The sequence below is a fragment of the Monashia sp. NPDC004114 genome (assembly GCF_053603855.1).
Window position 1 is genome coordinate 377952 of record NZ_JBSGGK010000003.1, and the last position, 57671, is coordinate 435622.

At 68.0% G+C, this 57671-nt stretch carries 48 protein-coding genes, 1 tRNA gene and 1 pseudogene (1 of these 50 only partly in view); 34 read left to right on the forward strand and 16 right to left on the reverse strand.

Translation table 11 applies throughout. The features are described from left to right. From ACWEOW_RS06625 to ACWEOW_RS06640, 4 genes are all read left to right on the forward strand, one after another. Window positions 1–307 carry the 3' portion of an ArsR/SmtB family transcription factor gene (locus tag ACWEOW_RS06625; RefSeq protein ID WP_452268380.1) on the forward strand. 11 nt of this gene lie to the left of the window's left edge, so only the last 307 of its 318 coding nucleotides appear in the window; its start codon lies off the left edge, out of view; the stop codon is at window positions 305–307. Then, a complete protein-coding gene (locus ACWEOW_RS06630) occupies window positions 304–1299 on the forward strand; it encodes a TIGR03086 family metal-binding protein (protein WP_452268381.1) in 996 nt (331 codons plus the stop codon). Before ACWEOW_RS06625 ends, ACWEOW_RS06630 begins: the two co-directional genes overlap by 4 nt. A 156-nt stretch (window positions 1300–1455) precedes the next feature. After that, window positions 1456–1764, forward strand: a complete 309-nt coding sequence (locus ACWEOW_RS06635) for a hypothetical protein (protein WP_452268382.1) — start codon at window positions 1456–1458, stop codon at window positions 1762–1764. A gap of 241 nt (window positions 1765–2005) precedes the next feature. Further along, entirely contained in the window at window positions 2006–3400 is a 1395-nt protein-coding gene (locus ACWEOW_RS06640; RefSeq protein ID WP_452268383.1) for an FAD-binding oxidoreductase, read from the forward strand. A 32-nt stretch (window positions 3401–3432) separates the two neighbouring features. Here the strand turns inward: ACWEOW_RS06640 and ACWEOW_RS06645 are convergent, their stop codons facing one another. Both ACWEOW_RS06645 and ACWEOW_RS06650 read right to left on the reverse strand, forming a co-directional pair. Further along, on the reverse strand, window positions 3433–4827 hold the full coding sequence (locus tag ACWEOW_RS06645; RefSeq protein WP_452268384.1) for an adenylate/guanylate cyclase domain-containing protein: 1395 nt from the start codon (window positions 4825–4827) through the stop codon (window positions 3433–3435). Window positions 4828–4830: 3 nt separating this feature from the next. Continuing rightward, window positions 4831–6567: an FAD-dependent oxidoreductase gene (locus tag ACWEOW_RS06650; RefSeq protein WP_452268385.1), complete on the reverse strand. Its 1737-nt coding sequence runs from the start codon at window positions 6565–6567 to the stop codon at window positions 4831–4833. 146 nt (window positions 6568–6713) lie between these two features. On the opposite strand from ACWEOW_RS06650, the gene ACWEOW_RS06655 reads away from it, so the two are divergent. From ACWEOW_RS06655 to ACWEOW_RS06670, 4 genes are all read left to right on the forward strand, one after another. Then, the gene (locus ACWEOW_RS06655) at window positions 6714–7934 is read left to right on the forward strand and encodes a cysteine desulfurase-like protein (protein ID WP_452268386.1); all 1221 of its coding nucleotides are present in this window, start codon (window positions 6714–6716) and stop codon (window positions 7932–7934) included. A 27-nt stretch (window positions 7935–7961) separates the two neighbouring features. Next, a complete protein-coding gene (locus ACWEOW_RS06660) occupies window positions 7962–8900 on the forward strand; it encodes a 2-dehydropantoate 2-reductase (RefSeq protein WP_452268387.1) in 939 nt (312 codons plus the stop codon). Between the two features lie 51 nt (window positions 8901–8951). Continuing rightward, window positions 8952–9659 carry a M50 family metallopeptidase gene (locus tag ACWEOW_RS06665; protein ID WP_452268388.1) on the forward strand — a complete coding sequence of 236 codons (708 nt, stop codon included), beginning with the start codon at window positions 8952–8954 and terminating at the stop codon, window positions 9657–9659. A 100-nt stretch (window positions 9660–9759) separates the two neighbouring features. Further along, window positions 9760–11265 (forward strand): hypothetical protein, encoded by a 1506-nt coding sequence (locus ACWEOW_RS06670; protein WP_452268389.1) that lies wholly within the window; start codon window positions 9760–9762, stop codon window positions 11263–11265. Between the two features lie 732 nt (window positions 11266–11997). On the opposite strand, the gene ACWEOW_RS06675 is transcribed toward ACWEOW_RS06670, so the two are convergent. The 3 genes from ACWEOW_RS06675 to ACWEOW_RS06685 form a co-directional block, all read right to left on the reverse strand. Beyond that, entirely contained in the window at window positions 11998–12648 is a 651-nt protein-coding gene (locus tag ACWEOW_RS06675) for an LON peptidase substrate-binding domain-containing protein (RefSeq protein WP_452268390.1), read from the reverse strand. A gap of 101 nt (window positions 12649–12749) precedes the next feature. After that, a complete protein-coding gene (locus ACWEOW_RS06680) occupies window positions 12750–13709 on the reverse strand; it encodes a serine/threonine-protein kinase (RefSeq protein ID WP_452268391.1) in 960 nt (319 codons plus the stop codon). A gap of 197 nt (window positions 13710–13906) precedes the next feature. Beyond that, window positions 13907–14188 carry a helix-turn-helix transcriptional regulator gene (locus ACWEOW_RS06685; RefSeq protein WP_452268392.1) on the reverse strand — a complete coding sequence of 94 codons (282 nt, stop codon included), beginning with the start codon at window positions 14186–14188 and terminating at the stop codon, window positions 13907–13909. Between the two features lie 202 nt (window positions 14189–14390). Between ACWEOW_RS06685 and ACWEOW_RS06690 the strand changes: the two genes are divergently transcribed. The 4 genes from ACWEOW_RS06690 (at window position 14391) to ACWEOW_RS06705 (ending at window position 16906) form a co-directional block, all read left to right on the forward strand. Beyond that, a complete protein-coding gene (locus ACWEOW_RS06690) occupies window positions 14391–14834 on the forward strand; it encodes a hypothetical protein (RefSeq protein WP_452268393.1) in 444 nt (147 codons plus the stop codon). Between the two features lie 216 nt (window positions 14835–15050). Beyond that, window positions 15051–15419, forward strand: coding sequence for a helix-turn-helix domain-containing protein (locus ACWEOW_RS06695; RefSeq protein ID WP_452268394.1), 369 nt, complete (start codon window positions 15051–15053; stop codon window positions 15417–15419). A 10-nt stretch (window positions 15420–15429) separates the two neighbouring features. Then, a complete protein-coding gene (locus ACWEOW_RS06700; protein ID WP_452268395.1) occupies window positions 15430–16185 on the forward strand; it encodes an ImmA/IrrE family metallo-endopeptidase in 756 nt (251 codons plus the stop codon). Between the two features lie 181 nt (window positions 16186–16366). Further along, complete coding sequence (locus ACWEOW_RS06705) at window positions 16367–16906, forward strand: hypothetical protein (RefSeq protein WP_452268396.1); 540 nt, start codon at window positions 16367–16369, stop codon at window positions 16904–16906. A 182-nt stretch (window positions 16907–17088) separates the two neighbouring features. On the opposite strand, the gene ACWEOW_RS06710 is transcribed toward ACWEOW_RS06705, so the two are convergent. The 3 genes from ACWEOW_RS06710 to ACWEOW_RS06720 form a co-directional block, all read right to left on the reverse strand. Continuing rightward, window positions 17089–17171: transfer RNA gene (locus ACWEOW_RS06710), tRNA-Leu, on the reverse strand. 65 nt (window positions 17172–17236) lie between these two features. After that, window positions 17237–18046 (reverse strand): NAD-dependent epimerase/dehydratase family protein, encoded by an 810-nt coding sequence (locus ACWEOW_RS06715; RefSeq protein ID WP_452268397.1) that lies wholly within the window; start codon window positions 18044–18046, stop codon window positions 17237–17239. Between the two features lie 21 nt (window positions 18047–18067). Continuing rightward, the gene (locus ACWEOW_RS06720) at window positions 18068–19771 is read right to left on the reverse strand and encodes a MinD/ParA family ATP-binding protein (protein ID WP_452268398.1); all 1704 of its coding nucleotides are present in this window, start codon (window positions 19769–19771) and stop codon (window positions 18068–18070) included. Between the two features lie 228 nt (window positions 19772–19999). On the opposite strand from ACWEOW_RS06720, the gene ACWEOW_RS06725 reads away from it, so the two are divergent. From ACWEOW_RS06725 to pknB, 7 genes are read left to right on the forward strand one after another with little or no spacing between them, the layout of a single operon-like run. Beyond that, window positions 20000–20770, forward strand: a complete 771-nt coding sequence (locus tag ACWEOW_RS06725; RefSeq protein WP_452268399.1) for an FhaA domain-containing protein — start codon at window positions 20000–20002, stop codon at window positions 20768–20770. 4 nt (window positions 20771–20774) lie between these two features. Then, complete coding sequence (locus tag ACWEOW_RS06730; RefSeq protein ID WP_452268400.1) at window positions 20775–21347, forward strand: FHA domain-containing protein FhaB/FipA; 573 nt, start codon at window positions 20775–20777, stop codon at window positions 21345–21347. A 4-nt stretch (window positions 21348–21351) separates the two neighbouring features. Continuing rightward, the gene (locus ACWEOW_RS06735; RefSeq protein WP_452268401.1) at window positions 21352–22743 is read left to right on the forward strand and encodes a PP2C family protein-serine/threonine phosphatase; all 1392 of its coding nucleotides are present in this window, start codon (window positions 21352–21354) and stop codon (window positions 22741–22743) included. Further along, complete coding sequence (locus tag ACWEOW_RS06740; protein ID WP_452268402.1) at window positions 22740–24137, forward strand: FtsW/RodA/SpoVE family cell cycle protein; 1398 nt, start codon at window positions 22740–22742, stop codon at window positions 24135–24137. The genes ACWEOW_RS06735 and ACWEOW_RS06740 overlap by 4 nt, the downstream gene beginning before the upstream one ends. Then, window positions 24134–25597: a peptidoglycan D,D-transpeptidase FtsI family protein gene (locus ACWEOW_RS06745; protein WP_452268403.1), complete on the forward strand. Its 1464-nt coding sequence runs from the start codon at window positions 24134–24136 to the stop codon at window positions 25595–25597. The genes ACWEOW_RS06740 and ACWEOW_RS06745 overlap by 4 nt, the downstream gene beginning before the upstream one ends. Then, entirely contained in the window at window positions 25594–26853 is a 1260-nt protein-coding gene (locus ACWEOW_RS06750) for a serine/threonine-protein kinase (protein WP_452268404.1), read from the forward strand. The genes ACWEOW_RS06745 and ACWEOW_RS06750 overlap by 4 nt, the downstream gene beginning before the upstream one ends. Window position 26854: 1 nt before the next feature. Beyond that, a complete protein-coding gene (pknB, locus tag ACWEOW_RS06755; protein ID WP_452268405.1) occupies window positions 26855–28798 on the forward strand; it encodes a Stk1 family PASTA domain-containing Ser/Thr kinase in 1944 nt (647 codons plus the stop codon). A 53-nt stretch (window positions 28799–28851) separates the two neighbouring features. Here pknB and ACWEOW_RS06760 read toward each other — a convergent pair whose 3' ends face one another. Together ACWEOW_RS06760 and ACWEOW_RS06765 are read right to left on the reverse strand one after the other, a co-directional pair. Continuing rightward, the gene (locus ACWEOW_RS06760; RefSeq protein WP_452268406.1) at window positions 28852–29484 is read right to left on the reverse strand and encodes an aminodeoxychorismate/anthranilate synthase component II; all 633 of its coding nucleotides are present in this window, start codon (window positions 29482–29484) and stop codon (window positions 28852–28854) included. Between the two features lie 57 nt (window positions 29485–29541). Further along, window positions 29542–30423: a DUF881 domain-containing protein gene (locus ACWEOW_RS06765; RefSeq protein WP_452268407.1), complete on the reverse strand. Its 882-nt coding sequence runs from the start codon at window positions 30421–30423 to the stop codon at window positions 29542–29544. A 168-nt stretch (window positions 30424–30591) separates the two neighbouring features. On the opposite strand from ACWEOW_RS06765, the gene ACWEOW_RS06770 reads away from it, so the two are divergent. Then, the gene (locus ACWEOW_RS06770) at window positions 30592–30843 is read left to right on the forward strand and encodes a cell division protein CrgA (protein ID WP_452268408.1); all 252 of its coding nucleotides are present in this window, start codon (window positions 30592–30594) and stop codon (window positions 30841–30843) included. 220 nt (window positions 30844–31063) lie between these two features. Here ACWEOW_RS06770 and ACWEOW_RS06775 read toward each other — a convergent pair whose 3' ends face one another. The 3 genes from ACWEOW_RS06775 to ACWEOW_RS06785 form a co-directional block, all read right to left on the reverse strand. Then, complete coding sequence (locus tag ACWEOW_RS06775; protein ID WP_452268409.1) at window positions 31064–31651, reverse strand: AAA family ATPase; 588 nt, start codon at window positions 31649–31651, stop codon at window positions 31064–31066. Between the two features lie 51 nt (window positions 31652–31702). Beyond that, the gene (locus tag ACWEOW_RS06780; RefSeq protein WP_452268410.1) at window positions 31703–32623 is read right to left on the reverse strand and encodes a rhomboid family intramembrane serine protease; all 921 of its coding nucleotides are present in this window, start codon (window positions 32621–32623) and stop codon (window positions 31703–31705) included. 73 nt (window positions 32624–32696) lie between these two features. Continuing rightward, on the reverse strand, window positions 32697–33215 hold the full coding sequence (locus ACWEOW_RS06785; protein WP_452268411.1) for a peptidylprolyl isomerase: 519 nt from the start codon (window positions 33213–33215) through the stop codon (window positions 32697–32699). A 140-nt stretch (window positions 33216–33355) separates the two neighbouring features. Between ACWEOW_RS06785 and ACWEOW_RS06790 the strand changes: the two genes are divergently transcribed. The 9 genes from ACWEOW_RS06790 (at window position 33356) to ACWEOW_RS06830 (ending at window position 45836) form a co-directional block, all read left to right on the forward strand. Beyond that, window positions 33356–33910 (forward strand): antitoxin, encoded by a 555-nt coding sequence (locus ACWEOW_RS06790; protein ID WP_452268412.1) that lies wholly within the window; start codon window positions 33356–33358, stop codon window positions 33908–33910. Window positions 33911–34046: 136 nt separating this feature from the next. Further along, window positions 34047–35255 carry a hypothetical protein gene (locus tag ACWEOW_RS06795; RefSeq protein ID WP_452268413.1) on the forward strand — a complete coding sequence of 403 codons (1209 nt, stop codon included), beginning with the start codon at window positions 34047–34049 and terminating at the stop codon, window positions 35253–35255. 637 nt (window positions 35256–35892) lie between these two features. After that, on the forward strand, window positions 35893–39468 hold the full coding sequence (locus tag ACWEOW_RS06800; RefSeq protein ID WP_452268414.1) for a TIM-barrel domain-containing protein: 3576 nt from the start codon (window positions 35893–35895) through the stop codon (window positions 39466–39468). A gap of 114 nt (window positions 39469–39582) precedes the next feature. Next, window positions 39583–40179 carry a sulfite oxidase-like oxidoreductase gene (locus ACWEOW_RS06805; RefSeq protein WP_452268415.1) on the forward strand — a complete coding sequence of 199 codons (597 nt, stop codon included), beginning with the start codon at window positions 39583–39585 and terminating at the stop codon, window positions 40177–40179. Window positions 40180–40240: 61 nt separating this feature from the next. Beyond that, window positions 40241–40966 carry a ferredoxin reductase gene (locus ACWEOW_RS06810; protein ID WP_452268416.1) on the forward strand — a complete coding sequence of 242 codons (726 nt, stop codon included), beginning with the start codon at window positions 40241–40243 and terminating at the stop codon, window positions 40964–40966. Between the two features lies 1 nt (window position 40967). Beyond that, on the forward strand, window positions 40968–41285 hold the full coding sequence (locus ACWEOW_RS06815; RefSeq protein ID WP_452268417.1) for a DUF6510 family protein: 318 nt from the start codon (window positions 40968–40970) through the stop codon (window positions 41283–41285). Between the two features lie 847 nt (window positions 41286–42132). Further along, complete coding sequence (locus ACWEOW_RS06820) at window positions 42133–43164, forward strand: hypothetical protein (RefSeq protein WP_452268418.1); 1032 nt, start codon at window positions 42133–42135, stop codon at window positions 43162–43164. 98 nt (window positions 43165–43262) lie between these two features. Then, on the forward strand, window positions 43263–44258 hold the full coding sequence (locus ACWEOW_RS06825) for a class I SAM-dependent methyltransferase (protein ID WP_452268419.1): 996 nt from the start codon (window positions 43263–43265) through the stop codon (window positions 44256–44258). A gap of 360 nt (window positions 44259–44618) precedes the next feature. After that, on the forward strand, window positions 44619–45836 hold the full coding sequence (locus ACWEOW_RS06830) for a DNA cytosine methyltransferase (protein ID WP_452268420.1): 1218 nt from the start codon (window positions 44619–44621) through the stop codon (window positions 45834–45836). On the opposite strand, the gene ACWEOW_RS06835 is transcribed toward ACWEOW_RS06830, so the two are convergent. Further along, window positions 45820–46746, reverse strand: coding sequence for a hypothetical protein (locus tag ACWEOW_RS06835; RefSeq protein WP_452268433.1), 927 nt, complete (start codon window positions 46744–46746; stop codon window positions 45820–45822). The two genes, ACWEOW_RS06830 and ACWEOW_RS06835, sit on opposite strands and share 17 nt — an antisense overlap. On the opposite strand from ACWEOW_RS06835, the gene ACWEOW_RS06840 reads away from it, so the two are divergent. Next, complete coding sequence (locus ACWEOW_RS06840) at window positions 46662–47261, forward strand: very short patch repair endonuclease (protein WP_452268421.1); 600 nt, start codon at window positions 46662–46664, stop codon at window positions 47259–47261. The genes ACWEOW_RS06835 and ACWEOW_RS06840 overlap by 85 nt on opposite strands. A 739-nt stretch (window positions 47262–48000) precedes the next feature. On the opposite strand, the gene ACWEOW_RS06845 is transcribed toward ACWEOW_RS06840, so the two are convergent. Together ACWEOW_RS06845 and ACWEOW_RS06850 are read right to left on the reverse strand one after the other, a co-directional pair. Beyond that, window positions 48001–48462, reverse strand: a complete 462-nt coding sequence (locus ACWEOW_RS06845; protein WP_452268422.1) for a hypothetical protein — start codon at window positions 48460–48462, stop codon at window positions 48001–48003. Between the two features lie 197 nt (window positions 48463–48659). Next, window positions 48660–49175: a hypothetical protein gene (locus ACWEOW_RS06850; RefSeq protein ID WP_452268423.1), complete on the reverse strand. Its 516-nt coding sequence runs from the start codon at window positions 49173–49175 to the stop codon at window positions 48660–48662. Between the two features lie 186 nt (window positions 49176–49361). Between ACWEOW_RS06850 and ACWEOW_RS06855 the strand changes: the two are divergent. The 4 genes and pseudogenes from ACWEOW_RS06855 to ACWEOW_RS06870 all read left to right on the forward strand — a co-directional run bounded on the left by ACWEOW_RS06855 (window position 49362) and on the right by ACWEOW_RS06870 (window position 56287). Continuing rightward, window positions 49362–50629: pseudogene (locus tag ACWEOW_RS06855) on the forward strand (IS256 family transposase). A gap of 934 nt (window positions 50630–51563) precedes the next feature. Further along, window positions 51564–54341, forward strand: a complete 2778-nt coding sequence (locus ACWEOW_RS06860) for a COR domain-containing protein (RefSeq protein ID WP_452268424.1) — start codon at window positions 51564–51566, stop codon at window positions 54339–54341. A 1065-nt stretch (window positions 54342–55406) separates the two neighbouring features. Continuing rightward, the gene (locus ACWEOW_RS06865) at window positions 55407–55685 is read left to right on the forward strand and encodes a hypothetical protein (protein ID WP_452268425.1); all 279 of its coding nucleotides are present in this window, start codon (window positions 55407–55409) and stop codon (window positions 55683–55685) included. A 266-nt stretch (window positions 55686–55951) separates the two neighbouring features. Further along, window positions 55952–56287: a hypothetical protein gene (locus ACWEOW_RS06870; protein WP_452268426.1), complete on the forward strand. Its 336-nt coding sequence runs from the start codon at window positions 55952–55954 to the stop codon at window positions 56285–56287. Window positions 56288–57671 lie beyond the last annotated feature (1384 nt).

The following is a 57671-nucleotide window of genomic DNA, read 5'->3' on the forward strand; positions in this document are numbered from 1 at the left end:
CTTGTCCGCTGCCGCCGAGCCGAACCGCCGGAGGATCCTGCAGATGCTCGCGTCGCAGCCACGCACCGTGAGCGAGATCGCCGCGGAGTTCACCTCGACCCGGTCGGCCATCTCGCAGCACCTGCTGCTGCTGGCCTCGGTCGGCCTGGTCGAGGCGGACAAGGTCGGCCGGACGCGCGTCTACCACGTCGTACCGGCCGGGCTCCGCCGCCTCCAGGCTGAGATCGACCGGTTCTGGACCACCGAGCTCGACCGACTCGTCGGCGACGCCCATTCCCTCAATGCCCGAAAGGCTGCTGCACCATGAACGACCACCCAGAGACAGTGACCAAGACCGTGCTGCTGCCGGTCACCCCAGACGAGGCGTTCGCCCTGGTCACCGAGCCCGAGCGGCTGCGTCGCTGGCAGACCATCTCCGCGCGCGTCGACCTGCGTGTCGGTGGCGACTATCGGTGGACGATCGTCCCCGGGCACACCGCGGTGGGGACCTTCCAGGAGATCGAGCCGGGCCGCCGAGTCGTCTTCGGCTGGGGTTGGGAGGGCGAGGAAGGCTTCGACGCGGACACGTCCACAGTGACCGTCACGCTCACGCCGGTCGAGGGCGGCACCGAGCTCACCCTGACCCACACCGGATTCCTCAACGCGGACCAGGCCGCCTCGCACGGCGACGGCTGGACGCACTACCTCGGCAGGCTCGAGACGGTGGCCGCCGGTGCCGTCGACGCCGGAGCCGACGAGTGGGCCGCGAGGCCGGACGGGTTCGACGAGCTGTCGGCGGCGGAGGCGTCGCTGGCGGTGCTGCAGTCCGTGGCCCGCCGTCTCACCACCGAAGACCAGCAGAAGCAGACCCCGTGCGCGGAGTACACCTGCCATGACGTCGCGGAGCACCTCTTCGGGTCACTGACGCAGCTCGGTGGGATGGCCGGCGGCACCGTGACCAGACCGGCCTCCGGCTCCCTCGAGGCCAAGCTCGCGGCCATGGGCATGGAGGCGATCGACGCGTGGAAGGCCCGCGGGACCGACGGCACGGTCGAGTACGGCGAGGGCGAGATGCCAGCGGCCTTCTTCGCAGCCGTCCTGAACGTCGAGCTGCTCCTGCATGCCTGGGACCTCGCCCAGGGCTCAGGCAAGCCGATCGTCGCCTCCGACGAGCTCGTCGCCTACGTCGCCACGCTCGCCGAGCAGGTCGTGCCCGGAGGCCGAGGAACCGCCTTCGGCGACGAGGTCTTCCCGGCCGCGGACGCGAACGCGCTCGACCGCCTCGCCGCCTTCGCCGGCCGGACCACGGCCGCGGCCTGACGGCGCGTCACGACCGTGCCGGCCCAGCGGCATACGGGACGGGACGGTCAAACGGGCCCATGGCCCGCCACAGTCGGTCCTTCGGACATCGAGGGGCCACCGGGGGGATCACCGAGCCGGCACCGAGGCGCCGGCGACAGCACATGAGGAGATGTCATGGCCAAGTACATGGTCTTTTACAACACGACCGCCGCGATGCGTGAGCAGATGAGCCAGATCCCGCCGGAGCAGGCGGGCGCGGGCATGCAGGAGTGGATGACCTGGGGCGAGCGGGTCGGCGACCGTCTCGTCGACATGGGCTCGCCGTTGGAGAGCGAGGGTGACGCGGACGTGCAGGTGTCCGGCTACTCGGTGATCGACGCGGACTCGGCCGAGCAGCTGGCCGGGTTCCTGGACGGGCATCCGCACACGGCGGCCGGCGGGACGATCTCGACGCAGAAGTTCCTGGAGATCCCGGGCATGTGAGGCGGCGCCCGGCCCGTCCACCCCGAGTCGAGTGGTCGTTTCGATGCAGCCCAGCGCGTGTGTCGAAACGACCACTCGACCGGAGCGGGCCGAGAACGTAAGCGTCCTGCCGGCCACTCCTGACGCTGTCACATTCGGGTCGCCATCCGTGTCGAATCGTGCGTGGGCCGTTCGACGGGCAGGTGAAGGGCTCGCAAAAGCCCTTGACCTCATGCCCACTAGAGATTTCAGGATGGACGCCATGCCCTCGACAACTCACACCTCGTTGGCCGCCGACGCACTACGCGGTGCAGTACGCGGCACTGTCATCGGCCCGGACGACGCGTCCTGGTCCGACACCACCTCGATCTTCTACTCCTACACCGGCGCCACCCCGCGGCTCGTCGTGCGTCCCTGCGACGCAGCCGATGTCGCAGCAGCCATCGGTGTCGCGCGCGACCTCGGGCTCGAGGTCGCCGTGCGCAGCGGCGGACACAGCGTCGCCGGCCACAGCTCGGTCGCGGACGGCCTCGTCATCGACCTGCGTGACCTCGACTCGCTCGAGATCGACCCCGACGCGCTCCTCGCGACGGTCGGCGCGGGCGTCACCGCCGGCCGCTACACGACAGAGGCCGGAAAGCACAGCCTGGCAACGGGATTCGGCGACACTGGCTCTGTCGGCATCGGCGGCATCACGACCGGGGGCGGCGTCGGCTTCCTCAGCCGCAAGCATGGCCTCACCGTCGACAACCTGGTCGCTGCACAGGTGGTGACCGCCGACGGCAGCGTGCACGACGTCGACGACGGCCACGAGCCCGATCTCTTCTGGGCCATCCGCGGCGGCGGCGGGAACGTCGGCATCGTCACGCGGTTCACGTTCCGTCTCCACGAGGTGCGGCAGATCGTCGGTGGGATGCTTCTGCTGCCGGCGACGGCCGAGACGGTCGCCGAGTTCATGCGGCTGGCCGTCGAGGCTCCGGACGACCTGGGCGCGATCGCTGCGGTCATGCCCGCGCCGCCGATGCCGTTCATCCCGCAGGAGGCGCGCGGCCAGGTCATCATCCTCGCGCAGCTGGCGTATGCCGGACCCGCCGAGGACGCCGACGAGGTGCTGGCGCCGTTCCGGAAGATCGCGACCCCGATCGCCGACCTGCTCGCTCCGATGCCGTATGCCGGCCTGTTCCCACCGGACGAGGCGGGCTTCCGTCCGATCGCGACCTCGGTGACCGGCTTCGCCAGCGGCATCGACACCGACCTCGCACAGACCGTGCTCGACAGCCTGTGCGCGGCGACCTCGCGACCGGGGCTCCAGATGGCTGCCGTCCAGCTGCGTCCGCTGGGCGGCGCGATCGCCCGGGTGCCGGCAGACGCCACCGCCTATGCGCACCGCGAACAGCCGATCATGTTCAACGTCGCCGCCATGGTCGGGGACGTCGCCGACCTCGACGCGCAGCACGACTGGGTGACCGAGCTGGCGTCGACGATCGCCGACGGCACCCTGGGCGCCTACGTCGGGTTCTCCATCGCCGACGACCCCGAGCAGGTGCGCGCGATCTACCCGGGAGCGACCTATGACCGCCTGGCCGCCGTGAAGCGCACCTACGACCCGGACAACGTCTTCCACCGCAACCACAACGTGCCTCCCGCCACCGGCTGAGAAGCGGCAGCGGCATACGAGCCTGCTTGGGGCTAGGGCGAGTCGACCGAGGTGAGCACGAACGCCTCGATCGGCTCGTCCTTGCCCTTGAGCTCGAGCGGGCCGAGCGGCTCGGTCCTCGCTCCCGGGAGCAGCGCGAGCGTGTCGGCCGTGACGGCGACCCCTCCGACGGGTGCCTGCCCCTCGATCCGCGAGGCCACGTTGACGGCATCGCCGATGACCGTGCTGGTCCGGCCGCCCTCGCTGCCGAGCACGCTGACGAGCACCTCGCCGCTGTTGATCCCGACGCGGAACCGGGGCCAGCCCGGGTGTTCCGCGGCGATCCGGCCGGTCTCGGCCTGAAGGTCGAGCCCGGCCTTCGCCGCCCGCACTGCATGGTCCGGCTGGTCGCCGAGCCGGTTGAAGGTGGCCATGAGCGCGTCGCCGATGATGCGGTCGATCGTGCCGCCATGGCGCTTGACCACCGCCGGGATGGCGACGGTGAAGAACGCGTTGAGCATCTCCGTGACCTCTGCGGGCTCGTGCGCCTCGGAGAAGCTGGTGAACCCGTGGAGGTCGGCGAACAGGATGGTCATGTCGCGGTAGCCCGCGAGGGTGTCGGCCGTGTAGATGTCGGCGTAGCGCTCCTCGTGCCACGACCTCTGAGCGCCCCAGGCGACGAGGACGAACGCCGCAAGCATGAGCAGGTGCCACTCCCACCAGGAGTAGAACCAGTTCGGCGCCACCGTGATCGCAACCATCGCCTCGGCGAGCAGGACGAACGCGGAAGCCATCGCCGCCGCCAGCACGCCTCCGCGGCGCACCCACAGGCGCACGTAGGCGACGGCCGAGATGGCGAACAGCACGACGGCGAGCACCGCTGAGGCGACCATCGGCCACGACGTGTGGTCGAGCCCCACCCCCGCGAAGGGACCGATGCGCAGCAGGGACGCGACACCCCACAGGACCATGAGCAGGATCAGTGCGACGCGAAGCGCCTTGGCGCGCCGCATCTCCGCGGCGGCGTTCGACGCGTCGACGTCACGGATGGAGGCGACCGCGAAGAGCGAGCCGATCGCGATCCCGACCGGTGTCGAGATGTTGAAGCCGGCGGCTGCAGCCGGGAGCAGCATGTGCGGCGTCGCGAGGGCGTGCAGCCCGAGGAAGCCTGCCGACGACAGGAACGCCAGCGACACATACATGACGCGAACGTCGCCGCGACGCACGGCCGCCGTGCCGGTGCCGTATGCCGTGATCGCGCTGAGCAGGGCCGCGAGGAACACGATCCAGAAGTGGGTCGTGTCGTGCTGCCACTTCTGGTCGTACTGCGAGCCGAACCGGAGCAGAGCCAGGCCCCCCAGAGGGATCGCGAGGACCACCGCGCCGACGAGCAGCTGTGTGCGAGAACGTGTCCCGGGCTGCGTGGTCGGCGCGGTCTGCTGCGACATGGCCTACCTCCGGGGAGTCGGCGCGAGCGCGAGGTACTGGTGCACCTCGGACACGACGACGGAACCCTCGCCCACAGCGGAGGCGACACGCTTGACCGACCCGGCGCGGACGTCGCCCACGGCGAACAGCCCGGGCACGGACGTCTCATGCGCTGTGGCGGGCCGGTCCAGCGGCCAGGTCGTGACGGCTCGCATGTCCTCGCCGGTCAGCACGAAGCCCCACCGGTCCCGCGCGACCTCGTCCGGCAGCCAGTCGGTGTGCGGCTCCGCGCCGATCATGACGAACAGCCCGTCGGTCGGGAGGGACCGCTGCTCGCCGGTCGTGCGGTCCGCGACGACGACGTCCTTGAGCCAGCCGTCGCCTCCGCCCCCCACGACCTCGGCGTTGGGCACGACGGTGATCGTCGGGGCGGCGTCGATCTCGTCGATGAGGTACTGCGACATGCTCGAGGAGAGGTCGGGGGTGCGGATCACGATCGCCACGTCCGCGGCATACCGGTGCAGGTGCAGGGCCGCCTGGCCCGCCGAGTTGCCGCCTCCGATGATGACGGCGTGCGCGCCCGTGAGCCCGTGGGCCTCTGACACGTTGGCGCCGTAGTAGACGCCTGAGCCGGTGAGCGCCTCGAGGCTCGGCACCCCCAGGCGCCGGTAGGCCACACCGGTGGACAGCACGACGGCGCGCGCACGCACCTGACCCACGTCCGACACGGTCGCGAGGAAGCCTTCCCCGTCCGCCTCCGGCACCAGCTCGGTGACGCGGCGGGTCAGCACGAAGCGGGCGCCGAAGACCCAGGCCTGCTGGAACCCGCGCTGCGCGAGCTCGGCGCCGCTGAGCCCGCGGGAGAAGCCGAGGTAGTTGCGGATCAGCGAGCTCGTGCCCGCCTGCCCACCGAGCGCCTGCTCCTCGACGATGAGGACGGACAGACCCTCGGACGACGCATAGACCGCGGACGCCAGACCGGCCGGGCCGGCGCCCACGATGAGCAGGTCCACCTCACGTATGCCGTCATGCGGGTTCGGCGTGCCGTCGAAACCGCTCAGGTCGGTGCGGATGCCCCAGGCCTCGCAGATCTCCGCGTCGGTCGGGTCGACCAGCACGCGGCCGCCGATCGCCGCCAGCCACAGGACGAGCGGACCGTCCGCGTCCTCGGGGCGGTCGGCTCCGATGGAGGTCAGCACCTCAGTCGCAGCCGGTGTCCCGCGGTCGAGGTAGGCGTGTGGGATCCCGTTGCGCGCCAACAGGCTTCGCACGGAGTGGCCCCGGGGATCGCGGACGGCGCCGACCACGACGACCTCGCGCGCCGCGCTGGCAACGGTTCGAGACCACGCCTGGACGAACTCGGAGACCGTGCGGCAGAAGAGCTCGTCGGGGGACGTCCACGGCTTGAGGACGTAGTAGTCGATATCGCCCAGGGACATCGCGCGCAGTATCGCGTCGGCCGTCTCACGTTCGGCCCAGGATCCCCAGGGCACGAGCAGAGCCCGGCCGGCATCCGGGTGGAGCGAGCGCACCGACCGGAGCAGATCGGCTCCGCCGACACCGGGCAGCCACGGGTCGGCGAGGACGAGCGCCACCGGGTCCCCGCGCTCGGCGGCCACCTCGAGCTGGCCCATCGCGGCGGCGCTGTCGGACTCGCCCCTGACCCGGAAGTCGGCGCCGAAGCGACGAGCCAGCTCACCCTCGGTCCGGGCGAGGCTGTCGAGGTCGGGATCCACAACGAGCAACAGAGGTCGGGTCACGGCAGGGCTCCGTCGGCGAGCAGGGATAGTGGGTTGGCGACCACCCCACGCCAAGAACGTACGCCGGACAGGGCCGCTCCCGCTGCGGAATCGAGATCGTCGCGCCGCCCCCTCGGGGCTCGCTCCAGTCGGCGAGGATGGGGCGCATGGCTTACGACGTCGAACGCATCCGATCGCACTTTCCCGCGCTGGGCGAGGGCGCCGCGCACTTCGATGGCCCCGGCGGCTCGCAGACGCCGGACGTCGTCGGCGAGGCGGTCGCGGCCACCCTGACGTCGGCGATCGCGAACCGCGGCACGGTGACGCCCGCCGAACGGCGCGCCGAGTCGGTCGTCGCCGAGGCCCGCGTCGCCATGGCCGACCTTCTCGCGCTCGACGCCGGAGGCATCGTCTTCGGGCGCTCCGCCACGGAGCTGACCTTCCACCTGTCCCGCACGATCTCGGGGAGCTGGGGGCCCGGAGACGAGGTCGTGGTCTCGCGGCTCGACCACGACGCGAACGTCCGCCCGTGGGTGATCGCCGCGGAGTCTGCCGGGGCAACCGTCCGCTGGGCCGAGTTCGACCCGGCCACAGGCGAGCTCACGCCTGACGACTTCGAGCGGGTCATCTCCGACCGCACCCGGCTCGTGGCGGTGACCGCAGCGTCGAACCTCATCGGCACCCGTCCAGACCTGCCGGCCATCGCCGAGGTCGCTCACCGGGCGGGTGCCCTGCTCTACGTCGACGGCGTGCACGCCACGGCACACGTGTCGAGCGACGTCCCGGCGAGCGGGGCCGACTTCTGGGTCTGCTCGCCCTACAAGTTCCTCGGCCCCCACCTCGGCGTCCTCGGAGCCAGGCCCGACCTGCTCGAGACCCTCCGGCCGGCCAAGCTCGTGCCGTCGACCGACGACGTGCCGGAACGCTTCGAGCTCGGCACGCTGCCCTACGAGCTGCTCGCGGGCACGACCGCAGCGGTCGACTTCCTCGCCGACCTCGTCCCGGCAGACGGGTCGCGCCGAGACCGGCTCGTCGCCTCGTTCGCGGCGCTCGAGGACCACGAGGACGGGCTCCTCGCCACGCTGGAACCGCGGCTACGCGCGATCCCGGGGCTGACGGCATACAGCAACGCGAAGCGTCGGACGCCCACGCTGCTCGTCAACGTCGCCGGCAGAGACGCCCAGGAGCTTCGGGTCGGCCTTGCCGAGCGTGGCATCAACGCCCCAGCGGGCAGCTTCTACGCATGGGAGTGCAGCCACCACCTCGGTCTCGGGGCAGCCGGTGGCCTGAGGACGGGCCTCGCGCCGTACACGAACGCCGACGACATCGATCGTCTTGCCCGAGGTCTCGAGGAGATCTGCGGTACGGCGCCCGGCGCGCGACGATAGACCCAGGACCTACGGGAGGAGCGACAGATGCGGATTGCGGTCATCGGCGCCGGTGGGATCGGCGGCTACTTCGGCGGGCGGCTCGCTGCGTCCGGCCACGACGTGACGTTCGTGGCCCGTGGTGACCACCTGAGAGCCCTTCGGGAGAACGGCCTGCGGGTAGCAAGCGTCGCCGGCGACTTCACGGTCGCTCCCGCCTCCGTCACCGACGACGCAGCGTCGATCGGCGCTGTCGATGTGGTGCTGGTCGCGGTCAAGACGTGGCAGCTCGACCCGGTGCTCGCCGCCCTCCCGTCGCTGGTGGGCAACGACACCGCCGTGGTGACCACGCAGAACGGTGTCGAGGCTCCCGGACAGGTGGCGGCAGTCGTCGGGCAGCGTGCGGTGCTGCCCGGCATCGCGAAGATCTTCGCGTTCATCGAGGAGGCGGGCGTCATCCGGCACGCGGGCGGGCCGGCATCCCTGGCCTTCGCGGAGTGGGACAACACCTCGTCCGAGCGGGTCCGCCAGCTCCGTGAAGCCATCACCGACGCAGGCGCCGTGGCTCCCGTGCCGGAGGACATCTGGGCCGAGCTGTGGTCCAAGATGCTCTTCGTCGTGCCTTTCGGCGGCCTGGGCGCGGCCCTCGACGCGACGGTCGGCGAGCTGCGGAGCAGGCCCTCGTGGCGTGCTCTGCTCGAGGACGCGATGCGCGAGGTGGAGGCGCTGGCGAAGGCTCGCGGTGTGCGGCTACCGGCATCCGTCGTGAGCGGGACGATGGCCTTCGTCGATGACCAGCCAGACGGAGCGACGACATCTCTGCAGCGCGATGTGCTCGCGGACAAGCCCTCCGAGCTCGACGCGTGGACCGGCGCCGTCGTGCGGCTCGCCGCCGAGTCGGGGGTTCCGGTGCCTGTCCACCGGCTGCTGCTCGAGGTCCTCGTCCGACAGCACCCCGGGGCGCTCCCGGGGCGCAGCGACACCTGAGCCGGACCGGCGGCCCTACCGCACATGATCGTCGGCTAGGTTCTGCTGTCCGTGGAATGGTTCGAGGCGGTTCGTGACCGGTCGGTGCCGGCGGCCGGCGAGGTGGCGCTGACGACGCCGAGTCTGGTCGTGGTCCTGACGATCGCGGGCGCACTCGTCGTCGTCGGGCCGATCTGGAGGGTCGTGCGGCTCGCCGTCACCCTCGTGCATGAGCTCGGCCATGCCGTGGTCGGGGTGCTCGTCGGTCGGCAGTTCACCGGGTTCGTCCTGCGCGGCGACATGTCGGGGCACGCCGTCACGCGGGGCCCGGTGCGCGGCGCCGGACGGGTCGCGTCGACCTGGGCCGGCTATCCCGTCCCCGCGCTCCTGGGCGCCACGATGGTCTGGGCTGCGGTCCGCGGCTGGGCCGCCCCGGTACTCACGGTGGTGCTCGCGGTGCTGCTCTTCGCTCTGATCCGGGTGCGGTCGATGCTGACCGTCGTCGTCATGGTGGTTGCGATCGCCGGCGCGGCAGCCCTGTGGTGGTGGCGCGATGACGTCCTGCAGGCACAGGTCCTCGTCGGCCTGGGTGTCGTGCTCGTGGTCGGTGCCTGGCGGCACCTGTCGGCCGTGCTGCGCGACCGCACGAGCGGCAGCGACCCGGGCGTCCTCGCGTGGCTCACCCCGCTGCCCAAGATCGTCTGGAACCTGACCTTCGTCGTCGTGTGCGCGGCGTCGACGTGGCTCGTCGGCACCGAGCTGTGGGCGACGCTGCGCTGACCCGTTCGCCCCGTATGCCGTATGCCGCCAACCCGATCGAGCGAATGTTCACCTCGGGCGGGTGACGACACCCCCGGCGGCGCACAGCGACGCTGAGCCCATGTCCGAGCAAGGGTCCACGCCGGCGTCCGAGGCGAAGGAGCCCGCGCCGGAGCCGAACGACGCTGCTCCCGCAGCCACTGCTACGCCCGCGGCCACCGCGCCCGCGGCCAGTGCTGCGCCGGCGGCCACGCCTGTCGCCGTCACCACACCGGATGCCGAGCCAGCCGAGCTGGTGGCCGCGCCTCCCGCACCGCCTGACGAGAAGGCGACCCAGCCGGTGCCCGTCGCGGCACCGGCCGCGCCCACCCCGCCTGCACCCGTTGCCGTGGCGCCGCATCCCAGCCGGTGGAGGGCCGCCGCTGCGGCGGCGCTGATCGTGCTCGGGATCATCCTGGTGCCGCTCACGGCAGTCTCCTGGTGGGTGCGCGGCACGGTGACCGACACCGACAAGTGGGTCGCCGCCGTGGGTCCTCTCGCCTCGGATCCCAAGGTGCAGGCGGCCGTCACCGACCAGGTCACGGACCGGGTCATGGCACGGATCCAGAGCCTGAACCTGTCCCAGCAGGCCACCGACGCGCTCATCGCCCGCGGCATCCCGCCACAGATAGCCTCGGCCCTGAGCCTCATCGCCTCACCGATCCAGGACCGCACGCAGGCGCTCGTCCACCGGGTCGTCGGTGACGTGGTCGCGAGCGAGGCTTTCGCACAGGTGTGGACCGGTGCGAACGAGACCGTGCACGAGCAGCTGATCAAGCTGCTGAACGGCGACCCCGGCGCCCTGACCCAGGCCGACAACGGCCAGCTCATGCTCAACCTTTCTGCCATCTCCGGACCACTGCGCACCGCGCTGGTCAACGCGGGAGTGCCCTTCGCCGACAAGATCCCCGACATCAACACGCAGGTCGTGGTCGGGGACGGCACCCGGATCACCCAGGCCAAAGACGTCTACCGCTTGGTCAAGGGCATCCCGGTGCTCCTGCTGATCCTCACCATCCTTCTGCTGGCAGCAGGAATCTTCTTCTCGCACAGGCGAATGCGAGCCACGCTCTTCACCTTCGCCGGCATCGTCGTCGCCATCCTCATCACCCTCGCGGCCGTGAAGGTCGGGCGGGAGTATGCCGTCGACAACCTCCGGGCGGACGTGCGCGATGCCGCACAGTCCATGATCGAGATCGTCACCGACCGGCTCCGAACGGTCCTGCGGGTCGTCGGGTGGGTCGCGCTCATCGCCCTTGCCGTCGCGCTCGTCTCGGGCAACGGCCCCCGCGCCACGGCACTGCGGCGCACCGTCCGGAGCTCCAGCGAGAGCATCTGGAACAAGGCGATGGCCTGGCAGCACACGTTCGTCGTCGCCGTCGCCGTGACGGTCGTCGCCATCATCGTCCTGTTCGTCACTGACCTTCCGACCTTCTGGAACCTGTTGCTGGTCCTGATCGCCGTCGGCGCAGGGGTGACAGCGTGGTTCAGCTCGCGGCCGGACGAGAAGGCCGACGACTCGGGCTCCCCGGGCCCTCCGAGCACCGACATCCCGCCCAGCAACCAGGTGTCGGCGTCCGCCGGCTGAGGGTGGTTCGACGCGCGTCACGCCCGGACAGACGGACGAAGAGAGCGGGTCGGGGAAGGAAGGCGCGAGACGGCGTGGCCACTCGACGGGGTCCTGCCCCACTCGAGTGGCCACTGCACCCCACTTGACGGGGTCCTGCCCCACTCGAGTGGCCACTGCACCCCAGTCGACGGGGTCCTGCCCCACTCGAGTGGCCACTGCACCCCAGTCGACCGGGTCCTGCTGCACTCGAGTGGCCACAACGCCCCAGGCTGAGCCTCACCGGCGTGAGACGGCGGGGCCACTCGACTTGGTCCTGCCCCAGTCGACGGGGTCCTGCTCCACTCGAGTGGCCACTGCACCCCAGTCGACGGGGTCCTGCCCCACTCGAGTGGCCACTGCACCCCAGTCGACGGGGTCCTGCCCCACTCGAGTGGCCACTACAGCCCAGTCGACGGGGTCCTGCTGCACTCGAGTGGCCACAACGCCCCAGGCTGAGCCTCACCGGCGTGAGACGGCGGGGCCACTCGACTTGGTCCTGCCCCAGTCGACGGGGTCCTGCTCCACTCGAGTGGCCACTGCACCCCAGTCGACGGGGTCGTGCCCAACCTCGAGTGGCCACTGCACCCCAGGCTGAGCCTCACCGGCGTGAGACGGCGGGGCCACTCGACGGGGGTCGTGCCCAACCTCGAGTGGCCGCCGCGCCCGCGGTGTCACGCCGGGACTGACGATCGGAGCGAGCCAAAGTTCCGGCTAGTTGAGGTTCATCGGCGGTGGCAGCTGCGTCCCGACCGCGCCGAGCGCCGACGCGAACTCGAGCTCGCGCCGGACCAGCGCAAGGCCCAGCCGGAGCCGGGACTCCGTGTCGGCGCTCTCGAGGAGGCGCTGGCGGTCGGCCACGCCGAGGCTCACGGCCAGCGGGACGGCATACGACAGGGCTCGGTCGCTCTCGGGAAGGTCGAGCTCGTCTCCGGTGGCGGCGGCGAAGTCGGTGAGCTCCTCGCGCAGCCGTGCCGCCAGCCCGAAGACCCGCTCGTCGTCGCCGTCCGGCTCGTCGAGCCAGGTCACCTCGCCGGTGGTGTATGGCGTGCCGGCAAGCGGGTCGATGGCATCGAGGTGGAACCTCACGGTGCCCTCCGACACGATGAGGAAGCGTTCGTCCTCGAGCACGGCTGCTTGCGTCAGCAGCGCACCGCAGCCGACCGGGTGGAGCGCCTTGACCCCATCCTCTCCGACCTCGTAGCCCTCGCGGATCGCGACCACCCCGAACACTGGTGAGCGCGACTCCTGCCCGTCGAGCAGGTCGTGGAGCAGGGCCACATAGCGTGTCTCGAAGATCTGCAGCGGCAGCCGCGCGCCCGGCATCAGCACGGTCGCGAGCGGGAACAGCGGCAGAGTGGCCACCCCTCCAGCGTAAGCGGACAAGCCATGCGTTCGGCGCGCGTCGCGCGTGGACCGACGAGCGAAGCGAGCGCTGACTCCGATGGTCGTGCCCCGCCGGGCGCTCAGCTGGCGTACGGGTCGGCCGCCGGGGACGGCATACCCCGCGTGGGGGTCAGCTCGTCGACGGCGTGACTGAGCTCGGGCGGCAGCTCGTCGTACTGCCCGTTCAGGGCCGTCGCGAGCCCGAGGGCGAGACCGATCAGGTCCTGGTCGCCGAGCCCCAGGCGGGTGGCGACCGCCGCTGCGTTCGGCGGGCGGTTCTCCGGCTCCTTCTCGAGGCAGTCGGTGATGAGCTCTGCGAGCTCTTCCGGGACGTCGTCGGGAAGGGGTGGCGGCGGCTCGTTCACGTGGCTCAGCGCGGTGGCGATCGGGGTGCCACGGTCGAATGGGCGCTTGCCGGTGAGCATCTCGTGGCCGACAACCCCCAGGGCATACAGGTCGCTGGACCCGGTCGCCGGCTGGCCCATGGCCTGCTCGGGGCTGATGTAGTTGGGGGTGCCGAGCATCTCGCCGTGCTGGGTGTGACCCGAGGCGTCGAGCGCGCGAGCGATGCCGAAGTCGGTGAGCTTCACGAGGCCGTCCTCGCGGATCATGATGTTGGCCGGCTTGACGTCGCGGTGGACCACGCGGGCCTCATGGGCGACCCCGAGGGCGAGCGCCGCCTGCCCGAGGATCGAGCGCACCTCGGAAGGCGGCAAGGCGCCCCGCTCGGTGAGGATGGTCGACAGGGGCAGGCCGGCGACGAGTTCCATGACGAGAAACGCCAGGCCGTCGTCCTCGCCGTAGTCGAAGACCGTCGCGATGTTGGTGTGGATCAGCGCGGCGGAGTGGACTCCCTCGTCGCGGAACCGCAGGGCGAAGAGCTCCTCGTGCTCGGTGTCGGGCCTCATGATCTTGATGGCAACGTTGCGTCGGAGCACTTGGTCGGTGCCTGCCCAGACATCGGCCATGCCACCGGAGGCGATGCGGTAGTCGAGTTCGTATCTATCGCCGAGGACGAAGCCCTCATGAAGACGGTTCATGGCACGAGCACCTGGGGCCTTTCGGACGGAAGGTGCGCGTCAGGTGACATGTCAAGGAGCCTTCGTCAGCGATCATGGTACGGGACCCGATCCGGCCGGTGAGCCTTGTCACGGAGCGATGTCCCGGTCGCCGAACTCCCCCGTGGCGACTCCAGGGACCATACCCATTGGGGGTCTCTGCCGAACCCTCGAAGGGGTCAGTCGGCGTCGTCCGGTCTCCGGTCCTCGTGGCTCTGCAGGCGCGAGGAGTCCGAGCCGGCAAGGCCGCCGGACGTGGTCAGCTCAGGCAGCGCATCGACGCCGAGCTCGAGCAAGGCGCGCACGATCGCGTCGAGCGTTGCCAGCGACACATGCCGCTTCCCTCGCTCGAAGCGGCTCAGGTGGCTGGGCGAGATTCCGACGCGCTCGGCCAAGTGGTCCTGTCGGATGCCAGCCTCGACACGCCGACGCCGAACCGACGCGCCGATCCCCTCTGACATATTTGTCACCTGCAACCGCACCATTACCCAACCCTGTCCCCTGAGTCACAAACAAGTCAACGCTATCGCGTGGAAACGACATCGGCGTGTCGCAGGCCATCCTCGCCGGCGCAACCAACTTGCGTCGCTGCTTGATAGATCTGCCAGAATTACGGATGCTTGGTGCTGCGATATGGAAACCGGCAGATTGAGGAGGCTTGGGATGGACGAAGCGACGAAGGACGAGAAGGCCCGGCTGGGCGCTGAGATCAGGCGTGTGCGCGAACGGCGCCCCAAGATCAGCCGACAGCGCGTTGCGGACGAGGCCCAGGTCGCGGAGGGCACCGTGCGAGCCGTGGAGCGCGGCGCGTCGATCGACCACAGCACGCGACGAGTCATGGAAGCGCTCGCCCGGCTTGGTCGTCCGGTCGAGCCGACTCCGGCCGACGACACCGCCGCCAATGGCGCAGGCGAAGGGCCTGACCAGGCGCGACGTGTGACGACGGAGGGCCTGAACGAGGTCGAGCTCACCGTCCGTCTGGTCGAGAGCACGCTGAATGCGTCGCCGCCGGAGGAGCGCAATGTGCTCGAAAGCAACATCTGGCTGTTGATCCGCGGACGCAACGCCGAGCTGATCGAGCGCCTCTCGGCCTCCGCTCCGGAGTAGGCCTGCACCCCTGCCGAGCTCAGCCGCCCATATATGCCCACCCGTCCCACCCCGTCCCCTGATCGCATGCCGCTGTCGGACCCGCCTGATAGAAAGAGACACGGCCCGCTTGTTGCACTTCTGCAACGGTGTGCCACTTTCACAATACGTAGCAGTGTTGCTCATGTCAAACACTGATCCGATCACACAACCTCGGCTTCGGGGATGGGAGGTGCGATGAGCCCGGCTCGCCTCGATGTGAACGCGCTGTATCTCACGCTCGACTCGCAGAGACAGCACCGTGGGATCTCCTGGCGACAGGTGGCGCACGAGTCCGGTGTCGGGCCCTCGACATTGAGCCGCATGGCCAACGGCAACCGGCCCGACGTGGACAGCTTCGCCTCCCTGGTCCACTGGCTCGGCATCCCGGCCGAGGAGTTCCTCCGCATCGAGGACGACACCGCCCGACCCTCACCCGACGCCGTCACCCAGGCCGTTGCCAGCCTGCTGCGCGCCGACAAGGACCTCGATCCAGAGACCGCGGCCGCGATCGACGACATCCTCCAGGCGGCGATGCGCCTGGCCACCCGCCGGTCGAAGGACTGACGGGACCCGGATGCGGGAGGGGTTCGTCACCGAGGCCGAGGCGCTGGCGCTTGCCGTGCGATCGGAGATCGGCCTCGAGGCCGACGACCACCTCGACTGCGAAACCCTCGCCGCCGCATGGGGTGTGCCGGTAGTCCCCCTCGACGCACTCCTGGCGGCAGGTGCCCGGCCGTCGTCCATCCACCACCTCACCGTGGCCAGCCCGGAGAGCTTCTCGGCAGGGACGGTGGTCAGCGGGACCTCCCGTCTCATCGTGGTCAACCCGGCCCATCCGCCCGGGCGCCGGTCCAACTCGCTGGCCCATGAGCTCGCCCACCTGCTGCTCGAGCACAAGCCGAGCTCGGCGACCGGCCCCGGCGGATGCCGCGTGTGGGACGGCGACATGGAGCAGGAGGCCGATCGACTCGCCGGCGTCCTGCTGGTCCCCCGCGACGCCGCCACAGCCTGCGCCCGAGTCGGCTTGCCCCTTCGGGTGGGCGCAGCCCGGTTCGGAGTCAGCGTCTCGCTGATGCGCCAGCGCACCCATCAGAGTGGGGCCGCACGACAGGCCTACCCGAGCGCGCCTGACCGGGACTGGAGGCAGGCGATGCTCAACGGCTTGCGGGCCGCGAGGTTGTTCGACGAGAGAGACCTGACCCCGCTGGCCGGGCTCGGCGCGCGGGAGTGGCGCGAGCTTCTCGAGCGCTGCCGCGGCCCGATCCGGCGTGGCGACCTCCGCATGCTCATCGAGGTGCTTGTCAACGAGGCAGGCGTCCCGGCCTTCTAGCCGTGCCGGCGGCCTCGCCGCGCCACCGAACCTGTGCTGCTCGCCAGACCCTGCGCTGCACCGATATCGCGATTGTCGGTTTCTGCGCTTCTGCTGTGTACATTGCGTGTTCACCCCGTCCATCTGTCAGACTCGGGGACGTCAAACCTGCAACAACCGCGATAACGGCGAGGAGAACATGGTGGACGAGACGTCAATGGACAGGAGGGTGCGGCTCGGCGCTGAGATCCGTCGTGTGCGCGAGCTGCGACCGAAGATCAGCAGGCACCGGGTCGCCGACGAGGCCAACATCGCGGAGGGGACCGTCCGGGCGGCGGAACGGGGCTCCTCGACCGACCACAGCAGGCGACAGGTCCTGGACGCACTTGCTCGGCTCGGCCGTCCGGTCGACGCAGAGGCGTTCGGCGAGCCGGCATCCGTGCTAGGTAACCGGGCGCAGCCCGTCGGCCGGGACGACGGCGCGCGGGACGAGGGCGCGCGCGGCGGGACGAGCGAGGGTCTGAGCCAGGTGGACCTCACCGTTCGCCTGGTCGAAAGCACGTTGAACGCCTCGCCCCCGGATGAGCGTCTCGCTCTGTCGGGCAACATCTGGCTGCTGGTCCGCGGACGCGACGCTGAGCTGGTCAGGCGCCTCAGCGCGACCTCGGATGGGCCGGATACTGCAGGCGACGCGGAGTCGGATGGCGGCACCGAGCCCCCTGAGCCCCCTGAGTCCCCCTGAGCCCCCTTGGCCCGAGGGAGATCGGAGAACCGCGCGGCGGCTGGTCGCGCGAGGGGGGAACCGTCCTCGGTCGCTAGCGCTCCCTCGTCCTCCCAAATCCGCCTGTTCATACGCGATGACGAAGGGCCCCAGGCAAACGCGAAAGGGCCCCGATCTCTCGACCGGGGCCCTTCGTCATCGCGTGCGCGAGGGGGGATTTGAACCCCCACGCCCGTAAGGACACTGCCACCTGAAGACAGCGCGTCTGCCGTTCCGCCACTCGCGCGTGACAAGGACACAGTGTGCTGTATGCGGCGCCAGATCACCAAACCGGGCCGCGCGTCGCCGCCGTCAGCGGCCGCCGTGCGGCTCGCCGAGGCGATACGAGTCCGACGCGAAGGCCCCGCCGAGCAGATGAGCAGTGTCCGACCGCGGGCTCTCGGCCGCTGCGGCGACGGCTGCGGCATACGTCTCGGCGTCGTCCACGGGCTCGTAGCCGATGACCCGCCCGGGCGCGAGGTCGACCACCCTGCGCGTGTTGGCGGAGACTCCCCAGACGACGTGGTGGCCGACGGCGTCGGTCCTCAACGCTGCGAGGACCAGCCGGGTCATGTCGCCGGGTGAGAGCCACGACTGAAGCGAGCCCGCCCCGTCAGGCCGGTGCCCGAAGGTCATGATCCGGGCGCTGACGACCGTCATCCCGAACCGGGCGGCATACAGAGCGCCGATCGCCTCGACCGCGGCCTTGCTGACGCCGTAGTACGTGTCGGGGGCGGGCAGCGGCATACCGTCGCGTGCGGCGGGGGAGTCGACCGACACGAAGCCGGCGGCGTGGACCGAGCTGGCGAGCACCATGCGCAAGACCCCCGCGAGCCGGGCGGCCTCGCACACGGCCCGCGTGCCGTCGATGTTCACCGCGAGCAGCTCGGGCCAGGGCCGCTCGTCGGACAGCGCGCCGAGGTGCAGGACGAGGTCGGCTCCGGCGAAGGCCTGGGCGTGCGCCTCGACGTCGCGCAGGTCAGCCACCAGGACCCGGGCCCCACCGGCATCCGGCACGTCGACCGAGTCACAGAGCACCAGCTCGTGCCCGGCGTCGGTCAACTGCGGGCGGATGGTCGTGCCGATCCGCCCGCTCGCTCCAGTGAGCGCGATGACGGCCACGTCGACGGTAGCCGGACGGGATCAGAGTCCGTCGACGACGACGGCTGCCATCTCCATGCAGGAGTCGTGGGTCTTGCGGCTGATCTTCATCGGGTCGAGGTGCAGCCCGGGCGCGAGCGCCGGGTCGTAAGGGATGTCGACGACGGCGCGGACCCACTGCTCGAAGTGCTCGCGCGTGTGCACCCCCGCGCCGACGTCGTTGCCCTTGGCCGACGTGTGCGAGATCACGCAGACGGCGTTGCGGACCAGGTCGCCACGACCCATCGCGACGAGCGCGTCGAGGTTCTTCGCTGCGACCACGGACGTGTCGTCCTTGAGCGACGTCGCGAACACGAGCATGTCGGCGCGTGCGGCCGCGGAGAGCCAGTTCGGTGAGAGCCGGTTGTTGCCGGTGTCGATGACGATCATGCGGTAGAAGCGCGACAGCTGGGTGTGCAGGTCCTCGAACTCCTGCTCACCGATGATCCGCATCGCCTCGTCGTCGTCGGCCGACGCGAGCACGTCGAACGAAAGCCCGCGCTGCTCACGCACCCAGTGCTCGAGCTCCGAGGTGCCGGCATTCGGGTCCATCGCGATCGAGGGCAGCGCACCCAGCAGGTCGACGACCGTGCGGTGATGGCTCGACGAGGGCGCACGCATACCGAGGGTGCCCTCGGTCTCGTTGTTGTCCCAGGCGAGCGTCGAGCCGGAGCGGTAGCGCCCCAGGTAGGTCGCGAGCATCAGCGTGACGAGGGTCTTGCCGCCGCCACCCTTGGTGTTGATGACCATGATCGTCTTGCGGCCGTTGAGCGGACGGGCGATGCGGTCGATGCGGTCGCGCTCGATGAGCTCCTTGACGCCCGGCCCGAGGCCGAACGCGCGACGCAGCCCCGAGGAGGCCTTGGTCTTGTTCCGCTCGCCCTTCTGACGTGCGGTGATGAGGTCGTCGGCGCTGGGACGCTCCGAGCTGCCGCTGCGCGCTGCCGGAAAGTCGTATGCCGTCTCCTCGAGCTCGTAGCCACCCTCAGCCGCCGCTTCGGCCACGTCGGGGTCGATCGTCGGCGTCGCGGCATACGCCCGCTGGGCGGCCCTGTGGTCTGTCGAGTAGTGGTCCGTGGAGGTGTCCGTGCTGGCGTCGTAGCCGGCGGGCGTCCAGCCGGTGTACTCCTGCTGGGCGCTGTCCGTCTCGCTCTGGATCGACCATCGGTCCGTGTCGGTCGAGGCGTAGGAGTCGGTGGAGGTGGCGGAGTACGAGCCCGAGTAGGAGCTCGAGTAGGAGTCGGTGTCGTACGGATCGGAGGAGTCGGACGCCGAGACGCTGCTGAAGCGGCTCGTGTCGAAGGGGTCAGCCTCGCCGGACGCGTACGGGTCGTCGGTCGTCGTCCCTTGTCTCGTCTCGGAGCCACTCGGCTCCCAGGGCGACGAGCCGTTCTGACCGCGGTGGGAGTGACCGTTGTTGTTGTAGGCGCTTTCGTACTCCGCGGTGTACTCACCGTCGTACTCGGAGGAGTCGGACCAGTCGTTGACGCCCGTCTCGACGCTTCGGTCGGCGCCGTTGCGGCCCGGCTGCCACGAACGGTCGTCCCAGGTGGAGGACCAGGGGTCGGCGCTCGCAGGGGTCTCGTCCACGTGTCCCCCGCTCGACCCTGAGGGGATCGGGAGGGCGAAACCTCCCGGAATGGAGTTGTTTGCGGAGTAGCCAGGGAGTCCCTGGCCCTCGTTGTTGCCGGTCTCGTCCTTGCTCATCGAGCGCTCCTTGCTGACCTACCACATGCTGGGCCCGCCGGAGGCCCCGTGAGATCGTCCCATGCTTCCGCGTGACATCAAACCGGCAGACCACGGACCGTGAGGCACGAATCGCCCTTTCCGGCCCTATTCAGCATGAGTGCAGGGGGCTGTCGGTTGAAGGTCGACGGGGTCTTCCCGGTTACGATGAAGCCCCCGGTCGGCGCGCGAGGACGAGGAGGAGACGGCGTGGGAATCATCAACCGTGTCGAGCATGGTCTCGCCAAAGCGGTCCACGGCGCCTTCGCGAAGGCCTTCAAGTCCGAGGTGCAGCCGGTCGAGATCGCCTCGGCGATCCGGCGCGCGATGGACGACCGCGCCGCCCTGCTCGGCCATGGGCGGGCGATGGTTCCGAATCTTTACACGATCGAGCTGAGCCAGACCGACTACGACCGGCTCGCCGACTACGAGGACGACCTGTCCGACGACCTCGTCGCCGCCGCGCAGGAGCACGCCGACTCCCAGGGTTACCAGCCGGGCGGCCCCCTCGAGGTCGAACTCGTGCTCGGCGAGGGGCTGGAGACTGGCGTGTTCCGGGTGCGGCCTGCAACGGCCAAGCGCGGCGGCCACGAGCCGGTGGCCCCGGTCCCGCAGCGTCAGCACGCTCCGGGCGGGACCGCAGTCGCGCAGCCGCCGGTCAACCACCCTCCGCGCGCCAACCCGTCCGCAAGGCCGTGGCTCGACATCGGCGGCGACCGCTACCCGCTGCTCGGCAGCCTGACGACCCTCGGCCGCGACGACACCGCCGATGTGGTCGTCGACGACCCCGGAGTCTCCCGACGGCACAGTGAGATCCGGGTCACCACCGACGGCCCTCACCTGGTCACCTCGATCCGGGACCTCAACTCCACCAACGGCACTTTCGTCAACGGCGAGCGCATCACGAGCCAGCGACTGCACGACGGCGACCGGTTGACCCTGGGCCGCACCACCGCGATCTTCCGAGTCGGGCGCCGGTGAATGCATGAGTGAACTCACGCTGACCCTGCTTCGGCTGGGTCTGCTGGCGCTGCTGTGGATCTTCATCTTCAGTGTGGTCGGCGTGCTCCGGACCGACATCTACGGCACGTCGGTGAGCCGACGCACCCAGCGCAAGGCCATGAAGCGGCAGGAGAAGGAGCAGCAGCGCGCCTCCCGCCAGGCCCCGGCGCCAGTCCCGGCGCCCGTCGTCCCTGCCGGAGCGGTCACCTCGCCCGTGCCGGACTCGGCGCCGGCCCGTCGCGGGCGCGGGCGCAAGGGCGTACCGACGCTCCTCGTGGTCACCGAGGGCCCGCTGGCGGGGACGTCGCTGCCGCTGCGCAGTGGCGGCGTGCTCATCGGGCGCAACCCCGAGTGCGCACTCGTCCTCGACGACGACTACGCGTCGGGACGGCACTGCCGCATCTACCCCGACCCTTCGGGCCAGGGCTGGCTCGTCGAGGACCTCGGCTCGACCAACGGCACGTTCATCGGCCGCGACCGCCTGACCGGCGCGCGGCCCGTCGAGATCGGCACCACCCTGCGTATCGGCAAGACCGTCCTCGAACTGCGAGGCTGAGCGGATGGCCATCGCCCTGCGCTATGCCGCGCGCTCCGACCTGGGCCTTGGACCCAAGTCGCGCAACGAGGACTCCGGGTATGCCGGCCCCAACCTGCTCGTCCTCGCTGACGGCATGGGTGGTCACGCCGCGGGCGACGTCGCGAGCTCGATGATCGTGGGAGAGCTGGCCCCGCTCGACGAGGAGGACGTGACCGCCGACCAGGCGATCCCGCTGCTCGAGGAGACCCTGCACGGCGCGAACGCCAAGCTCACCAGGGCCATGCGCGAGAACTCCGACCTCGCCGGGATGGGCTCGACGACGATCGTCATGCTCCGCACGGGCAACAAGCTCGCCATGGCCCACATCGGCGACTCGCGGGCGTTCATGCTCCGAGGCGACTCGTTCTCGCAGATCACCAAGGACCACTCCTTCGTCCAGCAGCTCATCGACGAGGGCCGGATCTCCAGGGAGGAGGCCGGCACCCACCCGCAGCGGTCCGTCGTGACCCGGGTCATGACCGGCCAGCCCGACGACGAGCCGGACACGTCGTTGCGCGAGGCGAAGGTGGGCGACCGCTTCCTCCTGTGCAGCGACGGGCTGTCCGACTTCGTCGGCGCGGACGTCATCGAAGAGATCCTGCGCGAGGCCAGGACGCCCGACGAGGCGGCCGACCGATGCATCGAGGTCGCCCTCAAGGCGAGCACGCGTGACAACGTGACCGTGATCATCGCCGACGTCGTGGACGCCAACGGCGACGACCTGCCCACGACGGTCCCGCAGGTTGTCGGAGCCGCTGCCAAGCGGCTGCGGAACAACACGCGGGCCATCCCGACGAGTCCTGCCGAGAAGGCGGCGGCGCTGTCGCGCGAGGCCACCGGCCGGGCTCGCTCCGACGACGCCGACGACGGGGTCGAGCTCGCCGAGGACCGCGCCCGTTCGCGCCGTGGCCGGAGGATCCGCCGCACGATCGGCATCATCGTCGTCGCGGCCATCCTCGGTGCGGGTGGGTATGCCGCGTACGCCTGGTCGCAGAAGCAGTTCTTCGTGGCCGCCGAGGACGGGCACGTGGCGATCTTCCGCGGCGTGTCGCAGAATCTCGGCCCGATCGTCCTGAGCCACGTCGAGTCGCAGTCCGACGTCCTCGTCTCCGACCTGCCCTCGGACATCCAAGGCGCGGTCACGAACACGATCCCGGTGCGCGACCTCGCCGATGCGCAGGGCAAGGTCGACAAGCTGCGGGTCGAGGCGGAGCGATGCCAGCTCCTTGCCGCGACCGGGACGCCCTGCGGCACGACGCCGACACCGAGCCAGTCGGTCGTGCCGACGCTCCCGGCCACGATCACCACGCCGCCGCCGGTGGGCGCGGCTGCCCTGCACGTCACCGACAATGGTGCAGACCTGGTGGCAGCATGACCACGACCGTCGAACCGCTCCACCCACCTACCCGGCGCAACGCCGAGCTCGGGCTGCTGGTCCTCGCCATCGGCATCGTGCTCCTCGCGTGGATCACGACCGATCTCAATCGCAACGGCACGGTGCCGGCCAACATCATCCCCGTTGCGGGCGGCTTCACCGTGCTCGCGCTCTCGGTGCACGTCGTGCTGAGGTGGAAGGCGTCGTACGCGGACCCGGTGCTCCTGCCGGTCGTCACGGTGCTCAACGGTCTCGGGCTCGTCATGATCCACCGGCTCGACCTCGCTCGGGGCAAGCTCGGCGCTGACGGGGACGCCTACCGCCAGATCATCTGGACGACGCTGGCTGTCGTCCTGGCCATCGCGGTCATCCTCGTGCTGCGCGACCACCGCCTGCTGCGTCGCTACACCTACGTGTCGATGGTCGTCGGTTTCGGGCTGCTCATCCTGCCTCTCGTGCCGGGGCTCGGGCAGACGATCAACGGCTCGCAGATCTGGATCTCCGTGGGCCCGATGAGCTTCCAGCCGGGGGAGTTCGCCAAGATCGCCCTGGCGATCTTCTTCGCCGGCTACCTCGTGCAGACCCGTGACGTGCTGTCGCTCGCAGGCAAGAAGGTGCTGGGTTTCACCTTCCCGCGCGGGCGCGACCTCGGCCCGATCCTCGTCGCATGGCTGCTCGCCGTGCTCATCCTCGTCTTCGAGAAGGACCTCGGCACCGCCCTGCTGTTCTTCGGCCTGTTCGTCGCGATGCTCTACGTCGCCACCGAGCGGGTCTCGTGGATCGCGATCGGCCTGCTGCTGTTCGGGCTGGCGGTCGTCTTCGCCTTCTCCGCGTTCGCCCATTTCCAGAAGCGCGTCGATCTGTGGCTCGACCCGTTCTCGGCGGGCAACCTCGAGCTGTCCAACCAGCTGGCCAACGGCCTCTGGGGCATGGCTGCCGGCGGCCTGACCGGCACCGGGCTCGGCGCTGGCCGCCCCTGGCTCACGTCCTTCGCCGAGAGCGACTTCATCTTCCCGAGCATGGCCGAGGAGCTCGGCCTGTTCGGGGCGGTCGCGATCCTCATGCTCTATCTCATCTTCTGCGAGCGCGGCGTCCGCACCGCGCTCGGGGTGCGTGACGGGTTCGGCAAGCTGCTGGCGATCGGCCTGACGTTCTCCGTCGCGTTCCAGCTCTTCATCGTCATCGGGGGCGTCACCCGGGTCATCCCGCTGACGGGTCTCACCACGCCGTTCCTCTCGCTCGGCGGCTCGTCGCTGCTCGCGAACTGGGTCATCACCGCGCTGCTGTTGCGCATCTCGGATCAGGCCCGTCGCCCGATGCCCGAGATCCCGGTCGGCGTCGCGGCCGACGAGCCCGCGCCGGCCGACGTCACCCAGGTGGTGAAGCTGTCGTGAACACCCCGATCCGCCGCCTGTCCGTCGTCATCGCCGCGCTCTTCACGGCGCTGCTCGTGGCATCGACGCTGGTGCAGTTCGCGCAGTCGAAGTCGCTCAACGCGATGGCCGCCAACAAGCGCACCATCCTCGACAACTACAGCCGTGAGCGTGGGGCGATCATCGTCGCCGGCCAGCCCATCGCCAAGTCGGTCTCGGTAGAGGACCAGTACCGCTTTCTGCGCACGTACCCCCAGGCTGAGCTCTACTCGCAGACCACCGGCTTCTACTCGTATGCCGTCGGCGCGCCGTACGGCCTCGAGCATGCCTCCGACGACCTCCTGTCGGGTGACTCCGACGCCCTGTTCGTGCGACGCATGACGGACCTTCTGACCGGCCGCCGGACCTCGGGCGCGACGCTCGAGCTGACGATCGACCCCAAGGCGCAGCAGGCGGCCGACCAGGCGCTGGGCAAGAGCCACGGCGCGGTCGTCGCGCTCGACCCGACAACGGGCGCGATCCTGGCGATGGTGAGCCACCCGCAGTACGACCCGAACCCGATCTCCAGCCACGACCTCAACAAGGCCGCCAGCGCCTGGAAGTCGCTGTCCAACGACCCCGACAAGCCGTTCCTCAACCGCACCATCAACGAGCTCTACCCGCCGGGATCGACCTTCAAGGTCGTCACGGCCGCGGCCGCGCTCGAGAACGGCCTCGTCACCGACGAGAACTCCGTGGTGCCCGGCCCGGCCACGCTCGACCTGCCGCTGACGACCACCAACCTGCCCAACGAGAACGGCCGTCCCTGCGGCCCGAACAACAAGACCACCCTCATCCACGCGCTCGAGATCTCGTGCAACACGGCGTTCGGGTCGCTGGGGCTGGAGCTCGGGGGCGAGAAGATCCGGGCGCAGGCCGAGAAGTTCGGGTTCGGCAACTTCACGCTGCAGGTCCCGATGCGGGTCACGCCGAGCTCGGTGCCGGCCGACCTCAACGCGCCGCAGTCGGCGCAGTCCGCGATCGGCCAGTACGACGTGCGCACGACGCCGCTGCAGATGGCGATGGTGGCGGCGGGGATCGCCAACCAGGGCAAGGTCATGACGCCGTACCTCATCGACACGATCCGCAGCGCCAACCTCGACCTGATCCAGTCGACGCCGGACCCGGTCGAGATGTCCCAGGCCGTGTCACCACAGACCGCGGAGATCCTCACCAAGATGATGGTCTCGGTCGTCGACCACGGCAGCGGCGCCCGTGCCCAGATCGATGGCGTCGAGGTGGCGGGCAAGACGGGCACGGCGCAGCACGACCCGGGCAAGCCGCCGCACGCGTGGTTCATCTCGTTCGCCCCGGCCCACGACCCGAAGGTGGCCGTGGCGGTCGTCGTCGAGGACGGCGGCGTCACGGGCAGCGAGATCGGTGGCGGCCGGGTGGCCGCGCCGATCGCGCGAGCTGTGATGGAGGCGGTGTTGAACAAGTGACCATCGCCTCCGGCTCGACCCTCGGTGGCCGCTACCTCGTGGGCACGCTCGTCGCCTCGGGCGGCATGGGCGACGTGTGGGAGGCGACCGACGAGGTGCTGCAGCGCCAGGTCGCCGTCAAGGTGATGCGCCCGCAGGGTCCCGACGAGTCGTTCCTGGAGCGATTCCGCGACGAGGCTCTCAGCAGCGCTGTCCTGCAGCACCCGAACATCGCGTCGGTGTTCGACTACGGCGAGCAGGACGGCACGGCATACCTCGTCATGGAGCTCGTCCCGGGCCACACGCTCGGTGAGCTGATCCGGGAGGCGCCGGGCGGCATGTCACCCGACGATGTGCGCTCGGTGGTCGGCCAGGCAGCTCTGGCGCTCGCCGCCGCGCACGATTCCGGTGTCGTGCACCGGGACGTGAAGCCGGCGAACATCATCGTCACGCCGCAGGGCCAGGTGAAGCTCACGGACTTCGGCATCGCCCGCCTCGGCGACGGCTCGGGTCACACGGCGACGGGCGAGGTCCTCGGCACTCCTCACTACATCAGCCCTGAGCAGGCGCTCGGCCAGCCGGCGACGTCGGCCAGCGACGTGTATGCCCTCGGCATCGTCGCGCACGAGATGCTCACGGGCACAAGGCCGTTCGACCACGGTATGCCGGTGGCTACGGCCATCGCGCAGGTGCACGACGCGCCACCTCCACTGCCGCCAACCGTCCCCGCGGACCTGCGCGCCGTCGTCGAGTCATCCCTGGCGAAGACGCCGGCCGACCGGCCGGCCGATGCGCGGACCGTCGCCGCCGCCCTGGGCTTCGGCGATGTCACCGCCGCCACGGTCCCCGTGGGAGCCACGGAGCGGGTCGAGGCGGTCGCGCCTGTCGGGACCGTCGGCGCGACCCGAGCGATGCCGCTCGTGACCAGGCGCGCGGACGTCCGGGCCGCGCAGGCGCCTGCCCCGAAGGAGCACTCCGTCTCGCGGCGGTGGGCGTGGCTCGCCGTCCCGCTCGTCGCACTGGTCGCCTGGGGAGCCTTCGCGCTCGGCGGGCTCGTCAACGGCGGCGTACCACCGACCTCCACCGGCGGGTCCGCAAGCAGCCATCCTGCCGCGACGACCCCCAGCAAGCCGACGCAGAGGACGACGACCTCCGCGTCGGCGACAGCAGCCACGACCACGACGAAGACCCAGCCGACGACGACCTCGGCGACGCCGTCGACCAGCCAGGAGCCCACCCACCCCGGCAAGGGCAAGGGAAGGGGCAGGGGGAATTGACATGACAGACCAGCTCGATCCGCGCGACCCAGGAGTCCGACGAGTGGACCAGCAGCAGCCCATGGCACCCGGCCGACCGCCCGAGCCGACGGAGGCGAACGAGGTGATCCCCACACCCCGTGTCCTCGGCGGACGCTACGAGGTCGGCGAGCTCATCGGTCGCGGCGGCATGGCCGACGTGCACCTCGGTCATGACACGCGGCTCGGTCGCAAGGTCGCGATCAAGATGCTTCGCTCCGACCTGGCGCGCGACGCGAACTTCCTCATGCGCTTCCGCCGCGAGGCCCAGTCCGCCGCCGGTCTCAACCATCCCTCGATCGTCGCCATCTTCGACTCCGGCGAGGACGACACGCTCATCGACGGCCCCAACGGCACGCAGACCAAGCTCCCGTACATGGTCATGGAGTACGTCGACGGTCAGACGCTGCGCCAGAAGCTGTCCGAGCACACCCAGCTCGACCCGGCCGAGGCGATCCGCCTCACCGAGGGCATCCTCGACGCCCTCGCCTACAGCCACCGGATGGGCATCGTCCACCGTGACATCAAGCCGGCGAACGTCATGATCACGGAGACCGGCATGGTCAAGGTGATGGACTTCGGCATCGCCCGCGCGATCGCCGACACCGCGGCGACCATGACGCAGACGCAGTCGGTCGTCGGCACGGCGCAGTACCTCTCCCCGGAGCAGGCCCAGGGCCAGACCGTCGACGCGCGTTCGGACCTCTACTCCACGGGGTGTCTGCTGTTCGAGCTGCTCGCTGGACGTCCCCCGTTCCTGGGCGACTCGCCGGTGGCGATCGCCTACCAGCACGTCGGCGAGCTGCCGCAGCCGCCGAGCGTGTGGAACGACGCCGTGGGCGGCGACCTCGACGCGGTCACCCTGCACTCGCTCGAGAAGGACCGCGAGGCGCGCTACCAGGACGCCACGTCTTTCCGGCAGGACCTCGAGAACGTCCGCTACGGGCGTCCGATCAGCGCCGCGGCGCTCGGCACCGGGGCCGCCATCGGGGCGGCAGCCACCCAGACCCTGCCCCAGTCGTATGCCGCTGCGGGCACCCCGACCGCGGTCCAGCCGAGCGTCACCTCGCGCAGCGACCGCTACAGCAACACCGCCGGCATGCCCGCTGTCGGGCATGACGAGTCCGACGGGCGGGAGCGACACCGGGGCCGGGCCGCGCTCTTCACGGTGCTCGCGCTGATCCTGCTCGGCCTCGTCGGCTGGGGTGCCGTGACGTGGTTCGGCAACCAGACCCCGCCGGTGCAGACGGTCGCGGTGCCGCAGCTCGAGGGCAAGAACGAGGCGTCGGCACTACAGGCGCTGGAGAACGCGAACCTCAAGGGCGAGAAGAGCACCGCCCCGAGCGCTGACGTGAACGAGGGCCTGATCATCAGCCAGGACCCGAAGTCAGGCACCCAGCTCGCCGTGCAGTCGACGGTGAAGTATGTCGTGTCGACCGGTCCGGACCAGGCGACCGTGCCGGACGTGACCGGGTTCGACAAGGACGAGGCGCGCACCGAGCTCGAGAACCAGGGCTTCAAGGTCGCCGAGTTCCGCCAGGAGAACACGACAGCGCAGACGAAGGACAAGGTCACCAAGACCAGCCCCGCGGCCAACGCGACGGTGGCCAAGGGTGCCTCGATCGTCATCTACTACGCGACGGGCAACGTCGTCGTGCCTGACAACCTCGTCGGCCAGGACTGGGCCCTCGCCGCGCCCGCGCTGCAGACTGCCGGGCTCGACCCGGTCAAGGAGGCCGTCGAGTCCTCCAAGACCGAGGGCCAGGTCCTCGACGTCGCGAAGGCGGGCGAGGTGGTCCCGCGCGGCACCAAGATCACGGTCAAGGTCGCCAAGGCGCCGACTCAGACGATCACGGTGCCCCCACCGACGACGCCACCGACGACAACGACGACGACGGAGCCGACCCCGCCACCGACCCAGCAGTAGCAACCTGACCCAGGGCCTCAGCCGACCGGCTGGGGCCCTTGGTCATGGACGAGCTAGATCGCGGCGGTGACGAGGGGGCTGAGCCCGGCCGACCGGGCGACCGCCTCGGTGTCGCCGCACATCGCGAGGAAGTTGGCGAGCATCCGGTGGCCGCCCTCGGTGAGGACACTCTCGGGGTGGAACTGCACTCCGTGCAGGGGGAGCTCGCGGTGCCGGACCGCCATGATCAGCCCGCTGTCGGTGTGTCCGGTCGAGACGAGCTCATCCGGCACTGTCGCGGGGTCGATGGTCAGCGAGTGGTAGCGGGTCGCCGTGAACGGCGACGGCAGGCCCTCCAGCACACCAGTGCCATCGTGGTGCACCAGCGAGGTCTTGCCGTGCAGCAGCTCAGGCGCGCGGTCGACGGTCGCGCCGGCGACGACACCGAGCGCCTGGTGCCCGAGGCACACCCCGAACATCGGCTTGGCCAGCCGTGCACACTCGCGGATGATCGCCATCGAGACGCCGGCGTCCTCCGGGGTCCCGGGCCCCGGCGACACCAGAACCCCGTCGTAGGCCGCCGCCTCCTCGGGTGCCACGGCGTCGTTGCGCACGACGGTGCACTCGGCGCCGAGCTGCTCGAGGTAGCCGACGATCGTGTAGACGAAGCTGTCGTAGTTGTCGACGACGAGGATTCGGGTGCTCATCACGGCCTCACGTGGGACGGTGCTTCGGTTCTGGTGGCGACAGCCGGGTCGGGAGGCTCAGCGGATCGGCTGGGCGTACTGGAAGTCGACCGAGCCCGAGTATGCCGGGAAGTCTCGTGACGCGTGCGTCTGCACGTTCCAGCCGAGACCCACGGCGTCGACATATTCCTTGTAGATCGCGATGGACCCGTCGGCGTCGAGGCCCTGCTGCATCCGGCTGATGTCGCCGATCGCGGTGATGCGGTAGGGCGGGGAGTAGACCCGGCCCTGCAGGATCAGGGTGTTGCCGACACACCGGACCGCGCTCGTGGAGATGACGCGCTGGTCCTGGATCATCATCGCCTCGGCGCCGGAGGACCACAGGGCGTTGACGACCGCCTGGACGTCCTGCTGGTGCACGACGATGTCATCGGCGGTGAAGCCGTCGGGCAGCGACTCGGCGGTGCGGTGGGCGTCGTCGAGCGACACCTCGATGGCCGGCCCGGACACCTTCGTCGTGGCGGCGTCGCGCGAGAGCGTGTCGCCCGTCTTGGTCAGCGCGCTGAGGCGGGCGTCGCTCGGGGCGTTGGCCTTGGACAGCGAGTCGACCTCCTTCTGGAGCTCGTCGAGCTGGGCGGCCTTCTCGGCGACCCGGTCGTCGCCGGCCATGATGAGCTGCGGAAGGTCGCGGTCGGCCCGAAGGTCGCTGCCCTGCGCCGCCTTGAAGCTCATCGCGAACATGATCCCCGCGGCCGCCGTCACGACCGGCACGAGGACGCCCCAGGTGAACCGCCGAGAGGCCCGCTTCGACCCTGGCTTCGACCCTGCCTTCTGCTCAGGCTTGTGCTCTGGGCCACCGTCGGTCGGGTCGGCCGCGGACTCGGGAGACACCTCAGCAACCGGCTCGTCGGTCGGCTCGTCGGTCGAATCGTCGACCGGCTGGACCGGGTCGGCGTTCATGCGGGGGCACCTCGTGTCTGCGGACGGCACACTTCGTCCGCTTATTGTGCCCGTCGAGTGGCCGCGTCGTCACACCCGGTCCGTCACGGTGACCTTCGACGGGCTACCTGTGACGACGCGGCCACTCGACGCATTAGGCTGTGCACAACTCAGACCAAGGAGAGAGCAGTGCCCGAGTCCCGAGGACGCGACCACAAGGCTGCCGCGTTCACACCGCCGGCCAAGAGCAAGGCCACCGAGCCGAACCCCACCTGGTGGGCACCGGTCTTCATCACGCTTCTCGTGGTCGGACTGCTGTGGATCGTCGTGTACTACGTGTCCGCCTACAAGTATCCGATCGGTGCGATCGGCGTCTGGAACCTCGCGATCGGCTTCGTGCTGCTCATGGGCGGTTTCATCATGACGATGCGGTGGCGCTGACCGCCCGTTGCGTGGCGGTTTCTACACAGGCGTCCCCACCCGGTGGACAGGTTGTCCACAGGCTTGTCCCCAGTTGGGGATGAATGACAGGGGTGTAACTACATCCACAGGGTTGTCCACAGCAGTGGACAACCCTGTTCGGCGCACCCTCGACGGAACGCATCGTCGGCACAGCACGGCCCGATGCGCCACGAGCGCGGCTCATCCGGCACCCGCTCGGTCAACAGCCCGGCAGCCCGAGCTCGTCGATGATCCGCTCGGCCGTCACACGGGGCGATGCGTGGCTGTTGTCGAGCCGCACAAGCCGGTGCTGCGGTAGCGGCCAGTCGGCAGGCTCCGCGGTCGGGTCGGTGTTGAAGCGGGCCCGCTGGTCGAGCTCGACGACGTGCGCGCGAGCCCACTCGACGTCGCGCTTGCTGCGCTTGTGATCCATCCGGTCGGCGCCTCCCTCACGGGCCAACCGGATGGGCTGAGCGGCATACAGCTCGACGAAGTCGACCGGGCACCCGGCCCGGACGACGGGCTCGATGAGGTGCTCGACCCGCTGGAGCTCACGGGGGTCGTCGAAGTCCCACGCGTAGGTGAAGACGAGTCCGGGAAGGTCCGCGGCGACCGCCTCCGCGATCACCTCTCGCCGGATCATCGAGTTGAGGCGGCTGAACGACGGCGTGCCGAAGTCGAACACCCCGAGCAGGGGCTCGATCGACATGTGGTTGTGGAAAAGCCTGAAGCCGGTCAGCTCACAGAGCTCCCGACCGACGGTCATCTTGCCCGCCGCCGGCGGGCCGATGACGTTCACGAGGTGCACGTGTGGCTCCGTCCGTTCGGCGGGCGTCCGGGGCGGTCAGCGGACGGCGGGCTAGCGGAAGTAGGCGGGGACGGAGAGGTACTTGAGCACCGTCACCACGGCGAGCACACCGAGGACCCCGGCCAGGCCCAGCCACACGAGGAAACGGGAGCTCTGCCGTCGGAACAGCACGATGACGCCGGCGCAGGCCAGGCCCGTCAGGAAGCCACCGAGGTGGGCCTGCCAGGAGATCCCGGGGTAGAGGAACCCGAACGCGGCGTTGATGGCGATCGTCGCGTACATCGCCGCGGACGAGCGGCCGAGGTGCCGGTTGAGCACGAGCAGAGCCCCGAAGAGGCCGAAGATCGCGCCGGAGGCGCCGAGGACGAGCCCGATCCACGGGTCCTCGTTGCGCTGGATGCCCTCGATGGTCGGGTTGCCCGCGAACAGCGTGACCGCGACCTGGCCGCCGATGCCGCTGATGAGATAGACCGCGAGGAACCGCGCCCGGCCGAGCATCGGCTCGAGGTACTGCCCCATCATCCACAGCGCGAACATGTTGAGCACGATGTGGAAGATCGTGTCGGGCGAGTGCAGGAACGCCGCGGTGAGGAAGCGCCAGGGCTCGCTCCAGCCGAGAGCGGGCGCGAAGGCGTAGTTGATCGTGACGGAGGGGTCGACCCGCTGGAGCAGGTAGACGACCGCACAGATCCCGATCAGCGTGTAGGTGACGATCGGCCTGCCGTCGGTGGCTCGACCGCCGAAGACGGTGCGGGCGGACGGCGAGGTGCGTGCGGCCTCGCGGACGCAGTCGACGCACTGGATGCCGACCGCGGCGGGTCGCTGGCACTCCGGGCACGCGGGCCGGCCACACCGCTGGCAGCGGACATAGGCCTCGCGGTCCGGGTGGCGTGGGCAGACGGACGGACCGGCGGGGGGCTGCTGCGGCCGCTGGGTCATCGGTGGCTGGCCGCCGGTGCCGTTGTCGGACAATGGGATCCCTTCGCCGGTCTCGTCCGTCGTGCGTCGAGCGTGGTGCGTGCTTGTGGTGCGAGTGTGTGGCTGGTCAGTCTTCGATCGTCACCGAGTTGATGACGACGTCCTCGACCGGCTTGTCGTTCGGGCCGGTCGCGACGGCGCCGATCTTGTCGACGACGGCGCGCGACGGAGCGTCGGCCACCTCGCCGAAGATCGTGTGCTTGCCCTGGAGCCAGGTCGTGGCCGCAGTGGTGATGAAGAACTGGGAGCCGTTGGTGCCGCGGCCCATTCGCTTGCCGGCATTGGCCATGGCGAGGACGTACGGCTGGTTGAAGTTCTTGTCCGGGCTGATCTCGTCGTCGAACGCGTAGCCCGGGCCGCCGAAGCCCTGACCGATGGGACAACCGCCCTGGATCATGAAGTTGGGGATGATCCGGTGGAAGATGAGTCCGTCGTAGAAGGGCGTCGGGTTGGTGCGGCCGGCGTCGTCCTTGTACTCCTTCTCACCCTTGGCAAGACCGACGAAGTTCTCGACCGTCTTGGGCGCCTGGTGCGGGAAGAGATCGAGGACGATGTCCCCGTAGTTCGTGTGCAGGGTTGCCTTCATGGGCCCAATCCTCGCATGGCCGCCGAGGTATGCCGTGCTGCGCAGGTCTGGACCCACCGGTGCCCGAGGGGAAGGATCGAGGTGAGCCGGGCGATCGACGCATCACCACCCATCGAGCGGGACCCAGGACGGAGTGCCGGATGTCGTTCAAGGACAACATGAAGAGGAAGGTCGAGGACCTCGACCTCGAGGGCATGGCCAAGCAGCTGCAGGATGCCGCCGCCAAGGCTGCGAAGCAGGCGCGCGAGAAGGCGGGCGACTTCGCGACCCAGAACCGCGAGAAGATCGGGGGTTACGTCGAGCAGGCTGGAGCCAAGTTCGACGAGAAGACGCACGACAAGTACTCCGACACCGTCGCGAAGGTCAAGGAGCAGGTGCACCGGGGCGTCGACAAGGTCGCCGAGTGCGGCCGCGCGTCGGGGGATGCCGCCGGGTCGGCCGATGACGTGCCCGTCGCGGACGCGGCCGGTGCCGCGACCCAGGCCGCGACGGAGGACTCGCCGGGCAGCCGCGACGAGTCCGGGTTCGACGCCGCGTCCGGTGACCTGCCCGCTCCGGCGCACGAGGCGCTGCACGACACGTCGCTCGAGGACGTCGTGACCAGCCACGAGACCCCGGCGGATGCCCCCACTCTCAGCGAGCCACCCGTGGCCGAGGACGCCGGTCCGCAGCCCGACCGGAACGCGACGACGTGAGCGGATCTGGCCCGACGGCATATGCCATGACGCAACGAGTGGGGCTCGTGCATTCACGACGCGCCTGTGGGGGACCTCGCGGCACGTAGCCGGATGTTGACAGGATGGGTAAGGACGAGAGGACTTAGGAGGACGTATGTTCCAGAAGCAGTCCAGCGCCGATAATGCCGTCGACGAGGTGCGCTCAACCGCAGCGGACCTGGGTGCGCGGGTCGGCGAACAGCTCGACACGTTCACCGAGAGCGCCCGTGATGCCGCAGGCAGCGCCGCCGCGAGCGCCAAGGAGCACGTGGCACAGGCGCGCGAGAGTGTCGGCCCCGCCGTCGGCGATGCAGCGGGTGCCGCTCGCGAGCGCCTCGGCGATGCGAAGGAGGCCGCCATGCCGACGCTCCAGGAGGCGGCCGAGACCGCGAAGGTGAAGCTCCACGAGGCGGCCGAGCGCGCGAAGCCGAAGGTCGAGGCCGCCCAGGCGACGTTCGTCGACACGGTCCTGCCCAAGGTCGGTGCAGCGCTCGCGACGGCTGCCGCGGCAGTCGCGGCGGGTGCCGAGCAGGCGAAGGAGGCGGCCGCGCCCCACCTGGAGCAGGCAGCCGCACAGGCCCGTGAGTCCGCAGCATTCAGCGGCGACCGCGCCAAGGATGCGTACCTCGTCCTCAAGGGTGACGCCGTGGCGAAGAAGAAGGGCGGCAAGGCCAAGTGGCTCATCCTCATCGGGCTCGGGGCTGCGGCCGTGGCGGCCATCGCCGCGTTCCGCCGGCAGAAGCAGGCCGACGACCCGTGGGCCACGCCGCTTGACAGCGCGGACACCTCGACGTCGAGCGCCGCATCGATCAAGGACAAGGCGGCGGGACAGGTCGAGCACGCCAAGGAGGCGGTGGCCGACGCTGCCGCCAAGGCCAAGGAGAAGAGCGCGGAGCTCGCCGACGCCGCCAAGCACAAGGCAAGCGACCTGGCGGCCAAGGGCCAGGCCGCGATCGCCGACGCCAAGGACCGCTCGTCCGACGCGGTCGACGAGGCCGGCGCGGGAGCGGCCGACGCCGCCGCAGCAGCTGCGGACGAGGCGGCCGACCTCACCGGCACGGCGAGCGACCAGCTCGGCCACACCGCCGAGGACGTGACCAGCGCGGTGGAGTCCAAGATCGACGACCCGCAGGCCGAGCTCGACGAGGCCACGGCAGCAGCCGAGGGTCAGGTCACCGCTGTGGACGGGAACCCTGGCGCCGACGCGGTGGAAGGTGAGGCCGCCGGTGGCAGCAGCACGCCCCACGGCGCAACGCGCAAGCGCACGACCGGGCGCAGCACGGCCCGGTCCAAGCCCGCGCCCAACGGAGACGGCCCTGCCTGAGCCCGAGCTGCGCCCGCCTGAGCCCCCCTGAGCCCTGACGTGCGCTCGTCCTGACGACACAAAGAGACGGACCCGGATGCTTGACGCATCCGGGTCCGTCTCTGCTTGAGCTGGCTCGCACCGACAGGGGGACAGCGCGAGCCAGCACATGCAGAAGGGCTGGGCGCGGTTCGTGCGGGCCCAACCCTTCGCTGCCTCCAGTCTAAACGGCGACCGGGTGCTAACGCGAGAGGCTAGGTGAAGATTGCATCACATTAAGCGCGTCAGATTCGACCTTTCTGCGCAAAACGCCCACGAGTACCGGGGCCCTCACGGGCTCGATAGATGTTGCTCCACTGAGCATGGCACCACGGAGGCCGTAGCGCCATAGGTAAGAGCGGTGGATTCCTTGTGCGTCAAGCGAATTCTCGTGCCGGCCGGGAGTGAGCGCTCACCTGTCCTGAATGCTCCGATCGGGATCCGAGCGGCCTTCGACGCGGCTCTCGGTGGGCCGTGTGGCGGGCCGAGCTCGCCGGCGTAGGCGAATTGCCCCTTGACGCCCGGTCTGCACCACCCGTACGGTCTCTGACCACGGAGAATGACTGATTGTGAGCGAAAGGATGCTTAAGTGAGCAGTTTCAAACACACAGTCCGGAGAGTGACGGTGGTAGCCGGTGTCGCAGCGTTGGCCCTCACGGGTCTCGTCGCGGTCTCGGCGCCTGCCCAAGCCGCCGACGGGCAGCTGGGCGACGTGACGGCATACAGCCGCGACGGCGACACGTACACGTTCGGCTCGGGTGCGGCGAAGCTGCGCGTCGAGTTCGACGACACCGATCTCTTCCGGGTGCAGCTCGCGCCGAACGGCACGTTCTCGGACCCGGCGAACGACGACCCGGCCGACCCCAAGGCGCCCGATGCGGACATCGTCGTCAAGCGCGACTTCGCCGGGGGCGGCTCGAGCGTCACGGACACGGGGACGGCATACGTCATCTCCACGAGCAAGGCGCGTCTGACGGTGACGAAGTCGCCGCTCACGCTCCGGCTGGACAACGCCGGCGGCGCCGAGCTGTGGCGCGAGACGGCACCGCTGTCGTGGACCGGCAGCGGGACAACCCAGACGCTCGCCCAGGGCGCCGAGGAGCAGTTCTTCGGTGGCGGCATGCAGAACGGACGCTTCAGCCACCGTGACACCTCGATCACCATCAGCCGCGACTACAACTGGGACGACGGCGGCAACCCGAACGCTGCGCCCTTCTACCTCTCGAGCGCGGGGTACGGCGTCCTGCGCAACACGTTCGCGCCGGGCACGTACGACTTCCACGCGCCGGTGCGCACCACCCACCAGGAGCAGCGCTTCGACGCGTACTACTTCGTCGGCGACACGCGACAGGTCCTCGACGGCTACACCGAGCTGACCGGTCGGCCGCTCATGCTGCCGATGTACGCGCTCGAGGTCGGCGACGCAGACTGCTACCTGCACAACGCGAACCGCGGCGAGCGCGAGACGCTGCGCGACTCGACGGCGATCGCCGACGGGTACACGACCAACGACATGCCACTCGGCTGGATGCTCGTCAACGACGGCTATGGTTGCGGCTACGAGCAGCTCCCCGAGACGCACCAGATGCTCGGCGAGCACGGCTCCGAGCTGGGCCTGTGGACGCAGTCGGACCTGACCAACCAGCCGTACGAGGTCAGCAGTGGAGTCCGGGTCCGCAAGACGGACGTGGCCTGGGTCGGCCCCGGCTACCGGTTCGCCCTCGACGCGTGCGAACAGGCCCGCGACGGCATCGAGTCCAACAGCAGTGACCGCGCGACGGTCCTGACGATCGAAGGCTGGGCGGGCACGCAGCGCTGCGGCGCCATGTGGAGCGGCGACCAGTCGGGCTCGTGGGACTACATCAAGTGGCAGATCCCGACGTATGCCGGTTCGACGCTCTCCGGACAGCCCGTGACCACGGGCGACATCGACGGCATCTTCGGGGGGAGCGCGGACACGTACACGCGTGACCTGCAGTGGAAGATGTTCCTGCCCATGACGTACGCGATGAGCGGGTGGGCCGGCAAGGACAAGCAGCCGTACCGCTACGGCGAGCCGTACACCTCGATCAACCGCGACTACCTGCAGCTCCATGAGCGGCTGCTGCCGTACTTCTACACGCACACCGCCAACGCCTCGAAGAACGGCCTCGGCCCGACGCGCCCGCTGTACGTCAACTACCCGACGGACCCGGCGACGTGGGGCGACCAGGCCAAGTACGAGTTCCTGGCCGGCGACGACTTCCTCGTGGCGCCCGTCTACTCCGACACCACGGTGCGCAACGGCATCTACCTGCCGGAAGGCACCTGGGTCGACTACTGGACCGGCCGCCTCTACTCGGGCCAGCAGACGCTGAACGGCTACAAGGCGCCGCTCGACCGGCTGCCGCTGTTCGTCCGCGCCGGCGCAGTCGTGCCGATGTTCCCCGAGGGCACGCAGGACTGGACGTCGGGCAAGGACTCCGGCCGCCTCGACCTCGACGTCTACCCCTCGGGCACGTCGTCGTTCACCAGCTACGACGACGACGGCCGGTCGCAGGCGTATGCCGCCGGGCAGAGCGCGACGCAGCAGCTCGGCGTGGTCGCACCGACCTCCGGCAAGGGTCCGGTGACGGTGTCGATCGGCGCCCTCGACGGGTCGTATGCCGGGAAACCGAGCGCGCGCTCGTACGGCCTGTCCGTGCACACGAACACCGAGCCGTCCGAGGTGTCGGTCGATGGCGCGGTGATCAGCCGAGTGGCTGGCAAGGCCGCTCTCGACGGTGTGGCGTCGGGGTGGTTCTACGACGCGGTCACCGGCGTCATCCACGCCAAGACCGCGTCGGTGGGGACCGCGGCCGCGCACACCGTGCGGATCACCGGTGCCGGGGCGATCGGTGGCGCACAGCCGGGTGAGCTCGACGCGGCGCTCGACGTCAAGGCACCCGTCATCTCGGTGCCCGACGAGGCTCGGCCCGTCACCGCGACGTTCACCAACTCGACGGGCAAGCCCGTGCAGGTGACCGCAACCTCGCTCGGCCTTCCCTCCGGATGGCAGTCGGTGGCGTCCGGCCCGACCACCGCGGCGGACCTCAAGGACGGCGCCTCGTTCACGGCACGCTTCGACGTGACGCCTCCGGCAGGCGCACAGCCCGGGGCGTACCCGATCACGGCGTCCGCGGCATACACGGTCCGTGACGTGGGCAGGACACTCACGGACTCGACGAAGACGACGCTGGCGCACCCGTCGCTCGCGAGCGCCTTCAGCAACGTCGCGACCACGGCGCAGGCGAACCCGACACCGGGCAACATCGACGGCGGCGGGTCGAGCTTCATCGCGGAGCGCCTCGCAGCCCAAGGGGTGACACCGGGCGCCAAGGTCTCGGCGAACGGTTTCGACTTCACCTGGCCGTCGTCCCAGCCGGGCACGAAGGACAACGTCGCCTCGGCCGGCGAGACGATCCAGCTGTCGGGGCAGGGCAACGCGCTGGCGCTGCTGGGCACCGGCACGAGCGGGTCTGCGGGTGGTGCAGCGACGGTGCACTACACCGACGGGTCGTCGACGACGGCGACCATCGGCTTCCCGAACTGGTGCTGCCTCGCGACCGACACCTACGGCGCGAAGATCGCGGTGACGACCATGGGCAAGAACACGCCGACCGGGCCCGCGTACCCGACGGTCGCCTATCGGATCTACACCAAGACCGTGTGGATCGACCCTGCCAAACAGGTCGCTGCGGTGACCCTGCCGGCGAACTCCGCGGCACACGTCTTCGCGATGACCGTCGGCAACGAGGAGGTCGTGCCACCGCCGATCGCCGACGGGCAGTACTCGCTCGGCAACGTCGGCACGGGCCTCGCGCTCGAGGCGCCGGGCTCGTCGTCAGACCAGCTCGGCACGGCGCCGGCCTCGTCGTCGGCATCGCAGAAGTGGATCCTCACCTTGCAGGACTCCGGTGCCTACCAGGTGAAGAACGCTGCGAGCGGACAGTGCATGGACGTGTTCTACAGCTCGCAGTCCAGTGGCGCGCTCGTCGGGCAGTACACCTGCACGGGCACGACGAACCAGCAGTGGACGGTGACGCGCTCGGGCAGCCAGCTCAAGCTCGTCGCCAAGCACAGCGGACTGACGCTCGCGGTCGATGCGAGCGGCAAGGCGGTCCAGGTCACCGACACTGGCGCTGCGACCCAGCGCTGGGCGGCAACCGCCAGCTAGCGGCTGCTCGTGGATCGAGACCGTTGAGGAGGGCCCGGGCGGAAAGGCACGCTCGGGCCCTCTTCGCGTGCGCGACGCGCCATAATCAGGCATCACCCAATCTGGGGAGGGCGCATGGGAATCGTGACTCCTGGCTTCCGGGGCCGGCAGCGAGATGCGGTGCAGCTACCGCCAGGGCAGTACCTCACACACGACTTCCCGGTGCTGCAGGCCGGGCCCACGCCGCGTGTCGACCTGGCCGACTGGTCGATGACCGTGACGACAGAGTCGGGCGAGCGGCACGTGTGGCTCTGGGACGAGCTCATGGCGCTCCCGCAGGAGGAGCCGACGGTCGACATCCACTGCGTGACGAAGTGGTCGAAGCTCGGCACCTCGTGGCGTGGAGTGTCCCTGGACGTCCTCCTCGAGGACATCGACACCGCTGCGGACTTCGCCCTCGTCCGCTCCTATGGCGACTACACGACCAACCTCCCGCTCGAGGACCTGCTCGACGGCAAGGCCTGGATCGTCCACGAGTACGACGGCGAGCCGCTGGAGCCGTGGCACGGTGGTCCCGCGCGACTGCTCGTGCCGCACCTGTACTTCTGGAAGTCGGCCAAGTGGGTCACCGGCATTCAGCTGCTCGTCGACGAGGAGCTCGGATTCTGGGAGCAGCTGGGCTACCACGAGTACGGCGATCCGTGGCGCGAGCAGCGCTACTCGGGCGACTGATGAGACCGGAGCTGCTTGGCGTTACGGTCACTGAGCTCCCTTGGGAGGCAACGTGGCCCGCGTGACGTGGCAGCCAGCATACCTCGTCTCTCGTAAGGACGAGACGGCCGAGGCGGTCACGCTCGTCTTCGGCGTGCCGGAGTGGCCGGGGCACGTGCCGGGGCAGCACGTGGATGTGCGGCTGACTGCGCCCGACGGCTACTCGACGCAGCGCAGCTACTCGATCGCCACGCCCGACCACGGGGCTGCGATGGACCTGACGGTGCAGGTCGTCGAGGACGGCGAGGTCTCGCCGTTCCTCGCGCGCGACCTGGCGATCGGCGACCCCGTGGAGATCCGCGGGCCGATCGGTGGCTGGTTCGTCTGGCGGCCCGCGCAGGTGGGACCGGTGCTGCTCGTCGGCGGCGGCTCGGGCGTCGTGCCGCTCATGGCGATGGTGCGGGCCCGCCACGAGGCGGGCAATGCGTCGCCGATGCACCTCGTCTACTCGGTGCGCACGCCGGCCGACGTGCTGTATGCCGCCGAGCTGGAGCGGCGCGCGCGCCTCGACGACGGGCTGCGGGTGACGATGGTGTTCACGCGGTCGGCGCCGGAGGGGACTGCGCGTGCGGTCGGCCGGATCCGGCCGGAGGAGCTGGCGGAGTGGGCGTTTCCCGTGGGGTCCGGGGCCGTGACGTTCGTGTGCGGACCGACCGGGTTCGTCGACGCGGTGGCCAACTCGCTGGTGGACCTGGGGCACGACGAGCACTCGATCAGGACCGAGCGCTTTGGACCGAGCGGAGGCTGACATGAGTACGTATGCCGGAGGCGACGTGGCGATGGACGGCAACGTCCTCGCTGGGGTGCTGGGCGAGGTGTTCGGCGTCGACGTGACGGCCGCGATCGTGACGTGCGTGGACTGCTCGCGGGAGCAGGCGGTCGCGGAGCTCGTCGTCTATGAGGCAGGGATGGGTGCGACCGCACGGTGTCGCGGATGTGGCGCGGTCGTGCTGCGGGCGGCACAGATCCGGTCGGAGGTCGTGCTCGACCTCCGCGGGTCGCGGGTCGTGCGGATCCCGATCCCGCCTGCGGACGAGCCGGCTGAGGGTGGCGCCGCCCCCGAGTGAGAGTCGGCGACGCGCGCAGATCGCACGTCAGGGAGAAACCCATGCAGCAGATGCCCGAGCAACTCCCTGACCTGCAAGGAGGGTTGAGGGCCGTTGAGCTGGTAAGTGACACCGCGGCCGTTCACGGACGTGAGGATCTTGGCTCCGCACTGCTCAAGGTGTGCCCGAAAGGCCTCGACTGCCTCTGGACCGTCAACGTCCATGATCGTCTGACGGAGCGAAGGACGGTTGCCGACCTCGAAAGTGGCCGTTCGTAGGGTCCGCACCCCCATGGCATATAGGAACTTCATTCGGACGGAAGTCTCAGGAAGCCAGGGGAAGTCGTCGGGGTCGCAGCCTGGGTCGAGGCTGGCGCACACCAACGCTGGATCTGCACACCTCTCCGCGTCGAAGGTCACCGTCCTGGCTGACTGCCCGATCTCGGCTCCGGCCGGGGCGATCTTCGTCGGGTCCAGGACGCCGCTCGTGTCCTCGACGTCGCGGCCACAGTCGCCCGAGTTCACGATTGTCATGGTCGGTTCTGTCGATCTGGTTGGCGACGGATCGGGTCCCTGCGATGTGCATCCAGCCATGACGACGAGCAGCGATGCGCACGCAGCGCTCATGCGAACACCTCGGCTTGCCGACGCCGCGCGCCGCGGGCGGGGGGACTCGTCGGCAACGCTGCGGGCAGGTGGCTCGACCATGTGACTGGACCATAGGAGTGCATCAGCTCACCAGCAAGGATGGCGCTCACGTCGCCTGAGATCTGACGAAAGCGACTGAAGCGGATGTCTGGTCAGGCCGCTTCAGGAAGTCAGGCGGTTCGGCTCAGGTGGCTCCCGGCGTCTGCTCATAGCGTGCTGCCGTGGCACTGACGCAACTCTTCGCGCGAGGCCCGGCCACCCGGCATACGGCTGTGGCGGGGATCGCGGCTGTCGCGCTGGGACTGGCCTTGGCTGCTTGCTCCTCGGCTTCGCCGACCGGTTCTGCGAGCAAGGCCTCACGATCCTCGTCGCCCAAACCCCGGGTCACCCCCACTGAGACGATCGATATCCCGCCCCCGCCGGGCACGAAGACGGGCTCGACGGCCGGGCACACGGCTGCGGGCACCACGAAGGCGCCGGCGCGGTACAAGACGACGGTGGTCTTCCGCGGGGTGCACCCGGACGACCTCGTGATCGACCCGTCCGGGCACCTCATCTTCAGCGACTATACGGACGGGACGATCAGCCGCCTCGACCCGAATGGAAAGGCCACGATCCTGCACAAGGGGCTGGCTGGGCCGGAGGGGCTGGTCTTCCTGCGCAACGGGTCGCTCGTCGTGGCTGAGGAGAAGACGAACCGCATCCTCGAGTTCTGGCCAGGCTCGTCGCGTCCGATGGTGCTGAAGCAGCTGCCTGGCAAACCGACGCTCGTCGAATGTCACCAGGGCGTCGACGGGATCGGGTGGGACCCCAGCAGCGGCACCTTGATCGTGCCGGATGCGCCGACGGGCACGATCTACCGGCTGACGGCCGACGGGTCGACGCTGACGCGGGTGGCGGGTGGTTTCGTGCATCCGGTCGGGGCGACGGCTGACTCGGCGGGCGCCATCTATGTGGCCGACGAGTGCGGCGGCAACGTGTGGAAGGTGTCGAAGTCGGGAGCGAAGACGCGAGTGGCGCCGGCTGTGATGCCTGACGACGTCGCGCTCGACACGCACGGCAACCTGCTCGTGACGGACGTGCGGCACACGCAGCATTCGCTGCGCCGGTTCCCACTCCGGGGTGGGGCCGGGGTGCAGCTCGCCGGCGCTGGGTTGGTCGAGCCGCAGGGGCTGGTCGTCGACGCGCACGGCGACATCTACGTCTCCGACGACATCGTCGGCGTGATCCTCAAGTTGACGCCGGTGAAGTGAGGGATCGGGCGTCTGTGTCTTTGGGTGGCCGCTGGCCGACGTGAAGATGCTGGCGAATCCGGGCGACCTGGGGAGGGCCGTGGTCATAGCCTCTGCGCATGGATGAGATGCCGGCAGTCCTGGAGGACCTCTTCGGCTTCTACGCGATCGTGCTGCTCGGGCTGGGCCGGCGGGCGGGGTTCACGGACGCGCTGCTGGCGGGGCCGGGCAGGGCGTCGGACATCGCCGGGCGCGCGAGTGCCGATGAGCGGAGCTGCGAGGAGTGGCTCAGGGCGATGACCGCTCGGGGCTATGCCAGTCACGAGGGCGGGGTGTTCTCGCCGACGGACAGCCTGCGGATGACGTTCGATCCGGGCTTCCCGGTTGACGTGGCGTCGGGTCTCGAGGGCTGCCTCGGGATGGCGGCCGCGTATGAGCCCATCGTTGACGCCTGGCGGGATGGGCGTGGCCTGGATGGGATTGCGCTGTCGGCGTTCTCGGCGTTCTCCGGCTTGAACACTCCGCTCTACGGGCAGGTGCTCGTGGAGGACTGGATCGGCGGCACGCCGGGATTGGCTGATTCGCTTGGGCACGGTGGTCAGATCGCGGAGATCGGGGCGGGGAATGGGGCCGCTGCGTCTCTCGTGGCGCGTGCGTTTCCCGGGTCTCATGTGGTGGGTTATGACCTGCGGGCGGGGTCGGCCTCTGACCTGCCGTCGAACGCCGAGCTGCGGTCTGGGGACGCGCGGTCCATGGCTGCGGACGGGCCGTTCGACCTGGTCTACACGCTGGACACGTTGCACCACATCGCGGATGCCGAGGTGCTGATTTCTGAGGTGCGATCGGCTTTGGCACCCGGGGGTCTGCTGCTCGTCGCAGAGAACGACTTGAGTGGCGACGTGGACACGGATGCCGCTAACCCGTTCGGGTTCGTCAGCTATGCGAGCTCTGCTCTGTACTGCTTGCAGGAGCCGCTGGCCGCTGGGGTTGGGACGGTGCACACGGGCGCCGAGAACCCGCGCTGGATCGCTGACGCCATGGCTGCGGCTGGCTTTTCGGACGTGTCCGTGTGCTCTGGGGCGGGCGGCATGGCGATAGTGACCGGCCGTGCCTAGGGCGCGCCGTTCGTCACCCAATTCAGCGACTCGGCTACGCGTGCCGATGCCGGCGGCCGACTTTGCGAGGGCCGGCGTCCTGGTGTGACACCAACCGCGCTGGGACATCCATCAGCACCGCACGTGACCGGGTCAGGACACATGCAGCCACCGCGGTGTCCACATCCCCACGCGTCGACCGCCGTCTTCCACAGACCTCAGTGATGACGCAGCCCCACGTACTGTCGCCATGCCAGTGTTGTCGGCACACGTACCAGCCCAGCCGGGGGACGCTTGCTACGCACCCGCGGCCGAACATTTGTTCGCGCCACGCCGCTGCGGATCCCTCGGCTAGGGCCGACTTCATGGAAGGATGCCAGCGTGGCAGATCCGACCCCTACACTCTCAGCGTTGGACCTGTTCGCGGGGGCGGGTGGACTCTCGCAGGGCCTGCACGCAGCGGGGTTCCAGCCCCTCTACGCCAATGAGGTTGTGCCGACATACTCCGAGACGTACGCGGCGAACCACCGCGAGACTTGGGTGGACGCGCGTGACATCCGCGCGGTCGACCCCGCGGCAGTTCGCCAGACCCTTGGCTTAGACCGCGGCGAGCTGGACCTCGTAGCCGGCGGCCCCCCGTGTCAAGGCTTCAGCATCAACGCGCCGACGCGGAGCACGAAAGACCACCGCAACCACCTTTTCCGCGATTACCTTCGTTTTGTGGAGGAGTTTCGCCCACGCGCGGTCCTCATCGAAAACGTGCCGGGGTTGGTGAGCTTCTCGCGAGGAGCCACACTGCACGCCATTATCGAGGCATTGCAAGATCTCGAGTACGCCTCGGACGTAAGAATTCTGTATGCCCCCCACTTCGGCGTCCCGCAGACCAGGTGGCGTACGATGATCATAGGACTCCGCGACGGTGGCTCCCCGGTGGATGCGTTCCCCGTTCCTCGGCATGATGCGCCACACCGCGTTAACTTCACGTCTAGGCTGGGAGGGCGCAATCTGGTGGTTCTTCCTGGGGAAGCCGACCTTCGGAGCCACGTAACTGTCCGTGATGCACTCGATGACCTCCCCATTCTCGCCAACGGAGAGCAGGGCGAATTAATCAAGGCGTATCGATGCGAACCGCAGAATGAGTTTCAGATGCTACTGCGCAGAGACTCGCCGGGCGTGATCAATCATGAGGCAATCGCTCTCTCTGCGGTCAACATGCAACGCCTTGGGCACATTCCTCCGGGAGGAAACTGGACAGATATCCCGTTCGACCTCTTGCCTCTTGGAATGCAGAGGGCGAGAAAGTCAGATCATACCAAGCGGTACGGTCGAGCGAACCCAAACGGGCTCTCCTCAACAATACTAACGAAGTGCGATCCACATTGGGGCGCATTCTTCCACTACGAGCAAGATCGTGCGTTCACTGTTCGAGAAGCAGCACGTATCCAAACCTTCCCGGACTCCTACGTGTTCACCGGCTCTCGAGTCGCACAATTCGAGCAAGTTGGGAATGCGGTTCCTCCCCTCCTCGCGACCGCTGTTGGGAGCAGCATTAGGACTGTGCTGGAATCCACCTCCCCCGAGATTACAGTTTCTGCTTGATGGCCGACTCGTAAGCACCAGAGGCCGGGAGGTTTTCTGGGGTAATGAAGGCGAGCGACAAGTCGCTCGTTGACACGGTCACGGGCGCGAGTCGCTTCAGGGCAAGAGGACTTCCGTCCAGAATGCCGGTGCTGAAGTCGTAGTCATATCTGATGAAGGTCAAGCTCCCTGGCTGCTTCGGAATACGACGGAGGCGGTCTACTCCGCCAAGTCGCATCATGACCCGCTTGAACACTGGCTCGGGAGTTACGAAATACAGCCCATTGGTGCAGAGCGCCTCAGCCTGAAGCATCAGGCCCTTGACTATGAGCTGAGGTAGAATGCGCTTGTTCACGTTCTCCCAGTTTAGGCCGACCGTCGACTGCACGATCGTTCGGCCATTCTTGAGACCCGCCATGCTCGCTTTGGTGTCATTGGTTGTATCTATGCTCTGCACCTCAACCGGCACAAAGGCTTGCAGCTCTCCTGAGGGGCCTATCACAACGAGGGTGAAGTCGATCTTGTAACTACCCCCACCATCGACGGCGGGAGGTAAACTAATCTCCCCACCCCACGGGTTGGCGCCAAAGACGCCGACTTGCGCCCTTCTCGCTTTGGTTGCGACCAAACGCGCTCGACTAGCAGGCACCAGGGTCGGAAGGCCAGTCGAGTCGACTGCCACCTCCAGATTGATAAAGGCATCAGCCGCTATATGTCTGAGGAATTCGTGATGGCCGTCATAGAGGCGGACAGGACAGATCGGTACGGCCTCCTGCGACTTGGCCGGCTCGATGGAGCACACGCCTGTGCGTCCCCGCTTGATGCAGGTGGCACCCAGGAACGGACATGATTGGTCGATCACGGCCTGTGCCGCTGTCGCGGACTGGTCGCTGCCCCTGTACCCGAACCACTCGTAGATCTTTCCAGCCACAACTCGGCAGCCTAGGGCAGTTCGCATGCCGTATCGTGCAATTGGGGTGTGTCGAGTTAGGGTTCACTGTGGCGTACGAGTCGTGGTCGTCTAGCGCGGCCAATCGGGCCAGCATGCGGGGCAACCGCAGTCGGGATACCAAGCCCGAGCTGCGGTTGCGGTCGCTCCTGCACCGCAGGGGTCTGCGGTTCCGCGTCGCCTACAGGCCTCTCCCAACTAGGCGCAACACCGCCGACGTCGTGTTCTCCAGGGCCAAGGTGGCCCTGTTCGTGGACGGCTGCTATTGGCACGGCTGTCCTCAGCACTTCGTGCAACCTCGGACGAACTCTGACTACTGGCAGGGTAAGATCGCGCGCAACGTTGCTCGTGATCATGAGTTCGACGCTGCCCTGCGCGACGCCGGCTGGACAGTGATCAGGTGCTGGGAGCACGAGGACCCGGAGTTGGTGGCGGAGACTGTGGCCAATGCCGTGAGTCCAGGATCGCGGATTGGGCCCGGCAAGCCTGCGCCCTAGTTCGCAACATCTTGACTCGCTGCGCCTCCAATCCAAGGGCGAGCACCCTGACTATCACTCAGCCCGGAGACCGGGGTGATGCCCGTGGTGCGGGAGCGCCTGTGAAGTCGGCCCGCACATCGCGCGGGAGCCGTGGTCCATGGCTTGCCTCAAGCGGCGTCAGCCGGCGGTGGGTCTGACGGACCGCGCGCTGCAGATCCCCGCTTAGGCCAGCGCACGTGCCGCGGTGACAGTCCCGCGACGGGTGGCAGGGCGACCGCGCCCAGGTGCCTGCGGTTAGTGGCAACACCTTGCTCCTCAAGCGGGTCTTACCCTTGTGGGTGCCACCGCGCCCGAGGCGGGCACGGGAGTGCAACCCGACCTGTCGACCCTCGAGCCGCGACAAGCCGTCCGGCCCGGTACATGGTCCCGGCGAAGCTCGGGCAGCCTTCCCTTGTCGACGATCCGGTCAAGCCCCTGCTTGCAAACTCCACGCGTGGCCCGCGGCCGGCCTTGTCCGTGCGTGGGGTGTGCCCGCCCGGACCGCCAATCAACGCGTCCCGCGATGGGCGTTGCAATGCGTCTGTGGGCTACTTCTTTGGGACATCCCTCAGCACAGCTCGTGACCGGGTTAGGACGCGAGCGCGGTCGAAGCGTGGTCGCGCCGGGACGTCGTCGGGGGGTCGTTGCGCGTTCGGGCTGGGGACGGGTAAACAAAGGCTAGGGCGGCGTCGGGTTGAACAGCCAGGCCGGCGTCGGTCTACGGGCGCACCGGGCCGGAGCTGGATTCACTGTGCGCCTTCGCGTCCGCGGGTACCTCCGCGGCCGGGTTGCGGCGTTCGCTTTCCGCGACCTCCAAGTCGATGCTGTCCTGCTCCCGTATGGCACGCGATCTGCTCCGCATGATCGCGGCTTCGCTGCGATCGATGCGGGCGTGGCTGGTTGCCAGTCGGTCGCGGGCACGGTCGATCGTGGTCATTGCGAGCTCATCGGTCGTGTTGGTGCGTTCGCCGAGATTACGGGCAATCCGATCGAGGTACGCCTCCCGCGCGTCGAGCTCGTCCTCGCGTTCGTCGAGCTTGCGGTCGCGCTCGTCGGCGGCTCGGTCCCGCTCGTCCGAGATCCGCTCCCGCTCGTCGGCATGGCGCTCGCGTGTGTTCGCGTCGAGGTCCCGGCCCGTCCGCTCGCCGTTCGCGTTCGTCGGCGGACCGTTCTCGTTCATCCGCAGCGGCCTCACGTCTCACCCCGGCTTGGTGCCATCCGTCGTTTGGTGGCGACCCAACGCTGCTCACCAACCCAGCATGCACCCTTGGTCCCGCGTATGGCGATGCGCTGCGCCGGCGGCTGATCTCGACCGACAACCAAGCCATGCCGGGATCGTGGTCCTGTGGCCCGCGGACCCAGCCGCCTACCTGGCGACTACGGCTCGGCTCGACCGAACTTGGGCCTCCCAGCAGACTGGGTGAGAACCTGACGGTCGCGTTCAGACTTCGACGACGCCCCGTCCACGCATCCGTCGAAATCGATGTACAAGACTTCGCATCCTTCTGCGGCAAACGCAATCCACAGGTCGAGCACCGCGGCCGTGCTGGTCGCGATGGACTCGATGAGCTCAGCAGCCGGTCGCGTGCTGACTCGCTGATGCTCGAGTCGGGGCGGCAGAACCGGCGCCGGTTCCGCGGGGGAGATTCCCGCTCGGCGCCGCGCCTCGTTGTACTGGTGCATCACGACGATGTAGGCGAGGCGCCTGTCGGCGCTATGAGCCCGTTCGACGGCGCGAGCGAGGTGCTGGTTGGCGCTCGCGGCAGAGTCGGGCTCGCTGACACGGGCGCCGGCGTGGAGCTCCGCGCGGCGACGACGACACTGGTCCGCGCGCTCTTTCGCGGCGGTGGCTGCCGTCACGTAGCTGCCTGGGCGACCGTCCTGCGTGCCCATGGCTCCAGTATGCCGAGCGAGCCACGGATCCGCAGGGCAGAGTCGGGCCTCCGGCGGGAGCCGGAAGTCGAGTCCATAGCGTTGGTGTATGACGACGCTGGTGAGCGTGTCCCTACGAACGTAGGTGTGGTCACCGCGTGATCCTTCGAGTGAACCTTCCACAGCACTCTCGAATGCAGCATCGCGATGACCGCGACCCCCAGTATCGACCCTGATCTGTTCCTGCACGAGCAGCTGGCCCAGGCCAGTCCCGACCTGATGCGGGAACTGCTGACCACCTTCGTCAACACGCTGTTGTCGGCGCAGGCCGACAGCGTCTGCGGCGCCGACTACGGCACCCGTAGCCCGGATCGGACGAACACCCGTAACGGTTACCGGCACCGGGACCTGCACACCCGGGTCGGGACGGTTGACGTGGCGATCCCGAAGCTGCGCGAGGGCAGCTTCTTCCCGGACTGGCTGCTGGAGCGGCACCGCCGGGCCGAGGCGGCCCTCACGACGGTGGTCGCGACCTGCTACCTGCTCGGGGTGTCCACCCGACGGATGGACAAGCTGGTGCGGGCCCTGGGGATCACCGGGCTGTCCAAGTCGCAGGTGTCGGTGATGGCCGCGGACCTGGACGAGCAGGTCGCCGCGTTCCGCACCAGACCATTGAGCGAGGGCCCATACACGTTCGTGGCGGCCGACGCGTTGACGATGAAGGTCCGCGAGGGCGGCCGCGTCGTCAAGGTTGCGGCGATGGTCGCCACCGGCGTCAACGCCGACGGGTACCGGGAGATCCTCGGGATCCACACCGCCACAACTGAGTCCGTTGCCGGCTGGCTCGCGTTCTTCCGCGACCTGACCGCGCGTGGCCTTACCGGGGTCGCGCTGGTGACCTCGGATGCGCACACCGGGCTGGTTGAGGCGATCGGGGCGACCCTGCCGGCCGCGTCGTGCTGATCAGACTGCAGCGGTGCCGTACCCACTACGCCGCCAACCTGATGGCCGCCACCCCGAAGAGCTCGTGGCCGTGGGTCAAGGCGCTGTTGCACTCGGTGTACGACCAACCCGACGCCGAGGCCGTGCACGCCCAGTTCGACCGGGTCCTGGAGGGCCTGAACGAGAAGCTGCCCACGGTCGCCGAGCACCTCGAGCTGGCCCGATGCGACATCCTCGCGTTCACCGCCTTTCCGCGAGAGATCTGGCGCCAGATCTGGTCCAACAACCCCAACGAGCGGCTCAACCGCGAAATCCGCCGCCGCACCGACGTCGTGGGCATCTTCCCCAACCGCGACGCCGTGATCCGGCTCGTGGGAGCCGTCTTGGCCGAGCAGCACGACGAATGGGCCGAACAACGCCGCTACCTCGGCCTCGAGGTCCTGGCCAAGGCCCGCGCCGTCCTGACCGCACGGCAGACCAACACCCCCGAGGAGGTGCCCACCGACCTGATCGCCGGCGCCCTCAGCGCCTGACAGCAGACCACGAAGCGATCACCGTCGCACACCAGGGATCCGGACTTGACCGAGCCGGACACACTCTCATGCCAAGGCTCGGGGGCTCCCCGGCAGCGGCGCACGAGTCGGCGGGACGGGCCGTCCTTTGGGTGCTGCAGGCGCCTGAGCAGGCGCGGCGTGATGGAGCCAAGGGGGACTCGAACCTCTAACCCCCTGCTTGCAAACTCCAGCCTGGCGCTCTGCCGGCCTCCTCCACACGGGCAGCAGGCCGCCCGAGACCGCCCGGCGATCCCTCCGAAGACGGCCGTTGCAGTACTTCAGTGGGGTACTCCCTTGTTTCGCCTCCCGGACGACGACCAAGCCTGAGCCCAAGGTCCATGCCCCTCGAACTGTCCTTCACTCCGAAGTTCCCGCGGCTGACCGCATGTGTTCTTACGTCCTGTCAAAGGGAGGTAGTGCGTCACGAGTGCGCGCCTCTGAAGACCTTCTCGTTGCGAAGGCTGCTCCCAGGGTTGTGGGAGTACTCCCACGTGCACCCGCTAAGAATGTTTGAGGCGGTGAACGATTCGGTACCCGCTTCCGAGATAGCGGTGCCGCTGGCTTCCGCCTGTGTGGACGACGTCAGGAATGTTCCAAAGCTGGGTCCGTGAGCGGTTGGCTCCACCAATCAAGCACGCGCTTATCCAGAGCCCTAATGCTCGATGACTGAGCACCGAACCGAGATGGCTTGATGCTAGGAGTTCGCATTCCCACTGATGCGCGACGGTCCCCCTGGCAACAAGACTTTGGCCGCCAGTATCGCCAACCCCAGGCCGCTGGCAGGCGTGCGCTCTGTTCGGGACGCCTGAGTCACGTCAAACGAGCATCGCCCGAGCGAACTGCGCGCTACGGTTCTCGAGAGACAGGTCGGCGCGCCCCTGCCGACAGGATCGGCGCAACCCCAGGAGAGCACATGGAGTCTGACCCAGACATTCAGCAAGGATACGAACGCCGGCTCCATGAGGCGCTCGGACAAGCCCGGAGTCACGGCAGGTTCTCTATGAGTCGTCCTACCGAACTAGGTTTGCCCGAACAACTGCGGGATATTCACAAGGTGACCAGCGTACATCTTAGTGACGCAGAAGCCGTGGAAGAATTGCCCGACTGGCTGGTTGAACTGCCGAATCTAAAAACAATCTCGATTCAAAACTCGTCCATCGAAGTATTTCCCCCAGTTCTCCTGAAACTCAAGATTCATCATCTGGCGATATCCAGCGCCAGACTGGAGGAATTGCCGATCGACCTGGGGCGAATGTCTAGATTACAATCCCTGATACTTCCAGGAAACCTTCTAGAATCGGTTCCCGAGTCCATTCTAGAAATGTTGGACCTCGTCACGTTGGACCTCAGTTACAACCACCTCAGTGAGGCGCCGTGGATGCAATTCCCTCCGAACGTGCGCTTCCTATCACTTTGGGGAAATGGCCTCAAGGAGATACCAAGATCGATCGGCGAGATGGTGAACTTAGAAACGCTAATCATCAGCCGTCGGGGGCGTCAGGAAGTCAGCGATGACGTACATGAAATGCAACCGCAACCTAACATACCCTTGGGCCGTCTGATAGGGTCGAGTGGCGGACATCAGGGTAAGATCACCACCATCCCAAAATGGCTCACGGACAATTGCGTCGCGCTGCAATGGCTGGACTTGTCAGGCAATCGAATTGCAGAGATACCAGAAGAGATTGCTTCCCTCCAGAAGCTTCGAGGGCTTGTGCTCACCAATAACGAAATTCTTGCGGTTCCGGAGACCGTAGGGGCGCTACCTCAGCTTCAATGCGTCGCTCTGGAGAACAACAACATCTCCGAAATTCCCGATGATCTTCAGCGTCCGACTAACCTTAAGTACCTCGGCCTCAGCGGCAATCTCCTGCAATTGCCTCCCGAGATTCTGGAGGATGCCAGCAGCCCAGAGACCATTTGGGGATACTTGGCTCAAGCTCGGCTCGCAACCAGGCCGCTCGATGAGGCCAAGCTACTAATTGTCGGTGAGGGATCCGTTGGCAAGACTTCTTTGGTTCGGCGAGTGATCGGCCAGGGGTTCGACGCATACGAGAAGAAGACTGAGGGAATAGAGGTAACGAAGCTCTCGCTGCCTGTTAGCGGGAGCGAAGTGACCCTAAACGTCTGGGACTTTGGCGGGCAGGAAATCATGCACGCAACCCACCAGTTCTTCCTGACGCGTCGCAGCATCTACATGGTGGTGTTGGACGCTCGACAGGGCGAGGACCAGAACCGCATCGAATACTGGTTGAAGCTCGTTAACAGCTTTTCTGGCGGGTCCCCGGTTATCGTCGTAGGAAACAAGTGCGAAGACTTCGGTCTGGATATCGATCGACGGGGTCTGAAAGCCAAATACCCGAATATCGTCGCATTCCTCGAGACTTCTTGCGCGACGAACATGGGTATTGACGAACTGCGCCGACAGCTCATAGAGACCATAGCGTCTCTCGATCATGTGCATGATCTACTTCCAGCCTCCTTCTTTGCCGTAAAAGAGGAACTGGAGGGACTGAAGTCCAACTACATATCGTTTGCCTCGTATCAGGAACTCTGTGCTAAACACGGGGTGGTGAGCCAGCCCTCGCAAGAGGTCTTGGTTGACTTTCTGCACGATTTGGGTACAGTGCTCTGCTTCCGTGCAGATCCCCGGCTACGCGACACAAATATCCTAAATCCTGCCTGGGTGACGGGAGGTGTCTACCGGATCCTAAACTCACACGTGGCAGCGCAGCTCAAAGGGCTGCTCTTGTGGAAAGATATCGATGCGATCCTTGATGTCGAGGAGTATCCGCCGGATCGTCGGGGATTCATTATTGACATGATGCGCAAGTTCGAACTCTGCTACGAGTCAGAGGGGGTATTCCTGGTACCCGATCTCCTTACGAAGGAGGAGCCGGACACTGGTGCTTGGGAGGACGCTCTGCCATTTGCAGTCAAGTACGGCTTGTTGCCGTCGAGTCTGTTCGGTCGGCTTGTGGTGCGGATGAGGCGCCTAATTAGTCAAGACACGGTATGGCGATCCGGTGTGGTGCTCAGAATGGACAAGAACCGGGCCCTCGTGCGTATCGACCGCGAGGATGGGCTTCTTACAATTTTCGTGTCCGGCCCGTCCCGAACTCGTCGGGGACTCCTAACTGCAATCCGTGCAGAACTTCGATCTATCGAGCAAACGATTCCTGGACTTGTGAGTGAGGAGCGAGTTCCTGTACCGCGCGCCTCTAATGTGTGGGTGCCGTATGCTCACCTGTTGGCACTTGAGGATGCTGGAAAAAAGACTGTGGTTCCACAGGGGCTCACAGTAGAATTCAGTATAATGGAACTGTTGGACGGGATTGAGGCGAGTCGGGATCGTCGAATTTCTGAGACAAGCATGGATTCCGTCGCGGATTCGGCGCCCGATGGAATAGTTGATTCGCGAGATGTGGCGGAGCCGTGGACCCCTCCGCAAGCGATGCGTCTTGGGTTGTTCCTAGTGCTCGCGGTGGTTCTTCTGGCGGCGGCATACGTTGGCGCGAGTCAAGTGGTCGGTGCTGGAGCGGCTGCAGCGATTGGCGGCGGGGTGCTGGTACTTGTGGTAGTAATCGGGCTGCTGATACTGAGAGCCTCAGGTCGCGTCAGTGAAACAGGGCTTGTGGAAGTTCTGAAGAAGGCGATATCGCGTAAAGGTGTGGATCAAGGAGAGTCCTAGTCCGGGATGGCTTCGGTGGCAAGTTTCGTGCCTGTCAAGGTCCTTGGGAGTCATCAAACTGAGTTGCGCTCGCATTTGCCGGTGGCCGAGGGACGCTCGGGACTCTTATGGCGAATTGCGCGCCGGGCCCTGGGCCCCACGGTGCTGACGAACCCCGGCCTCGACCCGATACCCCAGCCCAAGCGGACCGGCGGCGTGCGGGTCAAGGGTCGAGCTTGCTCGATCGCGTCAGCGACGCCGGAGGCGCCCTTGAGGTGTGCGCCGGCGGCACGCAACCGATGATCGCAGTCGGGTCGAGGCCGGAGCCGCGAAGGTGACGTTTGACGGGCATGGTTGCTACCCATACGACCAGGGTGGTTTTGGGTCTGGCGTTTCGGGATGTCTGTTACGGGGCCGCCGGGCTGGGTGCGCGACGCTTGAGCAGAGGGTCGCGCCGACGGGAGCGGAGCGGGAGTCGGCGGGACGGACCGTCCTTGGGCTGCGGCGGGCGCCTGAGCGGGCCCGGCGGGTCCGTCTTGAAGACGTACAGAAACTTGTCGGGGAGCGAAGCACGACGAAGCACGACGAAGCTGGACGAAGCAGGACGTAGAGGGTCAAGACAAAGGGTCAAGACAAGGACACGCGGGTCAAGGCGGGTCAAGGCGAGACAGGTCAGGGAAGGTTCACACGGATCGCGAGAGCTGCTCGACTCGCATGGTCCTTGAAGTGCCGGTCGGCTGAGGAGCGCTAGCCGCGAGGGCGGAGACTCGTGGATGCAGCCGGTCTTGTTGTGGGGTTGAGAGTTATGACCGCTTTCTCAGGCGCGCCAGGGAGTCCCTATATATTCGTAGCCGAAAAGAATACGGCGCACACTGAATGGCCCGGCGTGCATTGTGCATACGTTACGCACAACCTATTCGACGGAATCGACGCGCTACGACGGATAATAGCGCGCAGGTGAAAAGGACGTGAACACGTGAAAACCGGTGGAGCGCGGTACAATTTCGCCTCCAGCGTATATCGCGGGTAGAGATCCAGCAGGCGATCCGCGAGCAAAGGCACGGGTGTGACTCCTACCCTAGATGCTTGGAGCACGCCACCCTCACCATCTGCCGCGGGAAAGGTGAGCCTTTGGCTATGCGAGTCCTTCTGCGGGTGGGCGACTCGACCTTGGATGCGCGCGTCAGCGATGTGCTGCAACGGATGGATGGTCAGGAGGTAGTCGTGCCGGTCGACCCCGGTTTGCGGCTGCCCAAGCCACAGCCCGGACCATGCGGCGACATTCAGGAGCGCACGCCAGTACTAGTCCGGCCCACGATCGAACTTGGCATCCGCCAATATCAGCTACTCGGAACCCACGCCTGATACGTCCAAATGAGCTGGGATAAACCGACGTCGTCCCCGATTGATTGGTCGTGTGTTGGATGACCCGCTTCCTGGCCCGACGCATAGCAGACGTCTTGACCTTCGGCTTGCAGACCGAAGTAGTCATCTCCCCCGCCCCCGCCCTCTCGGAGGTAGACCAGTCTCCGCGGTCGCTGCACCACGGCCTGCGTTCTTGAATCACTTTCCACCCATGCAAACGTTAGCTTTTCAAGTGTCTTGCTACATGCACTAGTATCCTCATCCTCTTGTCCACCGAAAGTGATGTCGACGGGCTCGACTTTGAGCCTATCTTCGCGCGCGTACCACAACGCAATCGTTATTTCAACCAGCCGCGCATTGCTATTTGGACTCCGAATTGCGATATTCAACGTCCATGTACTATTTGCATCCAGTGTCGAAAGGTGGTCGAAAAGCTGGGTATTGTCACAGTCGGGGTCGTTGTAGAGTTCATCGAGCCGCTTGCCGGGCTCAAGGCCCGTCCGGTAGCACGTAATGAGCTCGGAGCCGACTATAACGGCGCCCACTCCTCCGCCATTCGTGATACTCAACTTCGCTGTTCCCCGGGTGCTGCCCGCGAATGACGCAAAGTCCGTTGACACCGTCGCACCAACGGTGGTCCCTAAATGCGATGGGACAAAGGACGATGTATGCCAGAACTGCATGATAGGCAACAACGCGATGACAGCAGAACCAAGCACAGCGATGTGCCGCCATCGTAACTCCAACGAGCTCACACTCCGGCTTATGCACCAGTAGAGGAGCAAGGCACTGGATACAACGGTCCCAACTGCTACGGCAACTCCCACGTAGTCCAAAGGGTGATGGCCGAAGGCGAACCACATCGAGATACCAAGAGCAACGCCAAGAGCACTCCCCAATTGGGCGGCCAGACGCGATATTGGCCATGTGCCAATGAGAATGGCGAGTGCGGACAGGACCACTAGGAATGTGGCCGGCAGCAGCATCGTATCGATCATGGTGGCACCGAGCGTCAGATGCGCTGGCGGTGGTTCGCGCCAGAGCAGGGCACACAAGGCCACGGCCGGCGCCAATAGGGCGAAACCAGCGAGTCGCTCCCCCCAAGGCCGGCGATCAGCGTAACCATCCGCCAGCCGCGTCTTGAGTTTGCGCGGTTCCGCGGGCCCACTTGGATCGGCACCCGTCTGTTCCCCAGAAGTGTTGTCCATATGACCACTCCCATTTTGCAGGCCGCTTCACCTATGGTACGGCGAACTGCTGTAGCACGAACGAGATCTAGTCAAGCTGAGCGCCCACCGCTCAACGTCCATGACGGCGACTCCAGCCCGCGATCCTCTCGGCACTGGCGGGCACTACGAACCGACCCTGGTTGAGAGGGCCGGACCTCGTGGTGGACGCACAGAAGGGTCGAGGTCTTCGGGATCGCCTGCGACCAGGCACCCCTAATCGAAGACCTCAACGATCGAGCTCTGCACTGTATGCCTTCGGCGTGGCTTGGCGCACCCGCACCGACGCTGTGCAGTCCCGCGGGGATGCACGTCCTGGAAAGGAACCCCGATGAGCTCGGCCGGCCGGTCGTGACGCCCGAAAGCGAACGAAGAGCTGAATGCCTGCGGTCCGCCTGGTCGAAGCCGGCCAGCACCTGCGCGCTGAAGTGTCGTAGGTCCACATTGGTCTGGGAGCGCGCTGCAGGATCAACTCGGCGGCGCTGGCGAGGCGCATCAGTGGGAGTTGCAGGTGCGCCTTCTCGTGCTCGGTGAGCCGCAACGCTTCCTCGAGATGGATGCCGAGCCGTTCGAGCCAGTGCCGTACGGCCAGCACCGGGGTGATCCTGGTCTGTCGGCAGCGGGTCAGTTTCGGCCGGATGCACGCAGGGCAGATCGTCACCGTCCAGGTCGCCGAGACCACCCCGACCTTTGAGCTGGGCGACGGGGACACCCAGACCGTGCCGCGTCGCACCACGCTGCCGGTGCGCAACAACACAAA

Excerpts from the sequence above, each read along its gene's own strand:
- ACWEOW_RS06630 (WP_452268381.1), top strand. The coding sequence starts at position 304 with ATGAACGACCACCCAGAGACAGTGACCAAGACCGTGCTGCTGCCGGTC.
- ACWEOW_RS06635 (WP_452268382.1), top strand. The coding sequence starts at position 1,456 with ATGGCCAAGTACATGGTCTTTTACAACACGACCGCCGCGATGCGTGAG.
- ACWEOW_RS06640 (WP_452268383.1), top strand. The coding sequence starts at position 2,006 with ATGCCCTCGACAACTCACACCTCGTTGGCCGCCGACGCACTACGCGGT.
- ACWEOW_RS06645 (WP_452268384.1), bottom strand. The coding sequence starts at position 4,827 with ATGTCGCAGCAGACCGCGCCGACCACGCAGCCCGGGACACGTTCTCGC.
- ACWEOW_RS06655 (WP_452268386.1), top strand. The coding sequence starts at position 6,714 with ATGGCTTACGACGTCGAACGCATCCGATCGCACTTTCCCGCGCTGGGC.
- ACWEOW_RS06660 (WP_452268387.1), top strand. The coding sequence starts at position 7,962 with ATGCGGATTGCGGTCATCGGCGCCGGTGGGATCGGCGGCTACTTCGGC.
- ACWEOW_RS06670 (WP_452268389.1), top strand. The coding sequence starts at position 9,760 with ATGTCCGAGCAAGGGTCCACGCCGGCGTCCGAGGCGAAGGAGCCCGCG.
- ACWEOW_RS06680 (WP_452268391.1), bottom strand. The coding sequence starts at position 13,709 with ATGAACCGTCTTCATGAGGGCTTCGTCCTCGGCGATAGATACGAACTC.
- ACWEOW_RS06685 (WP_452268392.1), bottom strand. The coding sequence starts at position 14,188 with ATGTCAGAGGGGATCGGCGCGTCGGTTCGGCGTCGGCGTGTCGAGGCT.
- ACWEOW_RS06690 (WP_452268393.1), top strand. The coding sequence starts at position 14,391 with ATGGACGAAGCGACGAAGGACGAGAAGGCCCGGCTGGGCGCTGAGATC.
- ACWEOW_RS06695 (WP_452268394.1), top strand. The coding sequence starts at position 15,051 with ATGAGCCCGGCTCGCCTCGATGTGAACGCGCTGTATCTCACGCTCGAC.
- ACWEOW_RS06700 (WP_452268395.1), top strand. The coding sequence starts at position 15,430 with ATGCGGGAGGGGTTCGTCACCGAGGCCGAGGCGCTGGCGCTTGCCGTG.
- ACWEOW_RS06720 (WP_452268398.1), bottom strand. The coding sequence starts at position 19,771 with ATGAGCAAGGACGAGACCGGCAACAACGAGGGCCAGGGACTCCCTGGC.
- ACWEOW_RS06730 (WP_452268400.1), top strand. The coding sequence starts at position 20,775 with ATGAGTGAACTCACGCTGACCCTGCTTCGGCTGGGTCTGCTGGCGCTG.
- ACWEOW_RS06735 (WP_452268401.1), top strand. The coding sequence starts at position 21,352 with ATGGCCATCGCCCTGCGCTATGCCGCGCGCTCCGACCTGGGCCTTGGA.
- ACWEOW_RS06740 (WP_452268402.1), top strand. The coding sequence starts at position 22,740 with ATGACCACGACCGTCGAACCGCTCCACCCACCTACCCGGCGCAACGCC.
- pknB (WP_452268405.1), top strand. The coding sequence starts at position 26,855 with ATGACAGACCAGCTCGATCCGCGCGACCCAGGAGTCCGACGAGTGGAC.
- ACWEOW_RS06760 (WP_452268406.1), bottom strand. The coding sequence starts at position 29,484 with ATGAGCACCCGAATCCTCGTCGTCGACAACTACGACAGCTTCGTCTAC.
- ACWEOW_RS06765 (WP_452268407.1), bottom strand. The coding sequence starts at position 30,423 with ATGAACGCCGACCCGGTCCAGCCGGTCGACGATTCGACCGACGAGCCG.
- ACWEOW_RS06785 (WP_452268411.1), bottom strand. The coding sequence starts at position 33,215 with ATGAAGGCAACCCTGCACACGAACTACGGGGACATCGTCCTCGATCTC.
- ACWEOW_RS06790 (WP_452268412.1), top strand. The coding sequence starts at position 33,356 with ATGTCGTTCAAGGACAACATGAAGAGGAAGGTCGAGGACCTCGACCTC.
- ACWEOW_RS06795 (WP_452268413.1), top strand. The coding sequence starts at position 34,047 with ATGTTCCAGAAGCAGTCCAGCGCCGATAATGCCGTCGACGAGGTGCGC.
- ACWEOW_RS06805 (WP_452268415.1), top strand. The coding sequence starts at position 39,583 with ATGGGAATCGTGACTCCTGGCTTCCGGGGCCGGCAGCGAGATGCGGTG.
- ACWEOW_RS06815 (WP_452268417.1), top strand. The coding sequence starts at position 40,968 with ATGAGTACGTATGCCGGAGGCGACGTGGCGATGGACGGCAACGTCCTC.
- ACWEOW_RS06825 (WP_452268419.1), top strand. The coding sequence starts at position 43,263 with ATGGATGAGATGCCGGCAGTCCTGGAGGACCTCTTCGGCTTCTACGCG.
- ACWEOW_RS06840 (WP_452268421.1), top strand. The coding sequence starts at position 46,662 with ATGATTGGTCGATCACGGCCTGTGCCGCTGTCGCGGACTGGTCGCTGC.
- ACWEOW_RS06845 (WP_452268422.1), bottom strand. The coding sequence starts at position 48,462 with ATGAACGAGAACGGTCCGCCGACGAACGCGAACGGCGAGCGGACGGGC.
- ACWEOW_RS06850 (WP_452268423.1), bottom strand. The coding sequence starts at position 49,175 with ATGGGCACGCAGGACGGTCGCCCAGGCAGCTACGTGACGGCAGCCACC.
- ACWEOW_RS06860 (WP_452268424.1), top strand. The coding sequence starts at position 51,564 with ATGGAGTCTGACCCAGACATTCAGCAAGGATACGAACGCCGGCTCCAT.